At 59.0% G+C, this 55,465-nt stretch carries 55 protein-coding genes, 2 tRNA genes and 1 pseudogene (1 of these 58 cut by a window edge); 33 read left to right on the forward strand and 25 right to left on the reverse strand.

Translation table 11 applies throughout. From position 1 onward, the window contains the following. The 5 genes from JTP94_RS20790 to JTP94_RS20810 all read left to right on the forward strand — a co-directional run. Positions 1-1,340: hypothetical protein (locus JTP94_RS20790; protein WP_204852387.1), on the forward strand; the 1,340-nt coding region annotated here is incomplete at its 5' end. A gap of 12 nt (positions 1,341-1,352) precedes the next feature. Then, a complete protein-coding gene (locus tag JTP94_RS20795) occupies positions 1,353-1,955 on the forward strand; it encodes a hypothetical protein (RefSeq protein WP_204852388.1) in 603 nt (200 codons plus the stop codon). Positions 1,956-2,076: 121 nt separating this feature from the next. Then, entirely contained in the window at positions 2,077-2,397 is a 321-nt protein-coding gene (locus JTP94_RS20800; RefSeq protein WP_246755155.1) for a hypothetical protein, read from the forward strand. A gap of 24 nt (positions 2,398-2,421) precedes the next feature. Further along, positions 2,422-3,462: a metallophosphoesterase gene (locus JTP94_RS20805; RefSeq protein ID WP_204852389.1), complete on the forward strand. Its 1,041-nt coding sequence runs from the start codon at positions 2,422-2,424 to the stop codon at positions 3,460-3,462. After that, positions 3,447-3,623 (forward strand): hypothetical protein, encoded by a 177-nt coding sequence (locus JTP94_RS20810; protein ID WP_204852390.1) that lies wholly within the window; start codon positions 3,447-3,449, stop codon positions 3,621-3,623. The genes JTP94_RS20805 and JTP94_RS20810 overlap by 16 nt, the downstream gene beginning before the upstream one ends. A 586-nt stretch (positions 3,624-4,209) precedes the next feature. Here JTP94_RS20810 and JTP94_RS35820 read toward each other — a convergent pair. Next, positions 4,210-4,341, reverse strand: a complete 132-nt coding sequence (locus JTP94_RS35820) for a hypothetical protein (RefSeq protein WP_281434817.1) — start codon at positions 4,339-4,341, stop codon at positions 4,210-4,212. Positions 4,342-4,616: 275 nt separating this feature from the next. Then, positions 4,617-4,958: a hypothetical protein gene (locus JTP94_RS20815; RefSeq protein WP_204852391.1), complete on the reverse strand. Its 342-nt coding sequence runs from the start codon at positions 4,956-4,958 to the stop codon at positions 4,617-4,619. 361 nt (positions 4,959-5,319) lie between these two features. Between JTP94_RS20815 and ilvA the strand changes: the two genes are divergently transcribed. Then, a complete protein-coding gene (gene ilvA, locus JTP94_RS20820; protein ID WP_204852392.1) occupies positions 5,320-6,570 on the forward strand; it encodes a threonine ammonia-lyase in 1,251 nt (416 codons plus the stop codon). A 37-nt stretch (positions 6,571-6,607) separates the two neighbouring features. Further along, complete coding sequence (locus tag JTP94_RS20825) at positions 6,608-6,946, forward strand: HlyU family transcriptional regulator (RefSeq protein WP_204852393.1); 339 nt, start codon at positions 6,608-6,610, stop codon at positions 6,944-6,946. 243 nt (positions 6,947-7,189) lie between these two features. Here the strand turns inward: JTP94_RS20825 and JTP94_RS20830 are convergent, their stop codons facing one another. After that, on the reverse strand, positions 7,190-7,966 hold the full coding sequence (locus tag JTP94_RS20830) for an SDR family NAD(P)-dependent oxidoreductase (RefSeq protein ID WP_204852394.1): 777 nt from the start codon (positions 7,964-7,966) through the stop codon (positions 7,190-7,192). Between the two features lie 105 nt (positions 7,967-8,071). Between JTP94_RS20830 and JTP94_RS20835 the strand changes: the two genes are divergently transcribed. After that, positions 8,072-8,659, forward strand: coding sequence for a TetR/AcrR family transcriptional regulator (locus tag JTP94_RS20835; RefSeq protein ID WP_204852395.1), 588 nt, complete (start codon positions 8,072-8,074; stop codon positions 8,657-8,659). 52 nt (positions 8,660-8,711) lie between these two features. Here the strand turns inward: JTP94_RS20835 and JTP94_RS20840 are convergent, their stop codons facing one another. Then, positions 8,712-9,326, reverse strand: a complete 615-nt coding sequence (locus tag JTP94_RS20840) for an FMN-dependent NADH-azoreductase (RefSeq protein WP_204852396.1) — start codon at positions 9,324-9,326, stop codon at positions 8,712-8,714. 136 nt (positions 9,327-9,462) lie between these two features. On the opposite strand from JTP94_RS20840, the gene JTP94_RS20845 reads away from it, so the two are divergent. After that, positions 9,463-10,428: a LysR family transcriptional regulator gene (locus JTP94_RS20845; RefSeq protein WP_204852397.1), complete on the forward strand. Its 966-nt coding sequence runs from the start codon at positions 9,463-9,465 to the stop codon at positions 10,426-10,428. A gap of 43 nt (positions 10,429-10,471) precedes the next feature. Here the strand turns inward: JTP94_RS20845 and JTP94_RS20850 are convergent, their stop codons facing one another. Beyond that, the gene (locus JTP94_RS20850) at positions 10,472-12,460 is read right to left on the reverse strand and encodes a bifunctional 2',3'-cyclic-nucleotide 2'-phosphodiesterase/3'-nucleotidase (protein ID WP_204852398.1); all 1,989 of its coding nucleotides are present in this window, start codon (positions 12,458-12,460) and stop codon (positions 10,472-10,474) included. 137 nt (positions 12,461-12,597) lie between these two features. Beyond that, positions 12,598-12,957, reverse strand: coding sequence for a PilZ domain-containing protein (locus JTP94_RS20855; RefSeq protein ID WP_204852399.1), 360 nt, complete (start codon positions 12,955-12,957; stop codon positions 12,598-12,600). 197 nt (positions 12,958-13,154) lie between these two features. Between JTP94_RS20855 and JTP94_RS20860 the strand changes: the two genes are divergently transcribed. Continuing rightward, the gene (locus JTP94_RS20860) at positions 13,155-13,958 is read left to right on the forward strand and encodes an endonuclease/exonuclease/phosphatase family protein (RefSeq protein WP_204852400.1); all 804 of its coding nucleotides are present in this window, start codon (positions 13,155-13,157) and stop codon (positions 13,956-13,958) included. A gap of 6 nt (positions 13,959-13,964) precedes the next feature. Here JTP94_RS20860 and JTP94_RS20865 read toward each other — a convergent pair whose 3' ends face one another. Then, positions 13,965-14,426 carry an Lrp/AsnC family transcriptional regulator gene (locus JTP94_RS20865; RefSeq protein ID WP_204852401.1) on the reverse strand — a complete coding sequence of 154 codons (462 nt, stop codon included), beginning with the start codon at positions 14,424-14,426 and terminating at the stop codon, positions 13,965-13,967. A 151-nt stretch (positions 14,427-14,577) separates the two neighbouring features. On the opposite strand from JTP94_RS20865, the pseudogene ald reads away from it, so the two are divergent. Further along, positions 14,578-15,695 (forward strand): annotated as a pseudogene (gene ald, locus JTP94_RS20870) (alanine dehydrogenase). Between the two features lie 131 nt (positions 15,696-15,826). On the opposite strand, the gene JTP94_RS20875 reads toward ald, so the two are convergent. From JTP94_RS20875 to JTP94_RS20895, 5 genes are all read right to left on the reverse strand, one after another. Beyond that, positions 15,827-16,300, reverse strand: a complete 474-nt coding sequence (locus tag JTP94_RS20875; RefSeq protein WP_204852402.1) for a DUF1203 domain-containing protein — start codon at positions 16,298-16,300, stop codon at positions 15,827-15,829. Positions 16,301-16,369: 69 nt separating this feature from the next. Next, positions 16,370-16,936: a GNAT family N-acetyltransferase gene (locus tag JTP94_RS20880; protein ID WP_204852403.1), complete on the reverse strand. Its 567-nt coding sequence runs from the start codon at positions 16,934-16,936 to the stop codon at positions 16,370-16,372. 2 nt (positions 16,937-16,938) lie between these two features. Next, positions 16,939-17,796 (reverse strand): 3-mercaptopyruvate sulfurtransferase, encoded by an 858-nt coding sequence (gene sseA, locus JTP94_RS20885; RefSeq protein ID WP_204852404.1) that lies wholly within the window; start codon positions 17,794-17,796, stop codon positions 16,939-16,941. 61 nt (positions 17,797-17,857) lie between these two features. After that, positions 17,858-18,595, reverse strand: coding sequence for an alanyl-tRNA editing protein (locus JTP94_RS20890; protein ID WP_204852405.1), 738 nt, complete (start codon positions 18,593-18,595; stop codon positions 17,858-17,860). 4 nt (positions 18,596-18,599) lie between these two features. Then, positions 18,600-19,640: a cysteine synthase A gene (locus JTP94_RS20895; RefSeq protein WP_204852406.1), complete on the reverse strand. Its 1,041-nt coding sequence runs from the start codon at positions 19,638-19,640 to the stop codon at positions 18,600-18,602. A 295-nt stretch (positions 19,641-19,935) separates the two neighbouring features. On the opposite strand from JTP94_RS20895, the gene JTP94_RS20900 reads away from it, so the two are divergent. Further along, positions 19,936-20,766 carry an SDR family NAD(P)-dependent oxidoreductase gene (locus JTP94_RS20900; protein WP_204852407.1) on the forward strand — a complete coding sequence of 277 codons (831 nt, stop codon included), beginning with the start codon at positions 19,936-19,938 and terminating at the stop codon, positions 20,764-20,766. Positions 20,767-21,082: 316 nt separating this feature from the next. After that, entirely contained in the window at positions 21,083-22,195 is a 1,113-nt protein-coding gene (locus JTP94_RS20905; protein WP_204852408.1) for a sn-glycerol-3-phosphate import ATP-binding protein UgpC, read from the forward strand. 2 nt (positions 22,196-22,197) lie between these two features. Here the strand turns inward: JTP94_RS20905 and JTP94_RS20910 are convergent, their stop codons facing one another. The 4 genes from JTP94_RS20910 to JTP94_RS20925 form a co-directional block, all read right to left on the reverse strand. Then, positions 22,198-22,383 carry a hypothetical protein gene (locus JTP94_RS20910; RefSeq protein WP_204852409.1) on the reverse strand — a complete coding sequence of 62 codons (186 nt, stop codon included), beginning with the start codon at positions 22,381-22,383 and terminating at the stop codon, positions 22,198-22,200. A gap of 153 nt (positions 22,384-22,536) precedes the next feature. After that, the gene (locus tag JTP94_RS20915) at positions 22,537-23,454 is read right to left on the reverse strand and encodes an ABC transporter permease subunit (RefSeq protein ID WP_204852410.1); all 918 of its coding nucleotides are present in this window, start codon (positions 23,452-23,454) and stop codon (positions 22,537-22,539) included. 7 nt (positions 23,455-23,461) lie between these two features. Continuing rightward, a complete protein-coding gene (locus JTP94_RS20920) occupies positions 23,462-24,346 on the reverse strand; it encodes an ABC transporter permease subunit (RefSeq protein WP_204852411.1) in 885 nt (294 codons plus the stop codon). Positions 24,347-24,444: 98 nt separating this feature from the next. Beyond that, a complete protein-coding gene (locus tag JTP94_RS20925) occupies positions 24,445-25,797 on the reverse strand; it encodes an extracellular solute-binding protein (protein WP_204852412.1) in 1,353 nt (450 codons plus the stop codon). 326 nt (positions 25,798-26,123) lie between these two features. Here JTP94_RS20925 and JTP94_RS20930 point away from each other — a divergent pair, with 326 nt between their 5' ends. Beyond that, positions 26,124-26,681, forward strand: a complete 558-nt coding sequence (locus JTP94_RS20930; protein ID WP_204852413.1) for a sugar O-acetyltransferase — start codon at positions 26,124-26,126, stop codon at positions 26,679-26,681. Positions 26,682-26,688: 7 nt separating this feature from the next. Here JTP94_RS20930 and JTP94_RS20935 read toward each other — a convergent pair whose 3' ends face one another. After that, positions 26,689-27,000 carry a hypothetical protein gene (locus tag JTP94_RS20935; RefSeq protein ID WP_204852414.1) on the reverse strand — a complete coding sequence of 104 codons (312 nt, stop codon included), beginning with the start codon at positions 26,998-27,000 and terminating at the stop codon, positions 26,689-26,691. 116 nt (positions 27,001-27,116) lie between these two features. Here JTP94_RS20935 and JTP94_RS20940 point away from each other — a divergent pair. After that, positions 27,117-27,191: transfer RNA gene (locus JTP94_RS20940), tRNA-Asn, on the forward strand. A gap of 16 nt (positions 27,192-27,207) precedes the next feature. Here JTP94_RS20940 and JTP94_RS20945 read toward each other — a convergent pair. Then, complete coding sequence (locus JTP94_RS20945; protein WP_204852415.1) at positions 27,208-27,579, reverse strand: hypothetical protein; 372 nt, start codon at positions 27,577-27,579, stop codon at positions 27,208-27,210. Positions 27,580-27,846: 267 nt separating this feature from the next. Between JTP94_RS20945 and JTP94_RS35940 the strand changes: the two genes are divergently transcribed. Together JTP94_RS35940 and JTP94_RS20950 are read left to right on the forward strand one after the other, a co-directional pair. Continuing rightward, positions 27,847-28,086 (forward strand): hypothetical protein, encoded by a 240-nt coding sequence (locus tag JTP94_RS35940; protein WP_037201750.1) that lies wholly within the window; start codon positions 27,847-27,849, stop codon positions 28,084-28,086. Between the two features lie 364 nt (positions 28,087-28,450). Continuing rightward, the gene (locus JTP94_RS20950) at positions 28,451-28,855 is read left to right on the forward strand and encodes a DoxX family protein (RefSeq protein ID WP_204852416.1); all 405 of its coding nucleotides are present in this window, start codon (positions 28,451-28,453) and stop codon (positions 28,853-28,855) included. A 602-nt stretch (positions 28,856-29,457) separates the two neighbouring features. Here the strand turns inward: JTP94_RS20950 and JTP94_RS20955 are convergent. The 5 genes from JTP94_RS20955 to JTP94_RS20975 all read right to left on the reverse strand — a co-directional run bounded on the left by JTP94_RS20955 (position 29,458) and on the right by JTP94_RS20975 (position 33,211). Next, entirely contained in the window at positions 29,458-29,619 is a 162-nt protein-coding gene (locus tag JTP94_RS20955) for a hypothetical protein (protein ID WP_204852417.1), read from the reverse strand. 349 nt (positions 29,620-29,968) lie between these two features. Further along, on the reverse strand, positions 29,969-31,069 hold the full coding sequence (locus tag JTP94_RS20960; protein ID WP_204852418.1) for a porin: 1,101 nt from the start codon (positions 31,067-31,069) through the stop codon (positions 29,969-29,971). Between the two features lie 974 nt (positions 31,070-32,043). Then, a complete protein-coding gene (locus JTP94_RS36060) occupies positions 32,044-32,346 on the reverse strand; it encodes a hypothetical protein (protein WP_409456621.1) in 303 nt (100 codons plus the stop codon). A gap of 197 nt (positions 32,347-32,543) precedes the next feature. Next, positions 32,544-32,617, reverse strand: a tRNA-Cys gene (locus JTP94_RS20970). A gap of 162 nt (positions 32,618-32,779) precedes the next feature. Further along, positions 32,780-33,211: a Rap1a/Tai family immunity protein gene (locus tag JTP94_RS20975; protein WP_204852419.1), complete on the reverse strand. Its 432-nt coding sequence runs from the start codon at positions 33,209-33,211 to the stop codon at positions 32,780-32,782. A gap of 475 nt (positions 33,212-33,686) precedes the next feature. On the opposite strand from JTP94_RS20975, the gene JTP94_RS20980 reads away from it, so the two are divergent. From JTP94_RS20980 to exoR, 5 genes are all read left to right on the forward strand, one after another. Beyond that, a complete protein-coding gene (locus tag JTP94_RS20980) occupies positions 33,687-34,358 on the forward strand; it encodes a protein-L-isoaspartate O-methyltransferase (protein WP_204852420.1) in 672 nt (223 codons plus the stop codon). A gap of 239 nt (positions 34,359-34,597) precedes the next feature. Then, the gene (locus JTP94_RS20985; protein ID WP_204852421.1) at positions 34,598-35,476 is read left to right on the forward strand and encodes a PopZ family protein; all 879 of its coding nucleotides are present in this window, start codon (positions 34,598-34,600) and stop codon (positions 35,474-35,476) included. 121 nt (positions 35,477-35,597) lie between these two features. Next, positions 35,598-38,441 carry a valine--tRNA ligase gene (locus JTP94_RS20990; protein ID WP_204852422.1) on the forward strand — a complete coding sequence of 948 codons (2,844 nt, stop codon included), beginning with the start codon at positions 35,598-35,600 and terminating at the stop codon, positions 38,439-38,441. Positions 38,442-38,851: 410 nt separating this feature from the next. Further along, positions 38,852-40,105: an OmpP1/FadL family transporter gene (locus JTP94_RS20995; protein WP_204852423.1), complete on the forward strand. Its 1,254-nt coding sequence runs from the start codon at positions 38,852-38,854 to the stop codon at positions 40,103-40,105. 668 nt (positions 40,106-40,773) lie between these two features. Continuing rightward, complete coding sequence (gene exoR / locus JTP94_RS21000; RefSeq protein WP_204852424.1) at positions 40,774-41,577, forward strand: exopolysaccharide production regulator ExoR; 804 nt, start codon at positions 40,774-40,776, stop codon at positions 41,575-41,577. Positions 41,578-41,624: 47 nt separating this feature from the next. Here exoR and xth read toward each other — a convergent pair whose 3' ends face one another. Next, positions 41,625-42,416: an exodeoxyribonuclease III gene (xth, locus tag JTP94_RS21005; protein ID WP_204852425.1), complete on the reverse strand. Its 792-nt coding sequence runs from the start codon at positions 42,414-42,416 to the stop codon at positions 41,625-41,627. Between the two features lie 127 nt (positions 42,417-42,543). Continuing rightward, on the reverse strand, positions 42,544-42,876 hold the full coding sequence (erpA, locus tag JTP94_RS21010; protein ID WP_034505246.1) for an iron-sulfur cluster insertion protein ErpA: 333 nt from the start codon (positions 42,874-42,876) through the stop codon (positions 42,544-42,546). A 288-nt stretch (positions 42,877-43,164) separates the two neighbouring features. On the opposite strand from erpA, the gene JTP94_RS21015 reads away from it, so the two are divergent. From JTP94_RS21015 to surE, 11 genes are all read left to right on the forward strand, one after another. Beyond that, positions 43,165-44,382 (forward strand): deoxyguanosinetriphosphate triphosphohydrolase, encoded by a 1,218-nt coding sequence (locus JTP94_RS21015; RefSeq protein WP_204852426.1) that lies wholly within the window; start codon positions 43,165-43,167, stop codon positions 44,380-44,382. A gap of 55 nt (positions 44,383-44,437) precedes the next feature. Further along, positions 44,438-46,198, forward strand: a complete 1,761-nt coding sequence (gene argS / locus JTP94_RS21020; RefSeq protein ID WP_204852427.1) for an arginine--tRNA ligase — start codon at positions 44,438-44,440, stop codon at positions 46,196-46,198. A 61-nt stretch (positions 46,199-46,259) separates the two neighbouring features. After that, positions 46,260-49,031 (forward strand): SPOR domain-containing protein, encoded by a 2,772-nt coding sequence (locus JTP94_RS21025; RefSeq protein ID WP_204852428.1) that lies wholly within the window; start codon positions 46,260-46,262, stop codon positions 49,029-49,031. Positions 49,032-49,160: 129 nt separating this feature from the next. Continuing rightward, entirely contained in the window at positions 49,161-50,174 is a 1,014-nt protein-coding gene (gene nagZ / locus JTP94_RS21030) for a beta-N-acetylhexosaminidase (protein ID WP_204852429.1), read from the forward strand. A gap of 23 nt (positions 50,175-50,197) precedes the next feature. After that, positions 50,198-51,043 carry a ScpA family protein gene (locus tag JTP94_RS21035; protein WP_204852430.1) on the forward strand — a complete coding sequence of 282 codons (846 nt, stop codon included), beginning with the start codon at positions 50,198-50,200 and terminating at the stop codon, positions 51,041-51,043. 44 nt (positions 51,044-51,087) lie between these two features. Next, positions 51,088-51,780: an SMC-Scp complex subunit ScpB gene (scpB, locus tag JTP94_RS21040; protein WP_204853064.1), complete on the forward strand. Its 693-nt coding sequence runs from the start codon at positions 51,088-51,090 to the stop codon at positions 51,778-51,780. A gap of 245 nt (positions 51,781-52,025) precedes the next feature. Further along, complete coding sequence (locus JTP94_RS21045; protein WP_037202803.1) at positions 52,026-52,244, forward strand: twin-arginine translocase TatA/TatE family subunit; 219 nt, start codon at positions 52,026-52,028, stop codon at positions 52,242-52,244. Between the two features lie 54 nt (positions 52,245-52,298). Further along, a complete protein-coding gene (gene tatB / locus JTP94_RS21050) occupies positions 52,299-52,967 on the forward strand; it encodes a Sec-independent protein translocase protein TatB (protein WP_204852431.1) in 669 nt (222 codons plus the stop codon). After that, complete coding sequence (gene tatC, locus JTP94_RS21055) at positions 52,964-53,791, forward strand: twin-arginine translocase subunit TatC (protein ID WP_204852432.1); 828 nt, start codon at positions 52,964-52,966, stop codon at positions 53,789-53,791. Before tatB ends, tatC begins: the two co-directional genes overlap by 4 nt. A gap of 100 nt (positions 53,792-53,891) precedes the next feature. After that, positions 53,892-55,175, forward strand: coding sequence for a serine--tRNA ligase (serS, locus tag JTP94_RS21060; RefSeq protein ID WP_204852433.1), 1,284 nt, complete (start codon positions 53,892-53,894; stop codon positions 55,173-55,175). A 16-nt stretch (positions 55,176-55,191) separates the two neighbouring features. Next, positions 55,192-55,465, forward strand: the start of a protein-coding gene (surE, locus tag JTP94_RS21065; protein ID WP_204852434.1) for a 5'/3'-nucleotidase SurE. The gene runs 491 nt beyond the window's last position; only the first 274 of its 765 coding nucleotides appear in the window; it begins with the start codon at positions 55,192-55,194; its stop codon lies beyond the right edge, outside the window.

The raw sequence follows: 55,465 nt of genomic DNA on the forward strand, positions 1-55,465 counted from the left end.
GTCAGAATGCTGCGTTGACCGGCGGTCCCGGTGCTGGGTCGACCATCTACGTCAACCGCAGTCCTGCCTCCACAGTCAATAATGCCTCGCATTCACCGGCCAATCTGACGTCTGCTACGGATATCCGTCTGTTTTCTGGAGCAAACGGAGCATGGACGACGAACAGCACCAACGGCGCGGATTGCATGCTGATGGCTGTCTACATCGGCGCGGCCATGACGGACGCAGATCGGAATGCACTCGAAGCCCAGATCTACAACAAGTTCACGGCCATCCTTCTGGCAAACAGCGTGGTCGCCGCTCCGAAGCTCGGAGCCAATGGGGAAGCCTTCAATTTCACGACATGGGCGAGCGAAACGGTCTCCGGTGTCAATGGCAAGAGCAATCTGCTCTTCAACGATCCGGTACCGGGCACGAGCTGGGTTGTCAGTTCGTCTCCAAACGGGATAGCCGGTCTTCGGGAAACCACCAACGGCAGCACGACCAATTTCCCGGATTTCGTGGGGAGCAATAATTTCCCGTGGGATAAGCGCACCTTCACCGTCTATTCGGTGTTCACAATGTCCACGGCCCAGATGACGGCCTCCTTCCTGCCTGGGATATTCTCGGTGTGTCAGGGAACGCTCGGGACATCAGCCGGTAGACTTGTCTCGTGGTCGCTGAATAAAGACCACGGCGAAATGAACGCCAATACCGCGGATGTCAGTGGGGCTAACACCGACTATTCCAATCTAATGATCGGCGTGCCAAACAGCGCCACGGCCGGCTCTCCCGCCTATTACGGGTTCAGCTCGTTCTTCGGAACTGGCGCTCTCCCGCTCGTCAGCGTCCCGGCGCATGACAACATAGTCGCTCCTTCGTCTCATCCGCCGTTCTACACCGACAAGAAGTTCCTCGGCTATCGGCAAACGACGGACGGATACACGTTCCCCGGCTCGACGAATACCGCAAACGATCTTGGCAACGTCACGCTGATGATGGTTCTGAAACACACACCGCATCCGAATTACGACTTCTCGAAATCGGACAATGATCCAGCCAACATCCCTTGGCGGAACAAGGCCACGGTGGAAGTCAAGATTGCCTTCGTCGGAGCAGTTGACGGGTTCAACAAGTTCCTCGGATCTCACTCCACATATTATCAGGCGTCCTCTACGGCGGTCGCCAACAGCGTTTCGGGGTTCGGGCAGGTAGGCGATCAGATCGGTGGTCTCGGCACCTTCGACGGCTGGCAGCACGCCTCTGTGTTCCTCGGTAACCAGTACACCTCCGACGCCCAAGACCAAGCCATGTTCTGGCTTCTCGGCTCCGATCCTTCCAAAGTTTCCTCTCTCCTTTAAGGGAAAATATCCATGGCTAATACGAAATCGACAGTCATCCTGCCGACCGCTGGAACAGGTCTGAACGCACCTTCTCTCACCATGCTTTGGAACGCAGCGTCGGTCACGGGTTCCATCGCCACGACGGTTTTGACCGTGACTGCGGTCGGGAATGGCGTCGTCGCCCTCGGGCAGGTTCTTTCAGGAACAGGCGTCACGGCTGGCACGACGATCACCGGTTTTGGCACGGGAACGGGCGGCACGGGCACCTATACCGTCTCGACGTCTCAGACCGTCTCCAGCACGACGATCACGCTGAGCGGCACATATCAGCAAGGCATTCAGGCCTCTGTCGCGGAATGGGAGACGGCGCATTTCGGAAGCGCCACGCTTTCCACATCTTTCGTCCAGCTTTCCACCCTCGGGTTGACTACGGACGATGTGATCAAGGGCTTCGAGCTGATCAACACCGATGCTACCAACGATATCCACGTCTCGGCCGTCGCGTCACCCAGCGCTGGCCAGTATGGCGTTATCAAGCCCGGTCAGAAGATGACGGTGAATTCGGTACGCGCCAAAGACCTCTACGTCTCGGCCGCCGCTGGAACGCCGGTCCTGTCATGGAATGGATGTTGATCGAACGCCTCCTTATTCTCGGCTTTTTTATCTCTGCAGCCACGTTCACGGGTTTGATCCTATGGGCGTGGCTTTCCGTTTCTTAGGGCGAAATAATGTATAAATTTGAGGGGCGCTGTGCATGAACGGCCCGGTCACGTGGGAAACTTTGTCTTGGCTCGTGGGGGCCATATCCTTGGTGGTCGGGGTCTGTTTCGGCATCTGGTGGAAGCTGGATGCCAAGATCAGGGCTGTTGAGAAAGAAGCCGCCGACGAAACGGATGCCGTTAGAAAAGAACTGGCGGACACCAAGATTCATATGGCCGAACATTATATCAGCAAGGCCGGCCATCGCGAGACCACAGACCAAATCCTTCGAGCGATCGAGGGGTTAGGCGGCCGGATCGACAGCCTCTTCCAAAGCATTCCCGCGGCTCGCCGCCCTCGAAATTCCCAGGATTGAGGCGAAGCAATGCCGACACCTTTAATGACTGATGAAGAATGTATTGAAGCTGTAAAGCTTAGAAATCAATATGCCACCACGAAAGAAGCTGCCGAAGCATCGGGCAAAGGTTGGCACTGGATACAGCGCCGGGTGAAAGAAGCCGAGCGCCGCCAACTGCAGGCGAAAATGCAGAAGTCTGTCGAGATGCCGACATTCATTACCGAGGGCGATGAAGAAGAGCCGATTGAAGAAATCATCGATCGGATGTCCAAGAATTTCGAGCGTGCTAAAAAAGCTCAGGATTCCAGGAAATGGTTCCCCATCGCCGTCAAGGAGCAGAAGCCTATCGGTGTCCTCTTCGTGGGCGATCCTCACGTCGATGATAATGGATGTGCTTGGCCCATCCTTCGCCGGCATGCCGAAATCGCCAAGAACACCGAGGGAATGTTCGCGGTAAATATTGGCGACGTCGCGAATGATTGGGGCGGCCGGCTCATCAAGAAATATGCCGACCAGGACACGTCGGTCCATACCGCCCGCAGGCTGGTGGAATGGTTCCTGCTCAAAAGCGGGATACCCTGGATAGTCTGGCTTCACGGCAACCATCAGCACATGGGCGGCTCTATGCCGCTTCATGAAGAGATGAACAAGCGATACGGCACACAGCACGTCCCGATGCTGGATTGGGAGGCACGGTTCATCCTGCAGTTCCCAGACGGGGCAGAATTCCGCATCAACGCTGCCCATGACTTCGCCGGCAATTCGATGTGGAACCCTATCCACGGCGCCGTAAAGGCCGCCAAGTTCGGGGATAACATTGACGTCGCTGTCTGCGGTCACAAGCACAATTGGGCCATCAGCCAATGGGAACAGGCCGAGCAGGGCAATTCTCCACTGATGATCCGCGTACGTGGCTACAAACACCTAGACGACTATGCCCGGCGCATCGGAAAATATGAGCAGGAAGAGGGCCAATCGGTTCTCGTGATCTTCGATCCAAATTCGAAGACATCCACCGGCCGCATGACGGCCTTTGTCGATATCGAGAAGGGCGCGGATTACCTCACATGGCTTCGCCGCTAAAAGGGACCATCGGCCCAGAGATCCGCATCAAGGTCACGATGAACGGCAATTCCCCAATCTATGAACTGTGGGAAGGCCAAACCTACCGCGGCGAAGTCTCGGCCCAATGGATTATCGAAATGATCCAACATCTAGCCGGCGCCCTACGGTGGGAAAAATGAGGATCGATTCAGACTGCCGACGATGCCACGGCTCGGGCCTTATCCGCCTACCCGATGTTGACCGTTACCGGTTCATCACCTGCGATCATGGCAAGCCCATCGAATCGCCCGAGTTATCCCCAGATGATCAGCCCCCCGCTGATAAAGGGATAATCGACAAGCGCCCATCCTAGGCGCTACGCTCCGCAATGGAGCAACAAATCCCCCCATGCATATCTATGACTGCGCATTAATCAAATCCCCGTACAGGTCTGCCTATGCGGTATCATCTATAGGCGGCGCGCTCAATTGGCGCTCAAACTCCCGAAAAGCAACTTGGCCTTTTTCTCTCCGCACTCGCATTTAAGCCGCTCCTCGATCTCTGTGATCAGGGAATGGTGGAATCGGCCCGGTATAGCATCCCGGTCGAAATCTTTCTCTCTGCCGCAAGCCTCGCACCTTACTCGGATATCGACGTGGCGCGGGCAGACATTGAGATATCCCGGCGTCCAGTTCGGGATTTGGCGGAATTTCATTCTCTTGGCCTCCGTAGGTTTCCCCTGAAAGCCGCCCTGACGTTCTGATTATGTTCTGGCAGATCCGGGAGTCAAGCTCCCCAATAGCTGAAGTCTCGGGGATCATAATGCAGCTCCCCAGCATAAGAGAACCGCATCCCAATTTCGATGGCGGCTCTGAGCGTAACGATCAGGATCGCTTCAAAAGCGCAAAACTCGCTCATCCTTCCGTCTCCTTGCAAAAGGCGCGAGAAATGTTTTGCAAATCTCGCTTTGTTCCATAGGTTTCTATCGAAAATATTTGAAAGTTTTGCAGGGAAAATTCTGGAAATCTGGAGCTTACAATGGATTTTAAGTCCCTTGCGTCTACCAGTTTCGCCACGTCCGCGTGTCTTTCCCCTTCAAGCACTTGAGCGATTCAGTCAAGGAAATGTTTTCGCAAAAGCGGGCCAGCTTGCATTGGCCCGCCGCGGCATAGAAAGCATCCGCTGCGACCAGCTCAACGCCCTTTGAGAACGGCGATGAATGCCGGGGTCACTTTTTTCTGCTGGAATATGGCTTTGAAATCGACATAGCTTATTTTTCCAGAGGCAAGGCCGCTCGTCAGCCGCTCGCAAAAGAGCCGCTTTGCTTCGCTTCTTTGCGATTTCACATAAAACGCGATTTGATCCAGCGTTTCCGGCGGGAGATGCTGCGACATGCATTTGGCGATGACTTGTGCACGGGCGCTCGGGCTTTCCTTGATGATCGGAACGATCTTCTTGAAGTTTTCCTCCTGCGATGTACAGGAGGCCAGAACGGCGAGGGTGAAGACGACTGAAGCGGAGCGGATAAGGCGCATGAGGATGGTCTCCCTTGGATGATACCGGGATAAGCATCCGTTGCGCGATTCTTCAATTGGAAACGCAATTATTAGGTTAATTCTGCGCTGTGATTCACAGGCGAAGCCCGCCGGAGCCGAATGTCGGTACTAGGGCGGGCCTCTAACCATCATCATGATGGCTGTCCCGTATTGGAGACAGGCAAGTCCGCGCTGTCAATTCACAGATTTTGGGGGATATGACAGCAGAAGACATATATCTGCGATGCGGCCGATGTCTCTGCAATATCGTTCCGGCAGGTCTGAAACCGCGATAAACAGGCTTTCTTGCCTCATGTTTCCTGTGGCATAGCGAAGGTGGATTGAAGAAGGACGATAAGCCGTGGACAAACAGACTGTTCTCGAAGCCACCGAGGCAATGCGTGGTCTCTTCCCCGTAACGCCGCTGCAGCTGAACGAGCATCTTTCGGCTCGCTACGGCGCGGACATTTGGCTGAAACGCGAGGATTTGACGCCGGTGCGCTCCTACAAGATCCGCGGCGCCTTCAATTTCTTCCGCAAGGTGATTGCCGAAGGCGGAACGGAAAAGACCTTCGTCTGCGCATCCGCCGGCAACCATGCCCAGGGTTTTGCCTTCGTCTGCCGGCATTTCGGCGTGCCGGGCGTGGTCTACATGCCTGTGACGACGCCGCAGCAGAAGATCGACAAGACCCGCATCTTCGGCGGCGAATTCATCACCATCAAGCTCTTCGGCGATTTCTTCGACCAGTGCTATCAGGCCGCGCGTGACCATGTCGAAAAGATCGATGGCGTCATGGTGCCGCCCTTCGATCATGTCGATATCATCGAGGGACAGGCGACCGTCGCAGCCGAGATCGCCGAGCAACTGCCTGATGGCGTTGTTGCCGACCGCATTCTTCTGCCCGTCGGCGGCGGCGGTCTGGCGGCCGGCATCACCAGCTATTTTGCCGATCGGCTCGCCCGCGAGGCTTTTGTCTTCGCCGAACCGGCCGGCGCGCCGAGCCTCAGGCGCAGCATCGAGGCGGGGCAGGTGGTGACGCTGCCGAAGGTCGACAATTTCGTCGATGGTGCCGCGGTCGGTCGGATCGGCGATCTGAACTTCGCTGCGTTGAAAGAGTTTGCCGCCGAGCAGGTCAAGCTCATCGACGAAAACGCCATCTGCGTGACCATCACCGATATGCTGAATGTCGAGGGTGTCGTGCTGGAGCCCGCCGGCGCATTGGCAATTACCGCGCTGGAGACGCTGGATCGCGACAGCATTCGCGGCAAGACCATCATCGCCGTCGTCTCCGGCGGCAATTTCGATTTCGAGCGCCTGCCCGACGTCAAGGAGCGCGCCATGCGCTATGCCGGGCTGAAGAAATACTTCATCCTGCGTCTGGCGCAGCGCCCCGGCGCATTGAGGGATTTCCTCAACATGCTCGGGCCGGAAGATGATATCGCCCGCTTCGAATATCTGAAGAAGAGCGCCCGCAATTTCGGCTCTATCCTGATCGGCATCGAGACGAAGAATCCGGATAATTTCAAACAGCTTATCGCGAATTTCGAAAGTTCCGGCATGGGGTACGAAGACATCACCGAAAACGACATCCTGGCAAACCTGATCATTTGACTTTGCGACCCTGCAACCTTCATGCTAAAGGCGATCCATGGCTTCGTTCTTTTCAAATATCCTTTCGATCTTCACCGGCGGCACGTCGCAGGCGGGCACTGAAAAGTCCGCCGTCTCCACTGTCAGCGCCGAGCCCCAGGTGCATGCCGGGTGCACGATCTATGCCACGCCGCAGCGCGAGGGCAATCAGTTCCGGCTCATGGGCCGGATCGAGAAGGATGTGAACGGCGAGATCCTGGTGCGCAACTTCATCCGCGCCGACGTTTTCACCTCGTCGGACGATGCCGTGGAATCGACCTTCCGCAAGGCGCAGCAGATCATAGACCAAAACGGCACATCGCTGTTCGGCGACGGCGAAAAGATCCGCCAGGTCTGATCTCAGACATTGGGGTCTGCGGCGATCTATCTTTCTCCGAAGAGATATTGAAGGCGAGGCTCTGCCTTCATCCAAAGCCGAAGCATGGCAAAACGTATGTCTCGCGGCAATCGGAATTCGGAAATGCGCTATCGCATTGCTGAAAAGCAAAGGCCGCCTCATGCTTTACGCTTCTGGCGGCCTTCTTCATGATTTCGCGACGCCGGCCCGTACTGAGACAGGCGGCAGGCTAAGTTCTTTGGCTCAGGCCGCGCGGAAAATCTTGGCGCCCGAGGGGGCGTTCACCGCGCCGCCATCGACCGTGATTTCGATCGCCGTGACGTTGGTGGAATCGTCGGAGGCGAAATAGAGAGCGGCCTTGGCGATCTCCTCTGCTTCGCTCATGCGGCCGAGCGGGCTCAGGCCGCCGAAACGGGCCTCCAGCGCGTCCATGGCTTCCGGCGTTGCTGCCCGCGAATTCCAGATCGGCGTCTTGGTGGCGCCCGGCGTGACCTGGTTGACACGGATGCCGCGCGGGGCGAGTTCCGATGCCAGGTTGCGGGTCATGGCGCGAACGGCGCCCTTCGTGCCTGCATAGGCCGAATAGCCGGGAATGCCGAGGACGGCATGCACGGAGCCGTTCAGGATCACCGAACCACCGTCGTTAAGATGCGGCAGCGCTGCCTGGACCGTGAAGAATACGCCGGTGAAATTGATGCGCACGATGGATTCGAACTGCTCGAGCGTGGTCTTGCCGAGCGCTGTTTCGCCGCCAATTCCGGCATTGGCGAAGACGATATCGAACTTGCCAAGCTTCTCTGCTGCCTCGGCGAAGGCCTTCTCCATCGCCGGGATGTCTGTGGTGTCGGCCTGCAAGGCCAGCACATTCCCGCCAAGCTCCTCGGCGGCTGCGGCAAGGGTCTGCGGATTGCGGCCGGTGATGACGACCTTCGCACCCTCGGCGAGGAAGAGGCGGGCCGTAGCGAGGCCGATGCCGCTGTTTCCACCGGTGACGACGGCGACCTTGTTCTTGAGACGCATGTTCGTTGCTCCTGTTGGCTTTTCTCACGATCTGGATTATGATCGTTCTCCATAAGGATTACGATCATAATCCATTTTGTCAAGGCTGACTTGAAAGGATTCTCGATGGGCCGTTCACAATTGGAAAAGCAGAAGACGCATGAACGCATCGTCACCCTTGCCGCCAGACGACTGCGGGAGGAGGGGTTGAATGGGATCGGTGTCGCCGATCTGATGAAGGAAGCTGGGCTGACCGTCGGCGGCTTCTACAAGCACTTTGCCTCCCGCGACGAGCTGGTGGCGGAGGCGGTGCAATCCGCCGTCGAATCCTGGCGGCGGCAGCAGGAGGAAAGGGGAATCGATCCAGAGCGCATAGCGCTTGATGTCTACGTCGATACTTATCTCAGCGAACGTCACCGGGATCATTGCGGCGAGGGCTGCGCCTATGCCGCCCTGACGGCAGATATGGCCCGCAGCGGCGATGCCGTCCGCACGATCGCGACGGAAGGGCTGCGGAAGAATTTCGAAGCCATGACGGCGCGCATGCCTGAGCCGGAAACTCTCGAGGCACGGCAGAAGGCGATCGTTGCATCCTGCCTCATGACCGGCGCGCTGGGCCTTTCGCGGCTGGCGAATGACGAAGCGCTTTCCAGCGAAATTCTGGAGACCGTAAAGCAGTTCGTGAAGGATCTGCCGAACGGCGGGGCAAAATAGAAAGGCGGCCGGCAAACGCCGACCGCCTTCAATGCTTGCGTAGCGCCGTCGATTAGGCGGCGAGCGCCAGTTCGGCTGCGCGGGCCTGAGCGGCACCGATTGCCTTTTCGACTGCTTCCGGACCGAAGGCAATGCCTTCGACATAGACGGTCTCGACTTCGGTAATGCCGATGAAGCCGAGAACCGACTTCAGGTAGGGAACGGCGTGGTTCAACGGAGCAGCCGGGCCTTCGGAATAGACGCCGCCGGATGCCAGCACGATATAGGCCTTCTTGCCGGTAGCCAGGCCCTTCGGGCCGGTTTCCGTGTAGGTGAAGGTGCGGCCGGCACGCGCGATGTTATCGATCCAGCTCTTCAGCGACGAATAGATGTTGAAGTTGATGAGGCCGGTGCCGATGACCACGGTGTCGGCGGCGAGCAGTTCGTCGACGAGTGCGTCGGAAACCTTCACGAGTTCGTTCTGTTCGGGCGTGCGGGCGTCGACCGGCGTGCGGATGGCGGCAGTGAAGGGTTCGTCGATATGCGGCAGTGCGTCAGCAGCGAGGTCGCGGTGGACGATCGTCTTGCCCGGGTTGTTCGCCTTGATCTTCTCGGCAAGCTCGGTGGCGATCTTGGTGGAGAGCGAGTCAGAGCGCGGGCTGGAGGTTAGAAGCAGAATAGAGGACATGTCCATGTTCCTTTTCAATGGGTTGCGAAAATCGGGCGGGAAAACCGATCACGTTCAGCCAAAGACATAAGTCCTCAGTGCCATCGAAAAAAACTGTGATAATATGGATTGGACTTATCGATAGAATGGATGGCCAATGCTTCCCAATCCCACACTCGACCAATTGCAGGTTTTTCTGACCGTTGCGGAATCAGGTAGTTTTTCCGCAGCGTCCCGTGCGCTCAATCGCGCGCAATCGGTCATCAGCTACACGATCGCCAATCTGGAAGCGCAGCTGGAAATGCCGCTGTTCGAGCGCTCCGGCTCGCGCCAGCCGAAGCTGACGGACGCAGGCAGGGTGATGCTGGAGGATGCGCGGCGCATTGTGACAGACCTTCAGGTGATGCGCGCCAGGGTGAAAGGTCTGAAGACCGGCCTTGAGGCGGAGGTGGCCGTCGCCATCAGCGTCATGGTGCCGACGAATGCCACCGTCGACGTTCTCGCTGAATTCCGTGATCGTTTTCCGCTCGTCTCGCTGCGGCTCGACACCGGCGAACTCGGCACGATGCTGGAACTCGTTACCAGCGGCAAGTCGACGATCGGCATCGGCGGCGTGCTGAAGCAGGATGATGCATTGGCCATCGAGCGTATAGGCTATTCCTTTATGATGCCCGTCGCGGCACCCACGCATCCGCTCGCCCGGTTGGGGCGGCCGCTGTCGCTTGCCGATGTGCGCGAGGAAGTGCAGCTGGTGGTCACCGATGCCTCAAATCTCACGAAAGGCAAGGATTTCAATGTCCTGTCCTACAAGATCTGGCACGTCAGCGATATCGCCACCAAGCATCAGTTGATCCGAGGTGGCCTTGGCTGGGGTGGACTGCCGGCCTCGTTGATCATGGAGGATTTGCAGAAGGGGCGGTTGGTACCCCTGGCCCTTGATGCCTACGATCAGAGAGAAAATCCGATCTATGCGGTCCGCAAGCTCGATAACCCTCCCGGTCCCGCTGCTGCGTGGATGATCGAAGCCTTCCGGTCGCGCCTTTCGCGCTGCCCGAAGCAGGCAGATTTCAACGCGGCCATCGAAATGTTTCATCCGGAAGACAGGCAACTGGCCGCTGAATGAATAACCCTCTCCCCATGCGGGGGAGAGGGTTATCATTGAAGGATTACAGCACCAGCCGGTAGTTGCGGAAGCCGTCGGCGCCTTCGCCGGCATCTTCGACTTTCACGCTCTTGACCTGATCCAGGAAGTCCTTGGCCTTTGGCGAGCTTTGGAATACCGCAGTCGTGCCCGGCAGCGGCTTGAAGGTCCAGTTGCCGTCGGCGGTCGGATTGATCGTGCCCTGATCATGGACATAGCGAACGATGACGTCGCGGTTGGTGTCCGGTGCCTGGTAGACGACCTTGTCGGAAGCGATTTCCGGGAAATTGCCGCCGCCGCCGGCGCGGTAGTTGTTGCTGACCACGAGGAACTTCTGGGCAGCGTCGATCGGCTTGCCATTGAACTGCAGGTTCTGGATGCGGTTTGCATCGGCATTCAGAAGCTTGCCGTCATCGCCGAAGCGGCGCGGCTGCGACACGTCGATCTGATAGGTCACGCCGTCGATCACGTCGAAATTGTAGGACGGGAAGGCGTTGTTGATCAGATCGGCATCCTTGGCACCGGGCTGGACCTGGTTGAACATGGCAGCCGACATTTCCAGCCAGTTCTTGACCTGCGCGCCGTTGATGACGACAGCCTGCACGGTGTTGGGATAGAGATAGAGGTCGGCGACGTTCTTGATGGCGACATTGCCGGCGGGGACGTCGGTATAATAGTCGGCGCCGTTGCGGCCGCCGCATTTGAAGGGCGCTGCGGCCGAGAGCACCGGCAGGTCCTTATACTGCGTCTCCTTCAGCATCTCCTTGATGTACCAGACCTGCGCCTGGCTGACGATCTGCACCGACGGATCATCAGCGACGAGCGCAAAATAGGAGTAGAGTGGCGCCGAGGTCTTGCCGACCGGCGTGCGGACGTAGGTCAGCGTCGCTTCATGCTCTGCCTTGGCGGCTTCCACCACTTCCTTCTTGTCGGCGACATCGGCGATGACCTTCTTCTTGTCGTCGCGATGGTAGATCGGCCGGGCTTCGGAAGTGAAATCGACGATCTTCCAGCTCTTGCCGTCCTTTTCGAGTAGCAGGTCGATCAGGCCGAGATGCGAGCCCCAGAAGCCGGCCATCACGGCGGGCTTGCCATGCAGTGTGCCCTTGACCGGATCGGCGTCCTTGATGCCGTCCCAGGTCTTCGGGCCTGGGAAGACGAGATGCTGGTGGCCGGTGAAGACAGCGTCGATGCCGGGAACGGCGGCGACGTAGAGTGAAGCGTTTTCCATCTTGTCGGATGGGCCGCTGCCGTCGATGCCGGAATGCGAGAGAGCGATGACGATGTCGGCGCCTTCAGCCTTCATAACAGGCACCCAGGCCTTGGCGGCTTCGACGATATCGCGTGTCTGCGCCTTACCCTCGAGGTTCTTGATGTCCCAAAGCATGATCTGCGGCGGCACGAAGCCGATGAAGCCGATCTTGACCGGGCTTTCATTGCCGGCGCCGTCCTTGATCTTCTTTTCAATAATCCGGTACGGCTTGAAGAACAGGTCGTCCTTCGTGGGGTCGGAAGCGAGCTGGCCCTTGGTGAGGTTGGCGCAGACGAAGGGGAAGTTCGCGCCGGCCAGCACCTTGAACATGAAGTCGAGGCCGTAGTTGAATTCGTGGTTGCCGAGCGTGCCGACTTCGTAGCCCAGTGTGTTCATCGCCTTGATGACCGGATGGACGTCGCCATCCTTCATGCCATGCTGATAGGCCATGTAGTCGCCCATCGGGTTGCCCTGCAGCACGTCGCCATTGTCGATCAGCAGCGAATTGGTGGCTTCCGCGCGGATGTTGTCGATGATCGTCGCGGTGCGCGTCAGGCCCATCGTGTCGTTCGGCTTGTCGGCATAGTAGTCGTAAGGGAAGACGTTGACGTGAATATCCGTCGTTTCCATGAGACGCAGATGCGCCTGATTGCCGGCCGCGCGAGTCGCAAAGGGATGCAACACGATCAGCGCCGCAGTGGCGCTGAGGCCTTGCAGCAGGGAACGGCGCGACATACTGGGCAAATCCAGAATGGAAGACATGGAACACTCCTTCTACGATGGGGCTATGGTCCCGCGATCATCTCTCGGGCGAGGGAGATTAGGACGATTTTCGAAGGTGTGCACCAGGAATGTGACAGGCTTATTGTGGCCGCGATTCAGAGAGCGCCCGCATGCGGTCAGCGTTTCAGAACCGGCTTTATGTCCTTGTGGAAAAAGCGGAAATAGGAAGCGACCTTTGCCGACGCGTTGGACGAGCGATCGAACTCGATGCCAATGCGGCCATTATGAGCCCAGCGCACGAAACCATCAAGCAAGCCGATATCATCGCATTCGACGCGAACCTTGCTGCCTGCGGCCGCATAGAGCGGCGACTGCAGATCGAGAGCGATACCGCTGGTGGAAATATTGACCACGCGGCCCGCGACAAGCTTGGTGAAATATCGGACCTGACCCGTCAGCCGGGCATAATGGCGCGGCGAACCTCGCGACTTGATCTTCAGGTTGCCTTGAACGAGAGATTTCGAAGAGGGCTGCATGATGTTATCCCGGTTCGCACATCTTTTTCAGTTTTTGGATAGCATGCAAGCATTGAAAGATTCTTAGGCTGACCGCTAAAATTGTAGGCGAGCGTCCCGAATCGGCACCAGATTCAGATGATGGTCCTGGAGGTTTCCGGGAGGCTTGGCAGGTTCTGCCCGACGATTTACATGCGGATAGTGAGGGGAGCAGGATATTGCGCATCGTTTCCTTGAATGCATGGGGCGGCCGGCTGCATGAGCCGCTGATGCCGTACCTCGTCGATGTCGATGCAGATGTGCTTTGCCTGCAGGAAGTGGTTCGGACACTCGATGCCGATTCCGAATGGCTTGTTTATCGCGATCACGGCGTCGAGCTTCTGCAGCGGGCCAATCTTTTCGAGGAGCTGAAGGCCGCTTTGCCGGCTCATGATGCCTTCTTCTCTCCCGTTGCGCGCGGCGATCTCTTCGATGGCGATCGACGGCTCCGGTCCGAATTCGGACTGGCGACCTTTGTGCGCAGGAGCTATCCGATCATCGGCCAGGCCGTGGGTTTCATCCATGGCGAATTCTCGGCAGATGGGTGGGGACCGCATCCGCGGTCGCGCAACGCGCATTGCATTCGCCTTTTCGACTACGAGCACGACTACCCGATTACCATCGCCCAGATGCATGGCCTGCGAGACATCGAAGGCAAGGGCGATACGCCAGCGCGTCGCCATCAGGCGGATGCGCTGGTCGATATTATCCGCCAAGTCCGGCAGGGTGATGAGCGATTGGTCGTCTGTGGCGATTTCAACGTGCTGCCTGATAGCATCACCTTTGAAATCCTCGGCAGCCTCGGGCTTGTCGATCTCGTCACCTCGCGGGGACATGACGACACGCGCACGTCGCATTACCGCAAGCAGCCCCGCTTCGCCGACTACATGCTGGTAACGCCGGATATCGAGGTGATCAGTTTCGATCCCGTGGCCGAGCCCGAAGTTTCCGATCACCGCGCATTGCTGCTGGACCTGCGCTGACTGGGATCAGAGACCGACATTCGGCCGGTCGATGATTTCGCGCAGGGCAAAGCTGGAATTGATCTTCACGACATGCGGCAGCGCGGAGAGCCAGTCGCGATGGATGCGCTCATAGTCCTCGAGGTCTCGCGCGGCGACGCGCAATATGTAATCATATTCACCCGACATGAGGTAGCAGGCGAGTACGTTCGGACAGCGTTTCACCGCCGTTTCGAATTCCGAAAGCGTCTTGGCGAACTGGCCGGATAGCGAGATGTGCACGATGGCGATCATCTTGTAGTTCAGCGCCTTGTGCGACAGGTGCGCGTGATAGCCGTCGATGACGCCGTTCTTTTCCAGAATATCGAGCCGGCGCGAGCAGGCCGACGGCGAGAGGCCGACCTTTTCGGCGAGTTCCGCATTAGTGATCCGCGCGTTCTGCTGCAGCATCCGCAGAATCGAATGATCTATGGCGTCGAGGTCGGACATTCGATGATCCTTCGAAAAAACTCTTGTCCACGCAATAAATCACGAAAAATGATGGTAGCGCAAATGGTCTTTGCAAGGACATTGCGGGGCGGAGGTGGTCTGATTTCGCTTGGAGAAATTGCATACGCAAAAGCATTCGAGGAGGAATGAAATGCGCGTTGGTTGCCCGAAGGAAATCAAGAACCACGAATATCGCGTTGGCCTGACGCCGGCATCCGTTCGTGAATATGTCGCCCACGGCCACGAGGTCTGGGTCGAGACGAAGGCAGGTGCCGGCATCGGCGCCGACGATCATGCCTATGCCGCCGCCGGCGCCAAGATCGCTGCAAGCGCCAAGGATATTTTCGAGAAGTGCGACATGATCGTAAAGGTCAAGGAGCCGCAGCCCTCCGAATGGGCGCAGCTTCGCGAAGGACAGCTTCTTTACACCTATCTGCATCTCGCGCCGGATCCGGAACAGACCAAGGGCCTGCTCGCCTCCGGCGTGACCGCTATCGCCTATGAGACAGTCACCGATGAGCGCGGCGGCCTGCCGTTGCTGGCGCCGATGTCCGAGGTCGCCGGCCGTCTCTCGATCCAGGCGGGCGCGACGGCGTTGCAGAAGGCCAATGGCGGCCTCGGCATCCTGCTCGGCGGTGTGCCGGGCGTGCTGCCGGCCAAGGTCGCCATCATCGGCGGCGGTGTGGTCGGCCTGCATGCCGCCAAGATGGCGGCCGGCCTCGGCGCCGATGTCAGCATCCTCGACCGCTCGCTGCCCCGTCTGCGCCAGCTGGACGATATCTTCAACGGCCGCGTCCATACCCGCTATTCCAGCATTCAGGCGCTGGAAGAGGAGGTCTTCACCGCCGTCTCGTGATCGGCGCCGTCTTGATCCCCGGTGCGGCCGCGCCGAAGCTCGTCACGCGTGAGATGCTGTCGGGCATGAAGAGTGGCTCCGTCATCGTCGATGTCGCCATCGATCAGGGCGGCTGCTTCGAAACCTCGCATGCGACGACTCATTCGGATCCGACCTACGTGGTCGAAGGCGTCGTGCATTACTGTGTCGCCAATATGCCGGGCGCGGTTCCGGTCACATCGGCACATGCCTTGAACAACGCCACCATCTATCACGGCCTCGCATTGGCTGATCGCGGTCTGCGCGCCATCGCAGAAGACAAGCACCTCCGCAATGGCCTCAACGTGCACAAGGGCCGCATCACCAACAAACCGGTGGCCGAAGCGCTAGGCTATGAAGCCGCCGCGCCCGAAAGCATCCTGAACGTGGCGTAAATCCCATCGCGCTCACGTCAGATGGAGGCGCCGACATCAGCATATGCCGGCGCTTCTTTCTACTGCGCCGCGCGCCCTTTTGGCGCGCAAAGGAGGCAGTAGCATTTTTTGAATAGGGTATAACCGCTGGGTTATACGCGGTCTATTCGGCACTGATAGCAATTGTTGCGCGCCGAGCGGACATGGACATAAGCGATGTCCGCGCGCTCGAGCAGCGAGGCGGCATAGGCAGGAATCTCGCCGATCGGCGTCACAGCGCCGGTGCCGTAGACGATGCGATTGTTCGTCCCATAGCCGCGCACGATGAAATCCCGGCTGGTTGCCAGCACCGGCGGCAGGACCTCTTCCGCCTCGTAGCGTTTGCAGGGCGTCTTGTGCAGGAAGATCGGACCGGTCTCCGCATAAGGTTGCAATTCGGGGAAGGGCCGATAGGCGAAGACGAAAAGCTCCTCGCCGGCATCGATATTGCGCAGGCAATGGCGGCAGGGATGGCCGGGGCCGTCGGAGATCATGGTCTCCGGCTGGTGACCATAGGCGTCGGTACCTCCGTTCCAGAGCATTTCGGCGTCGGATGTCGGCATTGCGGAAAAGGCGATGGTGGACATGGAAATCTCCTTCTGAGGTTTACCATGTGATGCCTTGAGCCACCGCGGGAAGCCACCCGATTCCTGCCGCTAGTTGTTCTTGGCGAACTCCAGCAGTTCCTTATCGCTCAATGGCCTGACAATGCCTTGGCCGGTGGAAATCGGCGAAAAGCCGAACATCTGATAGAGCTGGAGCGCTCGCGGATGATCGAGATCGTTGGTGGTCGTTATGATCCGTTGCGGGTTCAGCGTCCATATGGCGTAGAGCGACTGGAGCAGGAACCATTTGCCGATGCCGAGGCCGAGCGCATGCTCTATGAGGCCGAAATGGCTGAGCTCGATGGTTTCCTCGTCCTGGCGGAAATATTCGAAGAATCCGGCCGGGGCGCCGTTGACGTAAAGCACGCTGATATCGTTGCGCTGATCGTGAAGGATCGCCGTCAGCTCCTCGTCAGACATACGCAGCCGGTCGACCCAATGCCAGCGAGCCCCGACCTGGCGGTAGAGATAGCGATAAAAGGGCAACGGAATGGCCGGCGAGCGCATGATCGCCGTCTGGATATTGACCGGCACCGCCAGGCTCGTCTTGGGCGGCGCGGTCATTTCCAGGCGGGTAATGTGGACCTTGATCGACGAAGGCGTTTTCACGGATGCCATGCTCAATCTTGACCGGTAGCGATCGGCGTGTCTGCGCGGCTGCCCCACTCAGACCATGAGCCGTCGTAGAGCTTGTTGCCGCTATGGCCGAGCGATTCGAGCGCCAATGTGATGATGGCGGCGGTAATGCCGGAGCCGCAGGTGGTCACGACAGGCTTGTCGAGATCGATGCCGGCCTTTTCGATGGTCTCGCGCAGCTCGGGCAGCGACTTGAACTTGCCGTTGGTGGCGAAGACGCCCGATGGCAGACTCTTGGCGCCCGGCATGTGGCCGGAGCGCATGCCTTCGCGCGGTTCCGGTTCCGCAGCAGCAAAGCGGCCGGCACTGCGGGCATCGGCGATCTGCAGGGAACGGCTGTCGACGATATCTCGCATCTCGTCGAGCGCGACGACGCGGCTGCCGTTGAAATTCGGCTTGAAGGTTGCGGGTTCGAATGCCGGGAGTGCCGTTTCCAGCCGCCGTCCTTCGGCTTTCCAGCCGTCGAGCCCTCCGTCGAGCACGAAGACGTTCGGCGCGCCCATGGCGATGTGGAACAGCCACCAGACGCGCGGCGAGGCAAACAGGCCGGGGCCGTCATAGACGACGATGCGATCGGTCTCGCTGATGCCGAGCTTGCCGACCTCTGCCGCAAAGAATTCGGGCGAGGGCACCATATGCGGCAGGTCGGTCGAGTGATCGGCTATCTTGTCCTGATCGAAGCGGATGGCGCCCGGAATATGGCCGCTGGAATATTCGGCATCGGCATTGCGCTTCTGCGCCGGCAGATAGAAGGATGCGTCGAGGATGCGCAGGTCCTTGGCACCTAGCTCGCTTTGCAGCCAGTCGGCGGATACGACGAAACGGCTTTTGTCCGCTGCCATGATGATCTCTCCCTGCTATGGTTTCTTGATCTCGGTGTCGGGATATCGACGCTTGCCGGCGTCAGTTTTCGTCGGTAGGGGCGCCGAAACGGATGCGGAAGCGGCGGTTTTCCTTGCCCTTCTTCTCGATCTTGGCGATGTGGATCGCTCCGACCTCCTGCGTCTCTGACACATGTGTGCCGCCGCAGGGCTGGCTGTCAACGGCGGAGTCCTCGCCGATGCAGACAAGGCTGACGCGGCCGAGGCCGATCGGCGGGCGCACGTTCTTGGATTTGACGATACCCGGATTGGCGGCCAGCTCCTCGTCGGTGATCCACTGGAGGAAAACGGGATGGTTCTCGTTGACCAGAGCCATCATCCTGGCGGTCACCTCATCCTTGTCGATCGTCTCGCTCATGTCGAAATCGACCCGGCTTTCATCCTCGCCGACTGCGGCACCCGTGATGGGGTAGGGGCAGACGACCGAGAGCAGGTGACAGGCGGTGTGCATGCGCATCAGCTTGTAGCGACGCGGCCAGTCGATGTGCAGCACCAGCTTTTCGCCGAGGATGGGCTGCGCCTGGCCCTCGAGCGGCACATGGATGATGATGTCCTTGATCGGCCCGTGCCTGGTCTGGCCGAGCATGATCTTCGAGCCATCGGCGCGCTCGAAGAAACCGGTATCGCCCGGCTGGCCGCCGGAGGTGGCGTAGAAGCAGGTCTGATCGAGCTCGATGCCCCCGTCTTCGTGGATCGCGGTTACGACTGCTTCGGCGGTCGAGAGATAGAAATCGTCACGGTAGAGGGCATTCACAGCCATGAGATCACGCTACTGTTTCGTATGGGACGGAAATATCCGCCCGCTTTTCAAGATAGGCCGGCAGCGGCAGGCCCTTCGACTTCAGGAAGTCCGGATTGAAGAGCTTGGACTGATAGCGATTGCCGTAATCGCACAGGATCGTCACGATCGTATGTCCAGGGCCTAGATCCCTGGCAAGACGCACAGCGCCGGCAATGTTGATGGCAGTCGAGCCGCCTAGGCACAGTCCTTCGTATTCGACGAGGTCGAAGAGGTAGGGCAGGGCTTCGGCATCGGTGACCTGGTAGGCGAAGTCTGGCGTAAAGCCCTCCAGATTGGCCGTCACGCGGCCCTGACCGATGCCCTCGGTGATCGAGGAGCCGGAGGACTTCAGCTCGCCGTTCTTGTAGAACTCATAGAGTGCAGCGCCTTCCGGGTCGGCGATGCCGATCTTAATGTCCTTGTTGAAGGCATGCAGGCCCATGGCGACGCCAGCCAGCGTGCCGCCCGAGCCGACCGAGCAGATGAAGCCATCGACCTTGCCTGACGTGTCGGCCCAGATTTCCTTGGCGGTCGTTTCGATATGCGCCTGCCGATTGGCGACGTTGTCGAACTGGTTCGCCCATATCGCGCCGTTCGGCTCTGTCTTTGCCAATTGCTCGGCAAGCCGGCCGGACAGCTTCACATAATTGTTCGGGTTCTTGTAGGGGACCGCGGGAACCTCGACCAGCTCCGCGCCGAGCAGCTTCAGCGCATCCTTCTTTTCCTGGCTCTGGGTTTCCGGAATGACGATGACTGTGCGATAGCCGAGCGCCTTGGCGACCAGTGTGAGGCCGATACCCGTGTTGCCCGCCGTGCCCTCGACGATGACGCCGCCGGGCCTCAGCAGTCCCTTTTTCTCGGCATCGCGAATGATGTAGAGCGCGGCGCGATCCTTGACCGACTGACCGGGGTTCAGGAACTCGGCCTTGCCGAGAATGGTCGAGCCCGTCGCCCCGGAGGCGCCCTTGAGCTTGATCAGCGGCGTATTGCCAATTGCTTCGAGGACGGAGGGGTGGACGGTCATGGAATCTGCCTTCTGTTCACAACTACTGTAAGAACGGTCTTTTCCCTTCACAAGGCGGCATAGGCAAGAAATTCTGTTCCTCGCTCTTCGTTCGACCTGCAAAATTCAACTTGGACGGCACCATTCGCCTACGCGTTCGCGGTCCTTCGATTGTCTCTGATTGGTGACATAGATTTCGGCATCGAGGACGACAGACTGGCCGAAAGCGGCCACAATGATACGCTATTTCTAAAATGCTACGGACGGCCGCGGTTGAGTGTTTGATGTAGGCGGCCGTCAGCCAAGGAGAAGAGCCATGAGCCCGTTCATTGCGCGTCCTGAACACGGAGTCGTCTGGATCACCGGCGCCAGTTCCGGCATGGGCCGAGCGCTGGCGCTGAAATTGGCGGGCGAAGGGTATAAAGTGGCCGTAACGGCCCGCAGCCACGACAAGCTTTTGGCATTGCAGGCGGAGGCGAGCGAGCTTCCCGGCAGCATCGTCGTGCTCGACGGAGACGTGACCGAGGCCGAAGACATGGAGCACACCGTCGCTGCGATCGAATATCAGCACGGCGCTGTTGCCTTGGCGGTCCTCAACGCCGGCATCTACCTGCCGGCGCGGGGCGAGGACTTGAACCACGAGGCTTTCGACCGCAGCTTTGCCGTCAATCTTCATGGCGTCGTCAACTGTCTCGTGCCGGCGGTTCGGCACATGCGGGCCAGAGGCTATGGCCAGATCGCCATCGTTTCCTCCGTGGCGGGTTATGGCGGCTTGCCCGGCGGCGCGGCCTATGGCGCCACCAAGGCCGCCCTCATCAACATGGCCGAGAGTCTGAATTTCGAACTCGATCGCCTGGGCATCCATATCCAGCTCGTGACCCCCGGCTATGTCGAAACGCCGCTGACGGCGAAGAACAAGTTTGCCATGCCGGATATATTATCCGCCAAGGAGGCGGCTGACGCGATCGCCGCCGGATTGAAATCATCGGCTTTCGACATCAGCTTCCCGAGGGGCCTGGTCTATCGGGCAAGGCTTTTGAAGCTGCTGCCCTACAGCCTCTATTTCCGCACGGTCCGCTATCTTCTCGGGAACGGCGGCAAACAGAGGTCAGTCGGCGCGCGGCCGACCCCCCATCCTGCTGAATAGCACCTGTTTTCCATTTCCCAGCGATACGTGCGCCTCGAGCACACGTCGCCTTGGCGTGACTGGCTGCGATGATGCCATCGACCGCCCATTCCACCTCTTCTCATATGCTATGTCGCCTGTCGGCATCAAATATAGCGTGGCATCATGGGGACCGCCCCACGACCGCGCGTTCCGCCATGGAATCTCCCCCGCAACTCTCGTGAGGAAATCTCGCTGCGTCCTGTGATATAAGGATTGCTGTCACTGTTCTGTAATGCAAGTTCGCTAGCAGTCCAAGCAATTGGCGGCCCAGAATGGACAGGTGGGAAAGAACAACATGGCGGAAATCCGGATCGAACAAGTTCGTAAAGCCTATGGACGCAACCAAGTCGTTCATGGCGTCGACCTGAATTTCCGCTCGGGCGAGTTTGTCGTCATTCTCGGCCCTTCCGGCTGTGGCAAATCCACCCTGCTGCGCATGATTGCCGGCCTTGAGGATATTTCGTCGGGCGAGATCATCATCGATGGCAAGGTCGTCAACCAGCTCGAGCCGCGTGAGCGTGGCTGCGCCATGGTCTTTCAGAACTACGCGCTCTATCCGCATATGGATGTCGCCGCCAATATGGGCTACGCGCTGAAGGTAGCCGGCGTGCCGCGCGAGGAGCGTGACCGCCGCATCAAGGAAACCGCCCGCATCGTCGGCCTCGAGGATTTCCTCGCCCGCAAGCCGGCCGAGCTTTCCGGCGGCCAGCGCCAGCGCGTCGCCATGGGCCGCGCCATCATCCGCGAACCGAAGGTTTTCCTGTTCGACGAGCCGCTCTCCAACCTTGATGCCAAGCTGCGCGTGCAGATGCGCGTCGAGATCCGGCGCCTGCACAAGCGCCTGTCGGCCACGTCGGTCTTTGTGACCCACGATCAGGTCGAGGCCATGACGCTCGCCGACAAGCTTGTGGTCATGTACAAGGGCAATGTCGAACAGGTCGGCACTCCCCTTGAAATCTACAACATGCCGCGTACCCGCTTCGTCGGTTCGTTCATCGGCTCGCCGGCGATGAATTTCCTGGAAGGCACGTTCTCGGCGAACGGCGAACAGTTCATCTTCGATGGCCTGCCGATTGGCGTCGACGCCAATATCGGCAAGCGTCATGCCGGCCAGCCGGTCGCCCTCGGCATCCGCCCGGAACAGGCGCGTCTCGTGCCGGCAGGCACGCCCGGCGCCATTCCGGCGACGGTCGACTTCGTCGAGGAGCTGGGCGCCGGCCGCGTCATCCATTGCGACATCAACGGATCGAGCTTTGCCATCGCTGTGTCGGATCACACGACCGGTCAAACCGGTCAGGCCGTTGGTCTGGAACTGCCGCAACAGCACACGCATCTCTTCGCCCAGGATACCGGCCTGCGGCTCGACGCCGTTGCTTCCGTCACGCCATTGAAGGTGATGGCACACTAATTTCAGACATCAATTTTCATGAAGAGCGCCCGGAAATCATGATCGATTTCCGGGCTTTTTTTCTTGGATGAAAAGAGGCTGCTGGCCTTGGAAGTCGAACCATCCTTGCTCAGCACAGCGCATCCCATCGGCACCGCGGTGCTTGTATCGACTCCGGCGCATAGCCGATATCCGATGGACGCACGCATGTTGCCTTCGCGCCAGCCTAATCAGCTGGTCGCAGCCCGGTCTCCGCTTTGAAAAGACTGTCTTCGTCCGTCACGACTAAACTGCGCCCTAGAGAGGGTGTCGATAACGAATTGCCTGCCACATCTTCCAAGGAAGAGCGGCAGGCTATCCGATCACTTCTCGGTGGCGATCAGGCCACGAACGAACCAGCGCTGCATCAGGACGACGACGAGGAGCGGCGGCAGCATGACAATCAAGGTGCCGGCCATCGCGATATGCCACTCGGGAAGCCCGCCGCCGACGTTCGGAATGAGCGACTTGAGTTCGGTCACTGCGGTTGCGTGCGACGGATCGGTGGTGACCAGCAACGGCCAAAGATACTGGTTCCAGGCCCACAGGAACATGATGGTGCCGAGTGCTGCCATGTTGGTGCGCGACAGCGGCAGTAGGATGTCGACGAAGAAGCGCAGCGATCCGGCGCCGTCCATGCGCGCGGCCTCGGTCAGCTCGTCCGGTATCGTCAGGAAGAACTGACGGTAGAGGAACGTACCGGTTGCCGTCGCAACTAGTGGCAGGATCAAGCCGGGGAAGGAGTTAAGCAGCCCCAGGCTCAGCGAGACCTGAATGCCTGTAACCTTCTCGATGAGCCAGGTGATGCCGGTGATGTCGAGAAGCCCCTGGTAGGGCGACAGGACGTTGGCGGCGACCGCATAGGTCGGCACGATACGCACTTCGAGCGGCAGCATCAGCGTCACGAAGATCAGCCAGAAGATGAAGTGGCGGCCCGGATAGCGGAAATAGACGAGCGAAAAGGCGGTAAGCGCCGAAATGATCACTTTGCCCGCCGCCACGCCGCTGGCGAAGATCAGGCTGTTCAGCAGCTTGGGGCCGAGATCAGCGGTCGTCCAGGCAGTCTTCATGTTGGTCCAGAAATCGGTGCCGGGGATCAGCGACATTGGTACGCGATTGACGTCGGCCATATTATGGGACGCGGCAATGGCGACGATAGCTATCGGCGCCACTGCCACCAGGAAGCCGATGAACAGGATCACATGGGTGAAGAAATTCAGAATTGGGGTGCGCTCGACCATGTCAGCCTCAACGATAGTGAACGCGCCGCTCGATGAAGCGGAACTGGAAGATGGTAAGCACGATGATCAGCAGCATCAGAATGATGCTCTGTGCCGCCGCACCGGAGTAATCGAGACCTTTGAAGCCGTCGAAAACGATCTTATAGACCATGAGATTGGTCGAGTTGTGCGGGCCGCCTGATGTCATGATATCGACGATGCCGTAGGAATCCTGGAAGCTTTCGGTGATGTTGATCACCAAGAGAAAGAAGATCGTCGGCGTGATCAGCGGGAATTGAACATCCCAGAAGCGCCGGAGCACGCTGGAGCCGTCCATCGCTGCCGCTTCGATTAGCGAGCGCGGAATGGCTTGGAAGGCGGCAAGGAAGAAGATGAAGCTGTAGCCGATATACTTCCACGAGTAGGCGGCGATGATGCAAGCCATTGCGTCGGCTCCATTGAGGCCCGGGTCCCATATCCCTGGCCACCATTGGTTGACAACGGATATAAGGCCGGCTTCCGGCGCCAGGATGAAGCGAAAGGCCATGGCCGACGCCGGGGCTGCGATGCCATAGGGCCAGACGAGCACGACGCTGTAGAATTTCGAACCCCGAAGCTGTCGGTCGGTCAGGGCTGCAAGTACCAAAGCGACGCCCATGGCGATGCTGGTGCTGATGGCAGCAAAAATGATGCTGATCGTGACCGAGTTCCAGTAGTCGTCACTGGCGAGAATCGATTTGAAGTTATCGAGACCGACCCAGATGTTGCCGCCGCCCCAGGGTTGCTGCAGCGTCAACGACCAGAAGATCGCCTGACCCGCCGGCCAATAGAAAAAGGTGAAGATGAGAAGAAGCTGAGGCACTGCGAACAGGATGCCAACGCTCCACTTGCTGAAAGTTGTACGCTTTTCCATGGTCTCTTCCGGCTTGGGATCCCGATGCCATTCTTGCTCTCATGGCGAACGTCCGCCGGGAATCCCCGGCGGACGCTGTCTGTCATGAGCTCTGCTGCTTACGGCAGCTGCTTGCCCTTGTAGGTGGCTTCGAAGCGATCGAGAACGGCGTCGCCATTCTTGACCAGATTGTCGAGGCCTTGCTGAACGCTGACCTTGTTGGCGAAGATGGCCTGCATCTGGTTGCCGAATTCAGCGCGGATCTGCGTGAAGTTGCCGAGGCGTACGCCGCGAGTGATCGGGGTCGGCTCGGAAGCGGTCAAGCTGGCGATCGCTATTTCGCGGCCCTTGTAGGGTGCCTTGTCATAGAAACCGGAGGACTTCATGAAGTTGAAGCCAGCCTTGGTGACCGGGATGTAGCCGGTGTTGGTCGACCAGAAGAGGGCCGTCTCAGGCTTGCCGATGAAGTTGAGGAACGCGGCAGCACCCTTGTATTCGTCAGCCGACTTGCCAGCCAGAACCCAAAGCGATGCACCGCCGACGAGCGAATTCTTGCGCTCGGTGCCGGCGTAGACCGGAAGTTCGGCCACATCCCAGTTCATGCCAGCCTTCTGGGTCTTAGCAACCGTGCCGTGGTCGCCGACCGAGGTGAGGATCATCTGGCAATCGCCCGATGCAAAGGCCTGAACCATATCCTGGCCAAGATCCTTGGACTTGATCTTGATGAGACCCTGGTCGTACCAGCTCTTGAGGTCGGTAACGTACTTGACGAACTTGGTCTTGTTGACGGTCAGGCGAGCGTCGAGACCGTCGTAACCGTTGTTCTTCGTAGCAACCGGCTGGTCGTGGATGGCAGAGAACTGCTCCATCAGCTGCCAGCTTTCGTTGCCGGAGATGTTGATGGCCATCGGGCAATCATAGCCGGCGCCCTTCAGCGCCTTCATGTCGGCGGCGGCATCTTCCCAGGTCTTCGGAGCTTCGGTCTTGCCGATCTTGGCAAAGGCGTCCTTGTTCCAGTAGAGCAGGGCGGTCGAGGAGTTGAACGGGAAGGACAGGAGCTCGCCCTTGGACGTCGCATAGTAGCGCGCGATGCCGGGGAAATAGTCGTTCCAGTCTACCTTGTAGCCGTTCTCAGCCATCAGCTTGGTGACTGAGTGATAGGCGCCCGAAAGCATCATGGTCGCGGTGCCGACGTCATAGACCTGAACGATCGTCGGCTGCTTGCCGGCGCGGAAGGCCGCAATCGTGTTCTGCAGGGCAGCATCGTAGCTGCCCTGGGTGACGCAGGAGACTTCATAGTCCTTCTGCGACTCATTGAAATTCTTGCACATCGTCTGAACGACGCGGTCCAGGTCACCCGACAGGCCGTACCAGAAATCGAACTTGGTCGGAGCAGCAGCAGCAGGCAGGGCCAGCGCTAAGCTCATGACGCCGGCGGCAGCAGCCGAAATGTAGTTTTTAAGTTTCGACATAATCCCTATTTCCTTTTTGAAAGCTCGGAACCGGTGGTCTTGCGCAAGTCCGCGGTAGCGGCGTTATAGACAAGCTGTGTGACAGTTTGTTGAGGGCAAAAATCCCGTATCGCCAGCCATTTTCAGTCGAAGCGAGGGTTTTCGGGCGGCCGATCTTTGAATGATCAAGTATTTGAGACGGCACTAATCAAGGCGTGCAATCTAGGACGGTTCGCGCGGGGCTTGTTGCTTACCCCGAAATGGGTGTTTGTCTTCCTTGCTGGCGGCCCGAATGGTGATGCATGATCTCGCCGGACGAATCCATAAAGCAGCGGAGGGGCGCATCGATGGGCATCACCGAAAGGCAGAGGATGGCGGCGGCGGAATGGTATTGCTGCTTCGATCCCGAACTCGATGCGCTGCGGTGGCTGGCGCGAGAGGCCGTGCATGAGCACAATACGATGCCGCCAGCGCAGCGCGGCAATCTCGGGCCGGCTTTGGCTGCGCTCTTTGCTCACGCCGCGGAGAATGTTTTCATCGAAGCACCGTTTCACTGCTCCTATGGGATGAACATCTCGCTTGGTCGCCGTGTCTATCTCAATGCCGGCTGCACCATTCTCGACAGTGGCAGCGTGCGCATCGGCGAAGGCAGCATGCTGGGGCCGGGCGTTCATATATATTGTGCGGAACACCACAGGGATCCGGAGAAGCGGCGCGCAGGCCTGGAGATTGCGCGACCGGTCACGATCGGCAGGGATGTGTGGATCGGGGGCGGAGCCATTATTCTAGGCGGCGTGACGATCGGCGACGGAGCGATCGTGGGGGCCGGTTCGGTCGTGACAAGAGATGTCGCGGCAGGTGCGACCGTCGTCGGCAATCCCGCCCGGCCTGTCGGCAGGAGCTAGAAGGGGTTCAGTTCGCCGGGCGGCGCCGTCTTGTCCACCACACCGCAAAACGCCGGCGCCAGCGACGCACGACGGGCATATCATGTGACAGCACGATGAAGCCAAGCGGCAGCATCCAGAAGCCGAGCACCGGCAGGAAACCGAGTGTGCCGCCGAAGATGAGGGCGACGCCGACGCCGACGCGGGCAAGACGCGATCTGGGAAGCGGAATTCTCACCGAGCCGAAAACAAGCTCGCGCGTAGAAGGATCAATGCCGAAACGGCGGGCTTTCCGGCCATTTCGACCTCTGTTTGCTGTTGCTTCGCTTTGATCAGTCATCCACAGAAAGTGGTGAGGCGACGAAATAATGCAAGGGAAATCGCTTTTTTTGAAAAAACCGCTTGGCAAATCGGGCAAGCGTTTGTATTAGCCCACTCACACCGCGCCAAGCGCATTCCCTGGTAGCTCAGCGGTAGAGCATTCGACTGTTAATCGACAGGTCGCCGGTTCGAATCCGGCCCGGGGAGCCACTTTTTCTGATAAGAGTTAGTTTTTGCTGTATTGTAAAGAATACAGATCTTCTTCCTCGGCCACCTTTGAAGTCATCATCGTCGATGACATCAGCGCTGCGGTCAAACCGCCGGCGTCCTCTTCCTCGATGGTGGTTATTCTGGAGACGGCGTCGCCTGGGCGCGCCTGCGTGATTAGCAGGGATAGCCATGACGGTCTTTTCGGTTGCGAAGCCGGGCTATTTGCGCTTGGGTCAGGCGAAAAGCTTGACTCTAAGGAATCATAAAAAATGATGCGCCGATTGATGGTTTTGGCTTTGTGTGTATCGATGAGCGCTGGACACGCTTTGGCTGATACCGATGCTGTCTCGAATGCGAAAATGCTTTGCCGAGCAGTCGACACGACCATTTCGCTATCGCCGTGCACCTATTCCGAAGAAACGAAAACGGTCACTGTCTCTGTTGCGACGGGAGGTGGAGACGCTCAAGAGCTTTGCCAGACCATCGAGAGTTCTCTCGTAGAAAAGCACATATATTTCGGTGCCGATCCCTGGAAGCTGAATCTGAAATCGCCCGCCAGCGGCGACAACACGATCGCATCTTGTGATTTGCCGCAAACTCCCCGTTGAAGGGGACGCCGGCCCTGGGAGTGGCGGGTGAAACGAGAGCGGGTGGGATGTCGAAAATCAACGATCTGATAGCGTCGGCAAAGACCGTTTGCGACCGATACGAAAAAGGGCGCATGGAAAGAGAAACCGTCCGAGAATGGGTCTTGCGTCTGGGTGCTTATCCACCGCCGCATGGCGATCGTGTGCGGGAAGCGGCGGAGTGGTTCAGGGCTCACTCTGCAACCGAAGTGCCGGCCGATGTCCGAGATGTCGATTTGGACAGATTAAGAGCAATCTTTTCGCAGTGAGCCGATCGCACTTGATTGTCATTACCGATACTATAGACACCCAGGAAGAACGCGACTGCCGTTAATTTAGAACGGGGTCGGGCGGCCGATTGACGTCACGCTGCTGCTGCGAGATCACGCAGCCGTTCTTTTGTCCCAAGCCCAAGAGTGGACGAACTGTATCAGCGCAGTGGGCAATTTTATTGCACGCGCCCCGCGGCGTCGATTTCTTCGGCCTTAGTCTTCATTGCGCTTTGGTGTGCGATGGACGCGCTATCCTCGTTGACCCGCCTTTCCCAGCCGTGCCAGATTGCCGCCGTTCGCCCGACGGGCCTTCGGGTCGATGAGGCGATATGAGCCGGGTTCGGCATATTGGGGGGATGTAATGTCTGAGAATGCGAGCTCGCGCGGAGCGTCATGGGTGGGGTGGGTTTTTAGCGCAATCGTGATAGTCGCATTGGCGGTCGATGCGGCTGTCGATCTGTTTGCACCGTCGATGGTCAGCGCGGAGATGGAGGCGACGGGATTCCCGGCCGGCCAGGCGACGTTGCTCGGCCTGATCATCCTCGTCTGCGCGATTCTTTATGCCATTCCACGCACTGCAATCCTTGGCGCAATCCTGACGACGGGCTTCCTGGGCGGCGCTATCTGCGTCCATTTTCGTCTTGGAGAAGTATGGTCTCCGCCACAACTTATCAGTTTGCTTTTGGGCATCTTGGCCTGGGGAGGCCTTTATCTTCGCGACGAGCGGCTTCGAAGCCTCCTACCCATCCGTTCTCCAATCGGCTGAGAATCGAAAATCCGCTTTGCCAGGGCTTTTTTGTACTGCAACAACAGAGTCTTGCATTCCTGCCGGTGAGAGGGTTGCCGGCGCGATACAGCGGCGGTTTTCGAGCCACTGTCAGCAAGTTTCATGCAGATGTGTGTGGCACTTCGATGAAATTTGGCTCAAGGTATGGTTGCTCTCGCGAATGTGAGAAGATGTTCATGTGGCGTTAATCTGAACCGGCGCATGAACGTAAGTGCGCGATCCGCGCAGCATAGTCCCCCAATGCTTTAGAGGTTCGACATGAAAAACCTGATTCTTGCTTCTGCACTCGCTCTGGCATCGGTCGTTGCCGTCAGCGCAACGTCCGAGGCGGCTCCGATGCATCATCGTCACCATCAACATTGCTATATGAAGAAGGTGAAGCACAGAGTTCATGGCCACTGGGTCGTCCGCAGTGTACGCGTCTGCCGTTAATCGGTAGAAGCTTCGAACTGGCGCAAAATCCCCTCTGATTGCAAGTCGGCCGCTACCGATATCCTCGGTAGCGGCCGTTTCGTTTCTGGAACTCTATGAAGTGGGACCTGCGGGACGAGTCCCGATGCATCAAGGGCGAATTTCGAATATTACGCCGCTGCGATGCCGGCGATGATATCGGCGGTCGTCGCGCCAGCTACGGTCCCAATGGCGGCGGCGATCCCAGCCGCGATCGTCGCGCCAATGACGGCGATCATGACCGCGCCAGCGGCGGCGATCGTCGTATGAATCCGGGTGCCAGCGCGTTCCACGCTCTTGAACCAGAACGATATCGGGAGCCGTTGCTTGTGAAGCGCTGGGCGGGGCGGCCATCGTCGGCATGGTGACCGACAGCAGCGAGCCTATGGTGAGCGCGGCGGTCAAAGCGATTGAAGCAAAATTTTTCAAAATGATAACTCCTTTATTAAGCCAATGTCCCTTTGCGCAGTAAACGCAATAGCTACGACAAGGTTCCCCCTTCTGGTTGATCGGGGTTCGTCGCAACACGTTTTGCTCGCAGGGAAGCGGCTTGATTTCAGGAGTCGCCAGTCAAGAAAAAAGGGGGCCGGCAGGGAAAGCCGGACCCCTTCCTTCTCTGATCGGAGGTCAAGTCAGATCAGGTCAGAAGTTGCGTTCGAAGCGGAGAATGCCGGCGACGGTATCGTCCTTGGCAAAGTCATAGTGAACGTAGGTCAATTCCGGCTCGACCAGGAGGTCCTTGACCGGGTTGAACTTCAGGTTCGTGGTTGCTTCGAAGATCTTCGAGTCGGTGTAGGCGAGCTGGAGGTTCCACTTCAGCTTTTCGTTGATCGGAACGCCAACGCCGCCCCAAACTGCCCAATCACCCCAGCCGCACTTCGAGCCATTGACAGTGCCGTTCGGCGCCGTGCAAGCAGAAATGTCCTGGTTCGAACCGGCATACTGGTTCAGCTTCTTGCCGTCCGTGTTGTAGCCGCCCATCAAGAAGGCCGTGAGGAAACCGAAGTCGGCATCGACACGAGCCTTGACTGCACCTTCTTCGACGATGGAGTCATAACCGCCAACGACCTTGAAGCCCCATGCGCCAGACTTGAAACCGAGACCAGCAACAACGTTCGGGGCGTAGTGGTCACCCTTCGCCTGTTCCCATGCACCGTCGTAAGTCGTCGAATCGGAACCGGAGTTACTATCTTCGAGCGAGATAACAGCCGAGAAGCCGTTGCCGCCGTCATATTCATAGGTCAACTGGTTGAGTTCGTACGGGCCGTCATAGATCACGTCGTCGTTGATGACGTCGCCGGCGTAACCTACGTACAGGTTGTACTGCGAGTCCTTCTTACCGACGGTGAAGCCACCGAGGCTGATGTAGGACCACAGCAGGTTCGTGCTGGTGGAGCCGCCGTCATTCCAGTCCCAACGAACGATGGTTTCCGTCTTCAACGGACCGTATTCGGTGTCGGTCGCGGTGTCGACGTTCAGCTCGGCGCGGGTGTGCCACAGCGTGCCCTGATTGCTGACGCGATTATAGGCGTTGTACCACTCACCTTCCGTACGAACCTTGCCGCCGATCTTGAGGCAGGTTTCGGTGCCAGGGATGAAGAAGTAGCCAGCACCGTATGCGTCGCAGATGCGAACGTATTCGAGCGGCTCCGGCTCAGCGGCAACGATAGCGTCGGCCGCATGAGCACCGGATACTGCCGCCAAGGCAGCAGCGGAGCCGAGAAGAAGGCTCTTGATGTTCATAATAACTCCAATCTTTCTTGATTGGGCATGAGATAACCCGCCGAAAAGACGACGTGCCCAACCCCATCCCGTTCATGTTCCCTATCAGTAGCTGCGAAGTAATAAGCTTCGCGAACTATTACCTGAACCTGCTCCGCTGATTTGGCAAGATACTAAGACTGGCGAACTATGTGCGTGCTATTCGAAAAAAAACTTTGTTGCAAAAATGACGCAATTCGCTGGGTAAGCTGATTATACGGACCCTTTAGCCGCCTTTGTGGAAGCTGTAGCCAGGTGGAGCCCGGCAAGCGACCAAGTGCCTTTGCGTTGCAAGCATTCGCTTGGATGGTGACGCTTGTGACGTGGGATGGGCGTACACGGGGCGAAATAAGGCGATTAATGCAACGGCCACCGGCGCATGGTCTCTACCGACTGAGAAGTCTGACATCTCCGCTGGCTCGATACTAAGCCGAGGATCGACGAAAGGCCCGTCGGCAAACCAAACGCATGTAACGTCATGAAATTCGATTTGTATTCCCCATGTGCGCGGTTGGCGATTATCTATTCCCATACCACCGTGCGATAATGCGGCAGAGATCCGGCATGGCGGACCACACGAGGGCTTGGGCCGGATCTCGCTCCGAAAGTGAAGCAATGGGATTTGTAAATTGGCGGCTCGTCGGCATTCTCAGATCACACAGTCGGCGTGACGATGAAAACTTTCAGCGACACTATGAGCCATGGGCCGTTCTCTCCATGGAGCTCTTCGAGCGAGAAATTGAGGCCTTCTACAGACGCTCACGATTTACCATCGTGATATCTGCGCGGCGTGACTACGCTGCACGTCTTGCTTGAATTTCGCGAATCCATTTGGTCGTGATTTGGGAACAAAAAAGCCGGAGCATTCGCCCCGGCTTTGTGTATTCGTCTCCACCTTCATGGTCGACCTTCCAGTTGAATGGCGCGTCCCACGAAGAGGTTTCGGTTCTGACAGTTTAATTATTCAACGCGCCACCGATAATGGCGCCGAGAGCGAAGGCTGCCGCCGGATACCAAAGGCCGTCGTTATGGCGACGGTAGCCGGGTCGACGGTCGCGGTAGCCCCGATATCCGTGATAGTAGCCACGCTCGTCTCTGCCGCGATGCGGGCCCCATCCACGGCGGTCTTGGTCTCTCTGAGGCACGTTGCGGTGAACCTCGCCGGACCGGTCGCGATGGTGACGCGGCCATTCCTGCGCATTGGCAAAAGGTGCCGTGAGCATTGTGGCCGCCATGGCGACGATGAAAATCTTCTTCATTGGTTGTTTCCTTGTTATTCGCAAGGCAACCTTAGTAACCGCAAGGTGAACGGGAAGTGAACTTTAAACCCATAAATGTAGTAAAAAGAGTGGATTGCCACCCCCCGTTTCGGTGTGGCGAATGACTCTTGCCAAAATTGCGGCACCAAAAAAATCAAATGATTTCTCAAGTGCTTATCACGGAAAAAAGGGAAGGATGGAGGCCTCGCCCGGAATCGAACCGGGATGCAAGGATTTGCAGTCCTCTGCGTAACCACTCCGCCACGAGGCCATCCGATATATAAAGGCGAGTGATGGCGGGCGTTTAGAACGAATCTTGAATGGGCGCAAGGGCCTGGTCCTGATTATCGCTCTTTTTTCGTTGCGCGTAACAGCTTGCCGGCCGCCTGCAGCGAGTAGGCATGCTCGATACCTTGGAAGAATATCTTGCCGTCTACTCTTCCAGGCAGGGAAAGGCGAATTTGTAGGAGCGAGCGATCAACGAACTGGCGGGCCGCTCGAGCTGCCATGAATGCTCCGCCATCCACTTGCACGCGATCGCGGTCGCTTTGGCGTTGCTGAGATCGGACGGAAGGCAAAAGGCGCCGACAAACTGTTGAAGATAATGCTCATAGCGCGATGAGTTCTTTGGCGTTTGCTTGGTGGCCCGAATCGTCAGATTTTTCGTGCGTTGAGCTTCGTCGAGAATTCCCTGCACATAGACGGAGGCAAGGGTCCGATCCTCTTCGCACCATTCATCAAGCTGTTTGCCGGTGACGACATGTCCGATGATCGGTGCCGCCGCTTGCGGTGCTTCGTCGCTCAGGGCGGCCTGGGGTGCGAGAAGGATAATAAGCAACACTGCGGTGGAGGGCGAAAGCCTCATTCTGTGACCTACATCATCGAAGAAAGACTGGCGGCCAGGAAGACTACCAGCGGCAGTGAGGTTGCGACGAAAAGAACAAGAGAAATGGACATCCAGCCAGCCTTCTTTTGAAATTTGATCTTAACCCGGATGGCTTCGGGTAGTCGAGCGTGGTCCTGCGACGTTAAGATTTGCCTAACGGGCGTCCCACTATGAGGCGCCTTTCTCTCTTGTCCACGACAAGATAAGCGTCGTCGCAAGCCATGCGCTCAATTGCATCCTCCGTCTAGGAAATTCCATCGCGGCAACGGATGAGGGCAACGGAGACGGCTCGATCGGCATTTGAACACCGCGGCTGTTGTTCGTTGGAGACGCATGGCGATGAATCTCCGCGCCTGTTGCCACGATGCCTTGAAAGCTTGGCCGCACGCGATTAAGACACGCGTAGCACTGAAGCAAAGCCGGCCTATCTGGGGCGTAAAGGGCGCAAGAGGATATGATGGATTTCGAAGCAGCACGCGTGAAGATGGTCGAGAACCAGATCCGCACGACGGATGTCACCTCTCATTCCGTGTTGAATGCATTTTTCGCGGTACCGCGCGAAAATTTCGTGCCGGAGAAGTCGAAGCTCCTGGCTTATATAGATTGCGATATCGAGATCGCCCCGGCCGCTGCCGGCAAGGCCGCACGCTTCCTCATGGAAGCCTCGCCGCTGGCAAAGCTCCTGCAGCTCGGCGTCATCACCAAAGAGGACAAGGTCCTCGATGTCGGTTGCGGCACGGGATATGTCTCGGCCGTCCTGTCGCTTATTGCAGATAAGGTGGTGGCTCTCGAAACCGACGAGGATCTTGCGGCTCAGGCCAAGGCCAATCTTGCCGCGCTCGGCTACGACAACGTGACTGTCGTGACCGGCGATCTTGAAAAGGGCCACGCCGGCAGCGCGCCCTTCAATGTCATTTTTGTCGATGGTTCGGTCGAGCAGGTGCCGCAAGCGCTTCTTGATCAACTCGGTGAAGACGGCCGCCTGATCGCGGTATTGGGCTTTGGCCATGCCGCACGCGCCACTGTTTTCATGCGTGAACGCGGCGCCTTTTCGGAAAACGTCTTTTTCAACGCGTCGATCAAGCCGCTGCCGGGCTTTGCCAAGGCCAAGGAATTCGTATTCTGATCGTTTGAGCGATCGGCGATGCATTCGCAACAGGCGCCTCCGGGCGCCTGTTTTTTATTGTGCCGACATGTGGCAGAATCGCATTTGCAGCGCGATTCGTAGCGATCGTAACAAAACTGTGCATCACCGGGTTTAGTGCTTTCACGGTGATTTTTTTCCCGAGGACACTCATCTAGGGTGACCCTGATTCGGGTGCTGCTTTTGGCGAGTTTCCGATCGTTGAATATGGGAATACGGGGATGAATATGGCTCAGCCAAATGTAGTGCGTGAACCGTCCATGGAAGAGATTCTGGCTTCGATCCGCAGAATCATCGAAAGCAACGAGCCCGGGGGCGCCAAGCCCATTTCCTCCACGAATTTTACCAACTCCGGCGGCCGCGATGACGATATTCGCCTGACTGTCGATGAGGAGTTCGCCGCAGCGGATCGAGCATTGGCCGCCGAAGCCGAGCCGCGTTTCGTTGCCGCAAATTCGCAGATGCCTGTCGCCGAGCCGCAAAGCGCGGACCGAGGCCTTTCGCTTGCCGATGTCGCAGCGCGCGTTCGCGCCGCTTCGGAGCGCAACGCCGCCCTGCTGAGCGCCGGACGCGAGCTGCCGCAACCGCGCGAATTGCCGCCGGCCATGGCTGCGCGCCTTGCCGAAGCGCGTGTCGAGCGTGTTGCCGACTTTCCGCTGCGAAATGCCGTTGCAGATCCGGTGACGCCGACCATTCTTCCGACGGCCGAAGTGGCGCCGGCCTCCAAGATGGAACCGGAGCTGGAGGAGCGGAAAGCGCCTGAGGCTGCCGCTGTCCCACAGATGGCTGCCCCGGTAGAGATGCCGGTTTTTGACGCGCCGGAACTCCGCGCACCTGTCGTTGCGGAAACCGAAGATTTCTCTGAGCAAGCACAACATGTGTCACCGTTGATGTCGGAATCCGCCGGTGCGCAGGTCGCCCGCTCGTTTGACGAGCTTGCCGCCATGGTTGACAGTGGCCCGCGTCGCTCCCTCGATGAGTTGGCCCAGGAGATGCTGCGGCCCATGCTGCAGGAATGGCTTGACGACAATCTGCCGACGCTGGTCGAGCGTCTCGTGCGCGAAGAGATCGAGCGAGTGGCCCGCGGCCCGCGTCGCTGACAGCCTGGGCTTCGGGTAGACGATCCGCCGCTCCGGCCTCCGGGGCGGCTTTTTTATTGACTTGCCCACAGCCATCCTATTTACAACCCGCATCATCCAGTCCTCTAGATCCGGTCATAAAATGCTCGACAAAACCTATGATTCCGCCACCGTCGAACCGAAGATCGCCCAAAAATGGGATGAGGCCGACGCATTTCGCGCCGGTGCGAACGCCAAGCCAGGTGCGGAAACCTTCACGATCGTGATTCCGCCGCCGAACGTTACCGGCTCGCTGCACATGGGTCATGCGTTGAACAACACGCTGCAGGACATCATGGTGCGGTTCGAACGCATGCGCGGCAAGGATGTGCTCTGGCAGCCCGGCATGGACCATGCCGGCATCGCGACGCAGATGGTCGTCGAGCGTCGCCTTGCCGAGAGACAGCAGCCGGATCGCCATAATATCGGCCGCGAGACTTTCATCGAAAAGGTCTGGGAATGGAAGGAAGAGTCCGGCGGCCTGATCTTCAACCAGTTGAAGCGTCTCGGCGCCTCCTGCGACTGGTCGCGCGAACGCTTCACCATGGACGAGGGCCTGTCGAAGGCCGTTCTTGAAGTCTTCGTTACGCTTTACAAGGAAGGCCTGATCTATCGCGACAAGCGGCTGGTCAACTGGGATCCGAAGATGCTGACCGCGATTTCGGACATCGAGGTCGAACAGCATGAGATCAACGGCAATCTCTGGCATCTGCGCTATCCGCTGGAGGAGGGCGTCACCTACCAGCATCCGATCGCTTTCGACGAGGATGGCAAGCCGACCGAATGGGAAACGCGCGACTATCTCGTCGTCGCCACCACCCGTCCCGAGACCATGCTCGGCGATACCGGCGTTGCCGTTAACCCGGACGACGAGCGCTACAAGGCGATCGTCGGCAAGCATGTCATCCTGCCGATCGTCGGCCGTCGCATCCCGATCGTCGCCGATGAATATCCGGACCCGACCGCGGGCACCGGCGCCGTCAAGATGACGCCGGCGCATGATTTCAACGACTTCGACGTCGGCAAGCGCCGGGGTCTGCGTGTCGTCAACGTCCTGACGCCGGAAGCGACCATCACCATCAAGGACAACGAGGACTTCCTCGAGGGCCTGGATCATCCTGCCGCGCTGCACGGCGCCTGGGATGAGCTGGAAGGCAAGGACCGTTTCGAGGCGCGCAAGATCATCGTCCGCATCTTCGAGGAGGCTGGGCTGCTCGACAAGGTCGAGCCGCACAAGCACACGGTTCCGCATGGCGACCGTGGCGGCGTGCCGATCGAACCGCGTCTGACCGAGCAATGGTATGTCGACGCCAAGACGCTAGCCGAGCCGGCGATCGCCTCCGTTCGCGATGGCCGCACCAAACTCGTTCCGAAGAGCTGGGACAAGACCTATTACGACTGGATGGAGAACATTCAGCCCTGGTGCGTTTCGCGCCAGCTCTGGTGGGGTCATCAGATCCCGGCCTGGTACGGACCGGATGGCCAGGTCTTCGTTGAAAAGACCGAGGAAGAGGCGCTGCAGGCGGCAATCCAGCATTACCTATCCCATGAAGGGCCGATGAAGGCCTATGTCGAGGACCTGCTGGAAAACTTCAAGCCGGGCGAAATCCTGACGCGCGACGAAGATGTGCTCGACACATGGTTCTCGTCGGCGCTCTGGCCGTTCTCGACGCTCGGCTGGCCGGACGAGACGCCGGAACTGGCGCGCTACTATCCGACAAACGTGCTCGTCACCGGCTTCGACATCATCTTCTTCTGGGTCGCCCGCATGATGATGATGGGCCTGCATTTCATGAAGGACGAGAACGGTGAGCCCGTCGAACCGTTCAGCACCGTCTATGTCCACGCCCTGGTGCGCGACAAGAACGGGCAGAAGATGTCGAAGTCCAAGGGCAACGTCATCGATCCGCTTGAACTGATCGACCAGTACGGCGCCGATTCGCTGCGTTTCACGCTGGCGATCATGGCGGCGCAGGGCCGCGACGTGAAGCTCGATCCGGCCCGCATCGCCGGCTACCGCAACTTCGGCACCAAGCTGTGGAACGCCACTCGCTTTGCCGAGATGAACGGCGCCAAGAGCGACCCGCATTTCGTGCCGGAAGCAGCCGAGCTCACCATCAATCGCTGGATCCTGACCGAGCTTGCGCGCACGGAGCGGGATGTGACCGAGGCGCTGGAATCCTATCGCTTCAACGATGCCGCGAGCGTGCTCTATCGCTTCATCTGGAACCAGTTCTGCGACTGGTATCTCGAGCTGTTGAAGCCGATCTTCGGCGGTAACGATGACAACGCCAAGGCCGAGGCGCAGTCCTGCGCGGCCTATGTTCTCGAGGAGACCTACAAGCTGCTGCATCCCTTCATGCCCTTCATGACCGAGGAGCTCTGGGCGCATACGGCAGCCGAGGGGCAGGAGCGTGACGGCCTGATCTGCCATGCCGACTGGCCGGCTCCCTCCTATGCAGACGATGTTGCGGCCGACGAAATCAACTGGCTGATCGATCTCGTTTCCGGTCTGCGCTCGGTGCGTTCGGAAATGAATGTGCCGCCGGCAGCCACCGCGCCATTGGTCGTCGTCGGCGCGAACGGCTTGACGCGCGAACGGCTGTTCCGTCACGACGCCGCCATCAAGCGGCTGGCGCGCGTCGAGGCGATTTCGCTCGCCGACACCGCGCCGAAGGGGGCTGCCCAGATCATTGTCGGCGAGGCGACCGTCTGCCTGCCGCTTGGTAGCCTGATCGACCTGTCCGCCGAAAAGGCCCGTCTCGAAAAGGCAATTGCCAAGAACGAGCAGGAGATTGCTCGTATCGTCGGCAAGCTCTCGAACGAGAAGTTCGTCGCCAACGCGAACCCGGATATTGTCGCTGCCGAGCGTGAACGTCTCGGCGAGCTCGAAGGGCAGCTTGCCAGCCTCAAGGTGGCGCTTGCCCGGGTCAGCGAAGCCGCCTGAAAATAAAGGCTTTTATCCAAGGAGAGAGGGCACGCCGACGAAAGTCGCGTGCCCTTTTATTTGTCCTGTCGATTCGACGTAGATTGACTGGAAAATACGCCTTCGCCCGCCGTCAGTTTCGCACAGGGAAAATAGATTAACCCTTAGATTTGGTAGGTGTTGTCGAAAAGCGGAACTGTTGTCAGATTGTAACAGAATTGTTGCCGTGAAGAATGAGAATCTACGTGGGGATGAAAATGATATTTCAGAAGCAAAAATTACCTAAACTTGTAGATATTCTGGCATGGAGTTCGTTCTCTTACGTAAATCAATTGTTACCTCAGGCTCTTGTCGCTCTCAAAGGCCGCATTGCCAATTCAAACGATCGTCGCAACAATCGGGTGAATGAATGCACAAGTGGGGGAGACACAATGGCATTTTCTATTGCGTTGAGGGGTGCATTTGCACTCGTCATCGGCTCATCTTTCGCGAGCGCCGCTTTTGCGGGCGGTCTTGATCGTTCCGGCTATGATATCGATCTGCTGTTCGACAAGGGACGATATGTTTTCGAATCCGGCGTTACCTATGTCATGCCCGACCGCAAATTGAAGAATGCGAAGGACACCGATCCGAGCGATGGCAACCTCAACGGCCGTAGCCACTCGACCGATGCCTCGGAAAACTACGCGATGCCCTATGTCGCTTTCAAGATCGGCATCACCGACGACCTCGATTGCATGGCTGATTACTCTCAGCCGTTCGGTGGGCATCTTAACGAAGGCCTGAACTGGGCCGGCGCCAACAATGAAAGCGAGGTCAAGGTCCGCACGAACAATTATGCGGCCACTTGCTCGTACAAGTTCGATGCGGGTCCGGGCGATCTGCGGTTGATCGGCGGTGGCTTCTATCAGGAAGTCAGTGGCTTCAAGTCCCGTCTTGTCTCGGCCATTCCGGCTCCGCTTTCCTCCGTCTACGACGGTGTCGGTTCGCTTGATGTGGACGGTCACGGCTGGGGCTGGCGCGCCGGTCTCGCTTACGAAATTCCGGAATATGCCTTCCGCACGAGCCTCGTCTACAACAGCCGGGTCAAGTACGACAACCTGAAGGGCAGCGTCGATCTGACGGAATTGCCGCCGATCCGCCCGTTCTTTGGCAAGGTCACGTCCGTCTTCGGATCGGCCGACGCTCCCGACTCGCTGGAATGGAAGGTACAGAGCGGCATTGCGCCGGATTGGCTCGCCTTCGGCTCGGTCAAATGGACGAATTGGAGCATTCTGCAAAGCATCGCCCTTTGCCCGACATCGACGCGCGGCACGTCGTGCAAGATCGGCGGCGCCACGGAGCTCACGTCGCTTGATCTGTTGTACCAGGATGGCTGGACTATCACCGGCGGCATCGGACACAAGTTCAATGACAAATGGAGCGGCGCCGTCAGCCTGAGCTGGGATCGCGGCACGAGTGACGGCTACGGCATGAATTCAGATACCTGGACGCTTGGTGCGGGTGTTGCCTACAAGGCGACGGAGCATGTCCAGTTCAACTTCGGTGGTGCGCTCGGCCTGATGACATCAGGCAAATCCGGGCCGATCACCCGCGGCGGCATAGTCTACGGCGACGATGCCAGCTATAGCTTCGGCAATGATTTGGTCGCGGCTCTCCAGACGTCGGTGAAGGTGAGCTTCTGACGATAAGCCTTTGGATTAAAGACTATATTTTATCTAAGTGATCTATACGCCGCGAGCCTTCCTGGTCTCGCGGCGTTTCATTGTAAAGTCATGGGCAAATACACTCGAAAACGATCTCTCCAGACACGTTATGGTTAATGAAGCCTCAAGGCTGGTCAAATTTTTGTGACGAATTGGCAACAGTCTATTTCAAGAGATTACGGCCACGTGATCAGATTACAATTTGTCCATTTCCCGCCACAAATGGGGAGCAGCGATTACGTGGGCACAGGGGTCAGCCTTATAGAAAGTGCGTAAGCGGTCGATGCGTGAACTTCCACTTTGGCATGAACAGCAATTCGGGATCGGGGCGACAGCGCTTCCGATGCGGCGGAGAATCCGTTGTCTGCCGGGGAAAGCCACTCGCCGAACGATAGTCACGACCATCTCTCGAAAAACGGTTCGGAGCGCCGTTTCGGCGGCCCGATACGATAACGACCGCGGAAATGCTGGTTTGGACATAATTGCAGGCTATGCTCGCAAATGTGGCAAACGGCGTTGTTTTAATGCCGCAATCTTCCTTACGGGAGATTTTGCAGCATGCATCGTCAGGGAAAACATCCGCAGATCTGACGGTGTATATGGAATCGCGGTGGCAGATGCGGATGGAGCGAAAGAAATCGACTGTTATGTTTAAGTCTGAGTTCATATCAGCGAGAGTCATGATGCTCAGCCTGTCCCTTGCCGCTTCCGTGGCGCTGGCGGGCCAAGCCCGGGCATTCGATATCAATGCCGGGGTCACCAAGGAATCGGGTCCGTTCGATCTCTTTAAATTCGGTTTCAGAGCCTACAAGAACGGTCAGAAGGAAGAGGCGGTCGAAGCCTACCGATACGCTGCCGAAAAGGGCCATACCGGTTCGCGCTGGGCACTGGCCAACATGTATGCCGATGGCGACGGCGTCGCGCAGAACGATTTCGAAGCCTTCAAGATTTATAGCGAGATCGCCCAGCAGGGCGTCGAGCCGGGCTCTGAAGATACAGGCTTCTTCATCAACGCGCTGCTCGCCCTTGCCAGCTACTACAAGACCGGCATTGCTAACAGCCCGGTCAAGATCGATCTCAATCAGGCGCGCCAACTCTATTTCCAGGTCGCATCGACTTTCGGCGTTCCCGAGGCGCAGTTCCAGCTTGCGCAGATGCTGCTGTCCGGCGAGGGCGGTGCGACCAATGTGCAGCAGGCCAAGAAATGGCTGAACCAGGCACGCAAGAGCGGCCATCCGGGTGCCATGGCCGTTTTTGGCAATCTCCTGTTCCAGGAAGGCCAATCCGTTCGCGGCCTGGCGTTCATGACCGCGGCGCTCGACAAGTGCAAGCCGCAGGATTGCAGCTGGATGGAAGACATGCAGGAGCAGGCTTTCTCGCTGGCTAATGAGAATGACCGCCGTGTCGCAGTCTCGATGGCACACCAGCTGGATGTCGCCGGGTCCGATTGATCCGGCGCCTTGAGAGGACCTAGAGCTGATTGGCTCGAAATCGAAGCTTAGCCGCTGAAATCGAGATGGGCGACGACCGGGACATGATCGGAGGGTTTTTCCCAGGCGCGCACGTGTTTTTCGATTGCGGTCGCCGCAAGGCGATCGGCCGCTTCCGGCGATAGCATCAGATGGTCTATCCGGATGCCATTGTTCTTCGGCCAGGCTCCGGCCTGGTAATCCCAGAATGAATAGAGTTTGACCGCATCGGTAGTGGCGCGGACCGCATCGGTGAAGCCGAGATGTTCGAGCTGGCGGAAAGCCCGGCGCGTCTGCGGCAGGAAAAGCGCGTCGTTTTCCCAGACCTTCGGGTCGAAGCAATCATGCGGTTCCGGGATGACGTTATAATCGCCGGCAAGAATGATCGGCTCCTCCAGCGCCAGACGATCAGACGCGAATTTCCGCAGCCTTTCCATCCAGGCGAGCTTGTAGGGGTATTTTTCCGTATCGACCGGGTTGCCGTTCGGCAGATAGAGGCAGCAGACACGCAATGCGCCGTGTCCTTCGATGGAAAACACCGCTTCCATGAAGCGGGCTTGCTCATCGCCATCGTCACCGGGCAGGCCGCGCGTCACTTCGTCCGGCTTGACCTTGGAGAGAATCGCAACGCCGTTGAAGCCTTTTTGCCCGTGCGTCTCGACATGATAGCCGAGCGCCTCGATCTCCAGGCGCGGAAAACCTTCGTCGACCGTCTTGATCTCCTGCAGGCAGGCGATGTCCGGGCTCGAATCCTTCAGCCACTGGCACAGGTTCTCGATACGCGCTTTGACGCCGTTGATGTTCCAGGTGGCGATTTTCATGGGCGGCTCGTTCCTTTGCTTCGCCTTGTTGTATCCGCAGCAGGTGGACTTGACTACCGCCCATGTGAAAGCCGGCCGGGAGCAAAGGCCTCCGGCCGGCGATCAAGCTGTGGAAAAAGCTGACGTGTCAGATCGAAAAACTGGTGCCGCAGCCACAGCTTGCGACGGCATTCGGATTCTTGATCTGAAAGGATTGCCCGAGCAGATTATCGACGAAATCGATCTCGGAACCGGCCATATAAACCAGCGACAACTGGTCGATCAGCACCGTGGCGTCACCCTTTTCGACAATGATATCATCGTCTTCTGGGCCTTCGGCAAGATCGAATTTATAGGAAAAGCCGGAACAACCGCCGCCTTCGACGGCGACGCGAAGCGCCCGTTTGCCAGCCTCTGCGCCGACGATATCAGCGATTCGCTTTGCCGCGGCGTCCGATAGGGTTACGTTTGTCTCAGTCATGCATTCCTCCTGCCGGGGTCAAGATCCGGAGAGAACCATTAGGCCGTCGAACTTTCAAACGGCTGATATCCATAGCCTTTATCATGAAATTCAGGCCGGTGACAGCTGTGGTTTCGTGGTTGAGCCACACACCATTTTGCTGTTTTCTTGTCTATAGGTATGAAGGCTGCAAAGCGACGTCAATGGGCTGGGCTGCTCCATGTTTGGAGGAATGCCATTGGCCGACTGAAATGAAACGCCCTTCGCGCGTTTGAGCGCGTAGGGGACTAATGCCGGAATGGATAGGTAATGACGATCGACAGGCATGCATTGGGTTTCGGTTATGGAGAAAAGGCCGCCTATGCGACGGACCCTTGGGCATCGCGAGGCCGGCTCTATGAAGAGGGATCGAGCCCGACGCGCTCCGAATTCCAGCGTGACCGCGACAGGATCGTTCACACGACGGCCTTCCGGCGACTGAAGCACAAGACGCAGGTGTTCATTGCTCAGGACGGCGATCACTACCGCACGCGCCTGACGCATACGATCGAAGTCGCGCAGGTTGCTCGCGCGCTGGCGCGCGCATTGAAGCTGGATGAGGACCTGGCCGAGGGCGTGGCGCTGGTCCATGATTTCGGCCACACGCCTTTCGGGCACACCGGCGAAGACGCGCTGCACGAGATGCTGTTGCCCTATGGCGGCTTCGACCACAATGCGCAATCTCTGCGCATCGTGACGAAGCTGGAGCGGCGCTATGCCGAATTCGACGGGCTCAATCTCACCTGGGAGACGCTCGAAGGTCTGGTCAAGCACAACGGTCCGCTGATGACGCCCGATGGCAAGGGCACCCGTGGCCCGGTGCCGCAGCCTATCCTGGACTATTGCGAAATCCATGATCTCGAAATTGCCACCTATGCCAGCCTGGAGGCGCAGGTTGCGGCGATCGCCGACGACATCGCCTACAATACACATGATATCGATGACGGCCTTCGCGCGGGCTATCTGACCTTCGAGATGCTGGAGGAGGTGCCGTTTCTCTCCGGGCTTATGGCCGAGGTGAGGGAGCGCTATCCGCATCTGGAGGCGAGCCGGTTCACGCATGAGATCATGCGCCGGCAGATCACCCGCATGGTCGAGGATGTGATTGCGGTATCACAGCAGGCGCTTGCCGAGATCAAGCCGGGCAGCGTTGTCGATATCCGCGGCGCCGGCCGCATCATTTCGACCTTCTCGCCCGAAATGGCCGAAACCGACAAGCAGATCAAGCAGATGCTGTTCAAGCGCATCTATCGCCACCCGGATATCATGCGAATCCGCGCCGGCGCGGCACAGATCGTTACGGATCTGTTCCGTGCCTATATGGACAATCCCAAGGAGATGCAGAGCCATTATTGGGTCGACCATATCGCCGGCCTCGCCGTTGCCGCCAAGGCGCGACATGTCGGCGACTATCTGGCTGGTATGACCGACACCTACGCCATCAGCGCTCACAAGCGGCTGTTTGACCAGACTCCCGATTTGCGATAGGCAGCGGCGGCGTTGGGCCGACAGCGGCCCGCCCAAGCTATGCGTGGACCATATCATGAACCTTTTCACCGACTTCGAAGCAAGAATTAAGAACGCTCTCGAGCAAATTGATATCGTAAGAGAAAAGCGATCTGAACTCGACTTCGGACGTATCGGCGTTGAGCCGCCGCGAGATGCCAGCCATGGCGATGTCGCCACCAATGCGGCCATGGTGCTGTCCAAGGCGCTCGGTACGAATCCGCGCGCGCTCGCCGAGATTATCGTCGCCAAGCTGAAGGAAGACCCCGACGTCGCCGAGGTTTCGGTTGCGGGTCCGGGTTTCATCAATATCCGGCTTTCGGTCGGCTACTGGCAGCGCCTCCTGTCGACGATGATCTCAGAGGGAGGGCAGTTCGGTCGCTCGACGCTCGGCTTGGGCCAAAAGGTCAACGTCGAGTACGTTTCCGCCAACCCGACCGGACCGATGCATGTCGGCCATTGCCGTGGTGCTGTCGTCGGAGATGCGCTGGCGAACCTGCTCGGCTTTGTCGGCTACGAGGTCACCAAGGAATATTACATCAATGATGCCGGCTCGCAGATCGACGTGCTGGCACGGTCTGTCTTCATTCGGTATCGCGAAGCGCTCGGCGAACAGGTCGGCGAAATCCCGGCCGGCCTTTATCCCGGCGACTATCTGGTTCCGGTCGGAGAGGCGCTTGCCAAGGATTTCGGCACCAAGCTGCGCGGCATGCCGGAAGATCAATGGCTCCCCATCGTCAAGGATCGGGCCATCGATGCAATGATGGCGATGATCCGCCAGGATCTGGAAGCGTTGAACGTTCACCATGACGTCTTCTTCTCAGAGCGCACGCTGCACGCCAATGGCGCGGCCCTGATCCGCACGGCGATCAACGACCTGACCTTCAAGGGCTATGTCTACAAGGGCGCATTGCCGCCGCCGAAGGGACAATTGCCGGAAGATTGGGAAGATCGCGAGCAGACGCTCTTCCGCTCGACGGAAGTGGGCGATGATATCGATCGTCCGCTGATCAAGTCGGACGGCTCCTACACATATTTTGCAGCCGACGTCGCGTACTTCAAGAATAAGTACGACCGTGGCTTCAACGAGATGATCTATATTCTCGGCGCCGACCATGGCGGCTATGTCAAACGGCTTGAAGCCGTGGCGCGCGGAGTATCGGAAGGAAAGGCGAAGCTGACGGCACTTCTGTGCCAGCTGGTCAAGCTGTACCGCGATGGCGAGCCCGTGAAGATGTCGAAGCGGTCGGGCGATTTCGTCACGCTGCGCGAAGTCGTCGACGAAGTCGGTCGCGATTCGGTGCGGTTCATGATGCTGTATCGGAAGAATTCCGAGCCCTTGGACTTCGACTTTGCAAAGGTCACCGAACAGTCCAAGGACAATCCGGTCTTCTACGTGCAGTATGCGCATGCCCGCTGCATGTCGATCTTCCGGCAGGCTAAGGAAGCCTTCCCCGAGCTTGATATTGCATCGCTTGACCTGGCCAAGGCGGTCGTCGGCGTGATCTCAGATCCGGCTGAACTACAGCTGGTCGCCAAGATTGCGGAATTCCCGCGAATCGTCGAAGCTGCGGCACAGTCGCAGGAGCCGCATCGCATCGCCTTTTACCTTTACGATCTAGCAAGTTCCTTCCATGGACACTGGAATAAAGGTAAAGATTTACCTGAATTACGATTTGTTAACGATAAGAACCGAGAATTGAGCATTGCCAGACTTGGGCTGGTGTACGCTGTCGCGTCGGTTTTGAAGTCAGGTCTTGGTATAACCGGGACCGCAGCACCGGACGAAATGCGATAAACGTCACCATTTACCCACATTGCGCTGGCATTTAACTGTGGCGTTTTCGAGTGGAACGGTGATGGCAGAAAAACAGTTGGCGTATCGCGCAAGCGGAAACGACGAGTTCTTTGCGGATGATGATCCGCTCGCAGAACTCGCGCGTATCGTAGGTTTTGAGCCGCGCCCTGCTGCTCAGGCAGCTCCCGCGGCTCAGCGGCAGGAGCCCGCCTTCAATCTCGAGGACGAGCTTCTTCGCGAATTCGAGCGTTACGATACGCCTCGTATGAGTCCGGCAAATGACATTTCTGTTCCGCCGGAGCAGCCGGTGCTTTCCGATCAGGCTCCGGTTTCGCCTTCGGCCGAGCCGGTGCGAGCTGAACCCAAGTTTGAAGAGCCGCCGCAGCCTGTGGCCCCGGTCAAGCCGACAATGGGTGCGCGGGATCTGATCGACGAGCTGGAAATGTCGATCGCGCCGGCTTTGCAGGCAGTCATTGCCTCGCCTCCGCCACGGGTCGAGCCGCCGGCGGCGCCTCCGGTCGTCAAGCCGACGCCGCAATCCGCTGCCGCAACCGTGCGGTTGCCGCTTGCGAACTTCACGCTTGCATCTCCATCCGTGCCGCGCGAGCAGCCCGCCCCAGTGGCACCTCCGGTCGCTCCTGCGCTGCCGGAAACAAGCCAGGTCGACACTGCATTCGATTTCGAGCCGGCCAAAACTGCTGCTGCGTACCAAACGTACGAGCCGCAGCCCGTTGTCGCTGCCCAGCCGACCCCGACGGTCGACGTGCCTGCATTGCCCAAGGCACGGAATGTTGACGCGGCCGCTCTTTCGGCGGAGATCGATGCTCTATTGGCCGACGTGGATCGCTATCCCGTTCCGCCGAGAAGCAATGATCCGGTAGCGACGGCGGAGCCTAGCTTCGGTGATTTCGGTTCTTCGTTCACTGAACACCCCGCTGCGCCGGCGGTTGCCGCGACTGCGCCGCAGCCTGAGGCGCCGCAGCCGATCACCTTTGACACCGAGGATCCGTTTGCCGGTCAGGATTTCGAGTTCGATCTCGCGGATATCGAGATGGAACTTGCCGGTCTCGATTTTGCCGATGCCGATAAATCCGCGCCCGTAAGACAACCGGTCCCGGCTGCCCCTGCAATTGAGCCCATCGTCTCCCGCGCCACGCCAGTTGCGCCGGCGCCTGTCGCTCCCTTAGCCGCCGCGGTTGCGCCGCAGCCGGTTCAGGCTGCACCGGTACCCGTCGTGCCTGCCGCAAGCATGGCTGCTCCGGCGTTCGACGCCGACCAGATGCTGCCCTTCGATCCGACCGAGATTTCCGATACGGAAGAGCGCGTCGAAAACTTCGAGGGATCGCATGTTCCGCATCTGCCGGTGATCGAGCCGGAAGAGCCGGTCGTTGTTCCGCCGGAATATGATTTCGACATCGATTCCGAGATGGCGAGCCTCCTGGGCACGCCGGCCAAGGAAGCAGCATCGGAGCCGTTCAAGCCCGCAGCTGGTGCGGCGTTCGGCGGTGCTGCCGCCGCTGCATCATGGTCGAAGAGCACGGCGGCCCAGCCCGCCGCTGCCAAGCAGCCGATCGAGGAATTCGATGAATTCGAGCGGGCGCTGGAGGAGGATTTCCGCCGCAGCTATCGCGAAGCCGCCAGTCCGGTCGAGAATGTTGCCCGGATGACACTGAACCCGGCGGCGGCCAACCGTCGTCCGGCGCGTCCGGTGCGCAACCTGGCGACGGCCGCGGCCGTCATCGCCGTTCTCGGCCTTGGCGCTTACGGCGTCTACGGCTGGGTCCGTCACGGATCGCCGATCTCCAGCTTCTCCGGCGAGCCTCGCGTGATTACCGCCGATGCCAATCCGGTGAAGGTGGCTCCGGAAAATCCAGGCGGCACCGTTGTCCCCAATCAGGACAAGGCCGTTTATGACCGCGTCGCCGGCGACGGCACCGCGGCGCCGAAGCAGAAGGAGCTGGTCTCCTCCAATGAGCAGCCCGTGGATGTGGTGCAGAAGACCCTGATCCCTGAATCCGTATCTCCGGATGACGATAGTGGCGATCAGGTGACGTCGACCCCCGTCGGTGAAACCCAAGATCCGCGCCTGCTGCCAAATCAGAATGATGGCAACACGAATGTCGCGGCCAATGATGATGGTCAGGTGCCAGCGGTATCGCCGCGCAAGGTCCGCACGATGATCGTCAAGCCTGACGGCTCTCTGGTTGCGCGTGACGAGCCTGCGGTCGACACCACGACAACAGCTGCGGCAAAGCCGGCAGCAACCAACCAGGTTGCATCGACCGATCTTCGTCCGGCCACCACCAACACGCCGCCGGTAGCCGCACAGCCGCAGCCCGTGCAGCCGCAGCCAGCAGCCGATGGCGACGCTGCCAGCGCCGAAAGCACGCCGATCCGTGTCGTCAAGACGACCCCGCTTCCGACAGCACGTCCGGAGCCGGCCAAGGCAACCGCTGCTGCTGCACCTGCGCCCGCCGCCGTTGCGCCTCGCCAGACGCAGCCCAAGCCTCAGCCTCAGCCGCAGCAGGTCGCTTCGGCAAGCCCGGCGCCAACTCGTCAGGCCGCTCCGGCTGCCGCGACCGCCGGCGCTGGTGGTTATGGTGTGCAGATTGCTTCTCTGCCGTCCGAGGCCGATGCGCAGAAGTCGCAGGCGAACCTGAAGGTGAAGTTTGCCAGCGTCATCGGCAACCATCCGCTGGAAATCCGCAGGGCCGATATCGCCGGCAAGGGCACCTACTATCGCGTCCGCGTCGTCGCCGGTTCCAAGGACGAGGCTGCGGCCATCTGCGAGCGCTACCGCATCGCCGGCGGCACCTGCCTGATTTCCAAATAAGGGATCTGGCTTCAGTCTCTCGGCAAGACGGCGGGTTCATCCCGCCGTTTTCGTTTGCGCCGGCTGGTTTTTGTGAATGCCGGCTTGACGCCGCTCGCGTTTCGCGGCGTCAGTCTCTATGATTCGAGCATGACCGAATCGAAATCCATGATCCTTGGCTGCAGCGGCCATGCCATCACGCCCGAAGAGCGCTCCTTCTATCAGGGGGAACAGCCATGGGGCTTCATCCTTTTTGGACGCAATATCTCCGAGCCGGCCCAGATCGCCGATCTGGTTGCGTCCCTGCGTGACAGTGTCGGGCGTGACGCACCTGTTTTCATCGACCAGGAAGGGGGCAGGGTGCAGCGCATCCGCCCGCCGATCCTGCAGCATTATCCTTCCGGCCAGGCCTTGGGCGATATCTATCGGCAGGATCGCGAGCGCGGCCTGCGAGCCGCGTGGCTGATGTCCAGGCTGCATGCCTTCGATCTTTTGAAGTTCGGCATCAACGTCGATTGTCTGCCCGTGCTGGATGTCCCGGTCGAGGGTTCCAGCAATGTCATCGGCAATCGCGCCTATGGCGGCGATCCGGTAACGGTGACGGAGATGGGGCGTGCGGCGGCCGAAGGCCTGAAGGCCGGCGGCGTCCTGCCTGTGATGAAGCATATGCCCGGCCATGGCCGCGGTTTTGCCGATTCGCATCACGAATTGCCTGTCGTCTCCGTCCCGCGCGCAGAGCTCGAGGCGCATGATTTCCTTCCATTCGTCGCACTCAAGGACGAGTTGATGGCGATGACGTGCCATGTCGTCTTCACCGATATCGATCCGACCAATCCCGCGACGACGTCGCGCAAGGTGATCGAGGAGATCATCCGCGGCCATATCGGCTTTGAGGGCCTGTTATTGTCGGACGATACCTCGATGAATGCGCTGAAGGGCACGATCGGCGAACGGGCTGCGAATATTATTGCGGGCGGATGCGATATCGTGCTGCATTGCAATGGCGTCATGGACGAGATGCAGCAGGTGGTGCGCAACGTTCCGCCATTGACCGGCGCGGCGCTGGCGCGGACCAAGGCGGTGGAAGCAGCTTTCGGTTATGATGACGGCGCCGACGAGGCGTCGATTCGCGCCGAATTCGACGCTATGTTCGCAGTGGCCTAGACCGAACTCCGAGGATCTGACGGGTGAACAAGGTGAGCGGCACGGAGAAGTTTCAGCAGGCGGCAATGCCGATGGACAAGCTGTGGCAGGAGAGCGACGCGCAACGCGGCTCGCATGATCCGGCCCTCGTCGTCGATATCGCCGGCTTTGAAGGACCGCTGGATCTGCTGCTGCATCTGGCCCGCACCCAGAAGGTCGATCTGTCGCGCATCTCCGTGCTGGCGCTTGCCGAGCAATATCTTCTGTTCATCGATAGCGCTCGGCGCATTCGCATAGAACTTGCGGCCGACTATCTCGTCATGGCCGCGTGGCTTGCCTACCTCAAGTCCAAGTTGCTCATTCCGCAACAGAGCAAGGAAGACGGGCCGACGGGCGAGGAGATGGCGGCGACCCTCGCCTTCCGCCTGAAGCGCCTTGAAGCGATGCGCGACGCGGCGACGGATCTCGTCAATCGCAATCGTCTTGGTCGTGATATTTTCGCCCGCGGAGCGCCGGAGCACATCCCGGATCGGCGCCAATCGGCCTTCGATGCCAGCCTCTACGATCTTCTGAGTGCCTATGCCGGCCTGCGCCAGCGACAGGCTGTTACTCAGGTGACGATCGAGAAGCGTCGCGTCTGGTCGCTGGCCGATGCCCGTGTGATCCTGGACCGGATGATCGGTGAAATCACCGATTGGACCGCCTTGGAACATTACCTGGTGGGTTATATGACAAGCGCCAGCGAGCGTGCGACGGCCATCGCCAGCGCCTTTGCGGCTTCGCTCGAGCTGGTGCGCGAAGGGCAGCTGGAAATCCGGCAGGAGGGCGCATTTCAGCCGCTCTACATGCGGCGCGGGCCGAAGCACACGTCGCTTGAAGCCGCGGAATAGGGCAGGGAGCGAGCGTGACCGATCCTGACGAAGACCAGCCGCGGATGGAGTACGAGACGGCGGCGCCCGAGGTCGACGAACGCCGTCTGGGCGATGCCGAGCGCATTGCCGAGGCACTCGTTTTCGCTTCCGCCCAGCCGGTCTCCGAGGCGTTCATTGCCGAGCGTGTCGCGCCAGGCGTCGATATTCCCGCCGTCATGCGGAAGCTCAAGTCCGATTATGCCATGCGTGGCGTCAATCTCATTCAGGTGGACGGAGCCTGGGCCTTCCGGACTGCAGCCGATCTCTCCTTCATGATCCGGCGCGATGAGAACGAGGTGCGGAAATTGTCTCGCGCTGCACTCGAAGTACTGGCCATCATCGCCTATCACCAGCCGGTGACGCGAGCCGAGATCGAGGATATCAGGGGCGTGCAGACCTCCAAGGGCACGCTCGATGTCTTGATGGAAGCCGGTTGGGTCCGTTTCCGCGGCCGTCGCCGTACGCCGGGCCGACCGGTGACGCTGGGCACGACGCGCGACTTCCTCGATCATTTCGGTCTGGAAGAGCTGCGCGATTTGCCTGGTCTCGAAGAGTTGAAGGGAGCGGGCTTGTTGTCCGGCCGCATCCCCGCCAATTTCAATATCCCGTCGCCACTGATGAGCGACGAGCTCACCGAAGACGAGGATCCCATCACGCAGATGGATCTGGAGGAGCTCGGTCTTCTGCCGCCCAGCGGCGCAAACTCCGGCGATTGAGCCAGAAGCAATGGCATTTCAACGGGCGAACGCGGCAGCGCCGGCATTTTTTTAAAACTGATGGCGCGTCTCTCTTTTGCCATTAGCCGGTGCGAATATGAAAATCATTCTCTCGGGTTGGAGACGTTCGGTCGCCGCATCGGCGTCCGGCATATTGATATGCGTGGATGCAGTACATTTTGGTGTTTGAAAAACATCCACAAACGTCTTACATCGGGAAGACACGAAAATTGGGAGTTATCGCAATGGGTTCTCTAAGCATATGGCACTGGCTCATCGTCCTGGCCATCGCGCTGTTGTTGTTCGGCCGTGGAAAGATCCCGGAGCTGATGGGTGACGTCGCCAAGGGCATCAAGAGCTTCAAAAAAGGCATGAACGACGACGAGGATACTTCGGCGCAGCCGACCCCGGCGGCGACGACGACGTCCCGCACGGTCGAGCACAAGGCTGACGAAACGAAGTAATCAAGTCGGGCAGGCGCAGGCTGAAAGGCTTGCCGTTGGCCCAGGAGCCTTTGCATGTTCGATATAGGCTGGTCCGAGCTGGTGATTATTGCCATCGTGGCACTTGTGGTCATTGGCCCGAAGGAGCTGCCGGCAACATTGCGGACAATCGGCAAGATGACGGCGCGCGCCCGAAAAGTGGCGGGAGACTTCCGTGCACAGTTCGATGAGGCGATGCGCGAAGCAGAGCTGGACGACGTGCGCCAGACGATCTCGGATGCCCAGAAGCTCAATCCCGTCAATTCGTTGCGGGAAGCCATGAACCCGTTGCGGCAGATGGGCAACGACATAAAGGCCGATCTGCAGCGTTCGACGACGACGGACAAACCCGCGACCGCGACGTCTGTTACGGACGAACCGGTGCCCGGTGTCGCGGCTGGATTGCCGGAAGCGCTTTCGACGATCCCAGCGTCGAACGATCCGGCGCCTGTGGTTGCTCCCCCTCCGCAATCGGTTGCCGCTGCAAGCGAAACAACCGCCAAGCCGGCCGCCGTGCGCAAACCACGCGCGAAGGCGGATGATGTCGCTGCCGCGGCCGTGCAGACCTCTGTCGTTGCGGAAAAGCCGAAACGTGCGCCACGCAAGGTCGCAGCAACCGCTGCTGTGGAGAAAACGCCCGCCACCCCTCCCAGGAAGCGTGCTACAGCCAGCAAGACAACGCCGAAGAAGAAGGACCAGGCATGACGGGTGATATCGACGATAAGCCGCAGCCGCTTATCGAACACCTCATGGAACTGCGTTCGCGGCTGATCTGGTCGCTTGTTGCGTTTTTCATCGCGTTTATCGGCTGTTTCGCCGTAGCGAAACATCTGTTCAACTATCTGGTCTATCCCTACAAATGGGCTGTCGTTTGGGCCGGTCTCGATCTTAGCAAAGCCGAGCTGATCTATACGGCGCCGCAGGAATTCTTCTTCACCCAGGTGAAGGTCGCCATGTTCGGCGCGCTGGTCATCGCTTTCCCGATCATCGCCGCCCAGATCTATAAATTCGTCGCCCCCGGCCTGTACAAGAACGAGCGTGGCGCCTTCCTGCCGTTCCTGATCGCATCACCGATCCTGTTTCTTTTGGGCGCGGCGCTGGTTTATTTCTTCTTCGCTCCCATGGTCATGTGGTTCTTCCTGAAGATGCAGCAGGTGCCGGCCGACGGTCAGGTGGGCATCGCACTGCTGCCGAAGGTCTCGGAATATCTGAGCCTGATCATGACGCTGGTCTTTTCCTTCGGCCTCGTTTTCCAGCTGCCTGTCATCACTACGCTGCTGGCCCGCGTCGGCCTGTTGACGTCGGAGTGGTTGGCGCAAAAGCGCAAGTTTGCGATCGTCTTTGCCTTCATCGTAGCTGCCGTGCTGACGCCGCCGGATCCGATGTCCCAGATCGGCCTTGCAGTGCCGACGATCCTTCTCTACGAGATTTCCATCTACGCGGCGCGACTCGTGGAACGCCAGCGTGCTCGGCAGAAGCTTGAGGAGAATGACGAGGCGTCCGATGTCATCAAGACGGATGATGTCTAGGCGAAGAGCCGGTATCGTTCTTCCATAAGGATTTGCCGGATCGATCTCCGACCGATATCTCGGTCGGAGCTGTGATGATGTGTAACGACCTGGAACGACGATGCTTGATATAAAATGGATTCGTGAGAATGCCGAGGTTCTGGATACGGCGCTTGCCAAGCGCGGCGCGGAGCCTCTGTCGCAAGGCCTCATTGCGCTCGACGAGAAGCGCCGTTCCGTCATTCAGTCCGTCCAGGATATGCAGTCCCGCCGCAACACCGCCTCGAAAGAGATCGGTGCGGCCATGGCGCAGAAGAATAGCGAGCTTGCCGAAAAGCTGAAGGCCGAGGTCGCCGACATCAAGACCTTGCTTCCGGCCGCGGAAGACGAAGAGCGCACGCTGACGGCGGAGCTCAATGACGCGCTGTCGCGCATCCCCAACATCCCATTTGAGGATGTGCCCGTCGGCAAGGACGAGCACGACAATGTCGTCAAGCATGCCTGGGGCGCCAAGCCCACCTGGAACCATGAGCCGAAGGAACACTTCGAAATCGGCGACGAGCTTGGCTACATGGATTTCGAGCGCGCCGCGAAACTTGCCGGTTCGCGCTTCACGGTGCTGACCTCGCAGCTGGCACGTCTCGAGCGGGCGCTTGGCCAGTTCATGATCGACCTGCATACGAGCGAGCACGGCTATACCGAAGTCAGCGCGCCGCTGATGGTGCGTGACGAAACCATGTTCGGCACCGGCCAACTGCCGAAATTCGCCGAGGATTCGTTCAAGACCACGGATGGCCGCTGGCTGATCCCGACCGCCGAAGTGACGCTCACCAATCTCGTCTCCGGCGAAATTCTCGATCAGGAGAAGCTGCCGCTGCGCTTTACGGCGCTGACGCCGTCCTTCCGTTCGGAGGCGGGCTCTGCCGGCCGCGATACCCGCGGCATGCTGCGCCAGCACCAGTTCTGGAAGTGTGAGCTGGTGTCGATCACCGATGCCGAAAGCTCGATTGCCGAGCACGAACGCATGACCGCCTGCGCCGAAGAGGTGCTGAAGCGCCTCGGCCTGCATTATCGCGTCATGACGTTGTCGACGGGCGATATGGGCTTTGGCGCGCGCAAGACCTACGACCTGGAAGTCTGGCTGCCGGGACAGGATACCTATCGCGAGATCTCGTCATGCTCGGTCTGCGGCGATTTCCAGGCCCGGCGCATGAATGCCCGCTATCGTGGCAAGGACGACAAGAACACGAAGTTCGTCCATACGCTGAACGGCTCCGGCACGGCCGTCGGCCGGTGCCTGATCGCCGTCCTCGAGAATTATCTGAACGCCGATGGCTCTGTCACTGTCCCTGACGCACTGCTGCCATATATGGGTGGTGTGAACAGGATCGAAAAAGCAGCTTAAATCCGGCGGTGGGGCGATGCGTATACTTCTGACCAATGATGACGGCATCCACGCCGAAGGGCTGGCTGTGCTGGAGCGTATCGCCCGCACCCTGTCGGACGATGTCTGGATCGTCGCACCCGAGACCGATCAGAGCGGCCTTGCCCATTCGCTGAGCCTCTCTGAGCCGTTGCGCATGCGCAAGGTTTCCGACAAGCACTATGCGCTGCGGGGAACGCCGACGGATTGTATCATCATGGGCATCCGGCAGGTGCTGGACATCAAGCCGGATCTGGTGCTTTCGGGCGTCA

Origin of the sequence: Martinezella lusitana (assembly GCF_016901135.1) — a bacterium.
Lineage (GTDB): Bacteria > Pseudomonadota > Alphaproteobacteria > Rhizobiales > Rhizobiaceae > Rhizobium > Rhizobium lusitanum_D.

What these genes read in the sequence shown, in the direction of transcription:
- JTP94_RS20795 (WP_204852388.1), top strand. Translation starts at nt 1,353, where the DNA reads ATGGCTAATACGAAATCGACAGTCATCCTGCCGACCGCTGGAACAGGT.
- JTP94_RS20800 (WP_246755155.1), top strand. Translation starts at nt 2,077, where the DNA reads ATGAACGGCCCGGTCACGTGGGAAACTTTGTCTTGGCTCGTGGGGGCC.
- JTP94_RS20805 (WP_204852389.1), top strand. Translation starts at nt 2,422, where the DNA reads ATGACTGATGAAGAATGTATTGAAGCTGTAAAGCTTAGAAATCAATAT.
- JTP94_RS20810 (WP_204852390.1), top strand. Translation starts at nt 3,447, where the DNA reads ATGGCTTCGCCGCTAAAAGGGACCATCGGCCCAGAGATCCGCATCAAG.
- JTP94_RS35820 (WP_281434817.1), bottom strand. Translation starts at nt 4,341, where the DNA reads ATGAGCGAGTTTTGCGCTTTTGAAGCGATCCTGATCGTTACGCTCAGA.
- JTP94_RS20815 (WP_204852391.1), bottom strand. Translation starts at nt 4,958, where the DNA reads ATGCGCCTTATCCGCTCCGCTTCAGTCGTCTTCACCCTCGCCGTTCTG.
- JTP94_RS20825 (WP_204852393.1), top strand. Translation starts at nt 6,608, where the DNA reads ATGGCTTCGTTCTTTTCAAATATCCTTTCGATCTTCACCGGCGGCACG.
- JTP94_RS20830 (WP_204852394.1), bottom strand. Translation starts at nt 7,966, where the DNA reads ATGCGTCTCAAGAACAAGGTCGCCGTCGTCACCGGTGGAAACAGCGGC.
- JTP94_RS20835 (WP_204852395.1), top strand. Translation starts at nt 8,072, where the DNA reads ATGGGCCGTTCACAATTGGAAAAGCAGAAGACGCATGAACGCATCGTC.
- JTP94_RS20840 (WP_204852396.1), bottom strand. Translation starts at nt 9,326, where the DNA reads ATGTCCTCTATTCTGCTTCTAACCTCCAGCCCGCGCTCTGACTCGCTC.
- JTP94_RS20845 (WP_204852397.1), top strand. Translation starts at nt 9,463, where the DNA reads ATGCTTCCCAATCCCACACTCGACCAATTGCAGGTTTTTCTGACCGTT.
- JTP94_RS20850 (WP_204852398.1), bottom strand. Translation starts at nt 12,460, where the DNA reads ATGTCTTCCATTCTGGATTTGCCCAGTATGTCGCGCCGTTCCCTGCTG.
- JTP94_RS20855 (WP_204852399.1), bottom strand. Translation starts at nt 12,957, where the DNA reads ATGCAGCCCTCTTCGAAATCTCTCGTTCAAGGCAACCTGAAGATCAAG.
- JTP94_RS20865 (WP_204852401.1), bottom strand. Translation starts at nt 14,426, where the DNA reads ATGTCCGACCTCGACGCCATAGATCATTCGATTCTGCGGATGCTGCAG.
- JTP94_RS20875 (WP_204852402.1), bottom strand. Translation starts at nt 16,300, where the DNA reads ATGTCCACCATCGCCTTTTCCGCAATGCCGACATCCGACGCCGAAATG.
- JTP94_RS20880 (WP_204852403.1), bottom strand. Translation starts at nt 16,936, where the DNA reads ATGGCATCCGTGAAAACGCCTTCGTCGATCAAGGTCCACATTACCCGC.
- sseA (WP_204852404.1), bottom strand. Translation starts at nt 17,796, where the DNA reads ATGGCAGCGGACAAAAGCCGTTTCGTCGTATCCGCCGACTGGCTGCAA.
- JTP94_RS20890 (WP_204852405.1), bottom strand. Translation starts at nt 18,595, where the DNA reads ATGGCTGTGAATGCCCTCTACCGTGACGATTTCTATCTCTCGACCGCC.
- JTP94_RS20895 (WP_204852406.1), bottom strand. Translation starts at nt 19,640, where the DNA reads ATGACCGTCCACCCCTCCGTCCTCGAAGCAATTGGCAATACGCCGCTG.
- JTP94_RS20900 (WP_204852407.1), top strand. Translation starts at nt 19,936, where the DNA reads ATGAGCCCGTTCATTGCGCGTCCTGAACACGGAGTCGTCTGGATCACC.
- JTP94_RS20905 (WP_204852408.1), top strand. Translation starts at nt 21,083, where the DNA reads ATGGCGGAAATCCGGATCGAACAAGTTCGTAAAGCCTATGGACGCAAC.
- JTP94_RS20910 (WP_204852409.1), bottom strand. Translation starts at nt 22,383, where the DNA reads ATGCGTGCGTCCATCGGATATCGGCTATGCGCCGGAGTCGATACAAGC.
- JTP94_RS20915 (WP_204852410.1), bottom strand. Translation starts at nt 23,454, where the DNA reads ATGGTCGAGCGCACCCCAATTCTGAATTTCTTCACCCATGTGATCCTG.
- JTP94_RS20920 (WP_204852411.1), bottom strand. Translation starts at nt 24,346, where the DNA reads ATGGAAAAGCGTACAACTTTCAGCAAGTGGAGCGTTGGCATCCTGTTC.
- JTP94_RS20925 (WP_204852412.1), bottom strand. Translation starts at nt 25,797, where the DNA reads ATGTCGAAACTTAAAAACTACATTTCGGCTGCTGCCGCCGGCGTCATG.
- JTP94_RS20930 (WP_204852413.1), top strand. Translation starts at nt 26,124, where the DNA reads ATGGGCATCACCGAAAGGCAGAGGATGGCGGCGGCGGAATGGTATTGC.
- JTP94_RS20935 (WP_204852414.1), bottom strand. Translation starts at nt 27,000, where the DNA reads ATGACTGATCAAAGCGAAGCAACAGCAAACAGAGGTCGAAATGGCCGG.
- JTP94_RS20945 (WP_204852415.1), bottom strand. Translation starts at nt 27,579, where the DNA reads ATGGTCGTGTCGACTGCTCGGCAAAGCATTTTCGCATTCGAGACAGCA.
- JTP94_RS35940 (WP_037201750.1), top strand. Translation starts at nt 27,847, where the DNA reads ATGTCGAAAATCAACGATCTGATAGCGTCGGCAAAGACCGTTTGCGAC.
- JTP94_RS20950 (WP_204852416.1), top strand. Translation starts at nt 28,451, where the DNA reads ATGTCTGAGAATGCGAGCTCGCGCGGAGCGTCATGGGTGGGGTGGGTT.
- JTP94_RS20960 (WP_204852418.1), bottom strand. Translation starts at nt 31,069, where the DNA reads ATGAACATCAAGAGCCTTCTTCTCGGCTCCGCTGCTGCCTTGGCGGCA.
- JTP94_RS36060 (WP_409456621.1), bottom strand. Translation starts at nt 32,346, where the DNA reads ATGAAGAAGATTTTCATCGTCGCCATGGCGGCCACAATGCTCACGGCA.
- JTP94_RS20975 (WP_204852419.1), bottom strand. Translation starts at nt 33,211, where the DNA reads ATGAGGCTTTCGCCCTCCACCGCAGTGTTGCTTATTATCCTTCTCGCA.
- JTP94_RS20980 (WP_204852420.1), top strand. Translation starts at nt 33,687, where the DNA reads ATGATGGATTTCGAAGCAGCACGCGTGAAGATGGTCGAGAACCAGATC.
- JTP94_RS20985 (WP_204852421.1), top strand. Translation starts at nt 34,598, where the DNA reads ATGAATATGGCTCAGCCAAATGTAGTGCGTGAACCGTCCATGGAAGAG.
- JTP94_RS20990 (WP_204852422.1), top strand. Translation starts at nt 35,598, where the DNA reads ATGCTCGACAAAACCTATGATTCCGCCACCGTCGAACCGAAGATCGCC.
- JTP94_RS20995 (WP_204852423.1), top strand. Translation starts at nt 38,852, where the DNA reads ATGGCATTTTCTATTGCGTTGAGGGGTGCATTTGCACTCGTCATCGGC.
- exoR (WP_204852424.1), top strand. Translation starts at nt 40,774, where the DNA reads ATGTTTAAGTCTGAGTTCATATCAGCGAGAGTCATGATGCTCAGCCTG.
- xth (WP_204852425.1), bottom strand. Translation starts at nt 42,416, where the DNA reads ATGAAAATCGCCACCTGGAACATCAACGGCGTCAAAGCGCGTATCGAG.
- erpA (WP_034505246.1), bottom strand. Translation starts at nt 42,876, where the DNA reads ATGACTGAGACAAACGTAACCCTATCGGACGCCGCGGCAAAGCGAATC.
- JTP94_RS21015 (WP_204852426.1), top strand. Translation starts at nt 43,165, where the DNA reads ATGACGATCGACAGGCATGCATTGGGTTTCGGTTATGGAGAAAAGGCC.
- argS (WP_204852427.1), top strand. Translation starts at nt 44,438, where the DNA reads ATGAACCTTTTCACCGACTTCGAAGCAAGAATTAAGAACGCTCTCGAG.
- JTP94_RS21025 (WP_204852428.1), top strand. Translation starts at nt 46,260, where the DNA reads ATGGCAGAAAAACAGTTGGCGTATCGCGCAAGCGGAAACGACGAGTTC.
- nagZ (WP_204852429.1), top strand. Translation starts at nt 49,161, where the DNA reads ATGACCGAATCGAAATCCATGATCCTTGGCTGCAGCGGCCATGCCATC.
- scpB (WP_204853064.1), top strand. Translation starts at nt 51,088, where the DNA reads ATGGAGTACGAGACGGCGGCGCCCGAGGTCGACGAACGCCGTCTGGGC.
- JTP94_RS21045 (WP_037202803.1), top strand. Translation starts at nt 52,026, where the DNA reads ATGGGTTCTCTAAGCATATGGCACTGGCTCATCGTCCTGGCCATCGCG.
- tatB (WP_204852431.1), top strand. Translation starts at nt 52,299, where the DNA reads ATGTTCGATATAGGCTGGTCCGAGCTGGTGATTATTGCCATCGTGGCA.
- tatC (WP_204852432.1), top strand. Translation starts at nt 52,964, where the DNA reads ATGACGGGTGATATCGACGATAAGCCGCAGCCGCTTATCGAACACCTC.
- serS (WP_204852433.1), top strand. Translation starts at nt 53,892, where the DNA reads ATGCTTGATATAAAATGGATTCGTGAGAATGCCGAGGTTCTGGATACG.